At 61.3% G+C, this 56,835-nt stretch carries 53 protein-coding genes (1 of these 53 only partly in view); 34 read left to right on the top strand and 19 right to left on the bottom strand.

Going from position 1 to position 56,835, the window contains the following annotated elements:
• The 4 genes from rho to hemE form a co-directional block, all read right to left on the bottom strand.
• A protein-coding gene (gene rho / locus OB03_RS02990; protein WP_242912547.1) for a transcription termination factor Rho crosses the window boundary here: on the bottom strand, window positions 1-1,319 show its 5' portion. The gene continues 157 nt to the left of window position 1, outside the view; only the first 1,319 of its 1,476 coding nucleotides appear in the window; the start codon lies at window positions 1,317-1,319; its stop codon lies off the left edge, out of view.
• Window positions 1,320-1,535: 216 nt separating this feature from the next.
• Window positions 1,536-2,003: a CopD family protein gene (locus tag OB03_RS02985; RefSeq protein ID WP_242912548.1), complete on the bottom strand. Its 468-nt coding sequence runs from the start codon at window positions 2,001-2,003 to the stop codon at window positions 1,536-1,538.
• A 19-nt stretch (window positions 2,004-2,022) separates the two neighbouring features.
• Complete coding sequence (gene hemH, locus OB03_RS02980; protein ID WP_461343187.1) at window positions 2,023-3,093, bottom strand: ferrochelatase; 1,071 nt, start codon at window positions 3,091-3,093, stop codon at window positions 2,023-2,025.
• Window positions 3,094-3,097: 4 nt separating this feature from the next.
• Window positions 3,098-4,132 carry a uroporphyrinogen decarboxylase gene (gene hemE, locus OB03_RS02975; protein ID WP_461343186.1) on the bottom strand — a complete coding sequence of 345 codons (1,035 nt, stop codon included), beginning with the start codon at window positions 4,130-4,132 and terminating at the stop codon, window positions 3,098-3,100.
• 530 nt (window positions 4,133-4,662) lie between these two features.
• On the opposite strand from hemE, the gene OB03_RS02970 reads away from it, so the two are divergent.
• The 5 genes from OB03_RS02970 to dnaQ are packed head-to-tail and all read left to right on the top strand — an operon-like array spanning window position 4,663 to window position 8,309.
• Window positions 4,663-5,532 (top strand): pyruvate, water dikinase regulatory protein, encoded by an 870-nt coding sequence (locus OB03_RS02970; RefSeq protein ID WP_461343185.1) that lies wholly within the window; start codon window positions 4,663-4,665, stop codon window positions 5,530-5,532.
• Complete coding sequence (locus OB03_RS02965) at window positions 5,529-6,119, top strand: Maf family protein (RefSeq protein WP_461343184.1); 591 nt, start codon at window positions 5,529-5,531, stop codon at window positions 6,117-6,119. Before OB03_RS02970 ends, OB03_RS02965 begins: the two co-directional genes overlap by 4 nt.
• Window positions 6,116-6,940 carry a shikimate dehydrogenase gene (aroE, locus tag OB03_RS02960; RefSeq protein WP_461343183.1) on the top strand — a complete coding sequence of 275 codons (825 nt, stop codon included), beginning with the start codon at window positions 6,116-6,118 and terminating at the stop codon, window positions 6,938-6,940. Before OB03_RS02965 ends, aroE begins: the two co-directional genes overlap by 4 nt.
• On the top strand, window positions 6,937-7,581 hold the full coding sequence (gene coaE, locus OB03_RS02955; protein WP_242912553.1) for a dephospho-CoA kinase: 645 nt from the start codon (window positions 6,937-6,939) through the stop codon (window positions 7,579-7,581). The genes aroE and coaE overlap by 4 nt, the downstream gene beginning before the upstream one ends.
• Before the next feature lie 5 nt (window positions 7,582-7,586).
• Complete coding sequence (gene dnaQ, locus OB03_RS02950) at window positions 7,587-8,309, top strand: DNA polymerase III subunit epsilon (RefSeq protein ID WP_242912554.1); 723 nt, start codon at window positions 7,587-7,589, stop codon at window positions 8,307-8,309.
• Window positions 8,310-8,365: 56 nt separating this feature from the next.
• On the opposite strand, the gene secB is transcribed toward dnaQ, so the two are convergent.
• Window positions 8,366-8,890: a protein-export chaperone SecB gene (gene secB, locus OB03_RS02945; RefSeq protein ID WP_242912555.1), complete on the bottom strand. Its 525-nt coding sequence runs from the start codon at window positions 8,888-8,890 to the stop codon at window positions 8,366-8,368.
• Between the two features lie 271 nt (window positions 8,891-9,161).
• On the opposite strand from secB, the gene timA reads away from it, so the two are divergent.
• Entirely contained in the window at window positions 9,162-9,800 is a 639-nt protein-coding gene (gene timA, locus OB03_RS02940) for a TIM44-related membrane protein TimA (protein WP_242912556.1), read from the top strand.
• Entirely contained in the window at window positions 9,800-10,972 is a 1,173-nt protein-coding gene (locus tag OB03_RS02935) for an MltA domain-containing protein (protein WP_461343182.1), read from the top strand. Before timA ends, OB03_RS02935 begins: the two co-directional genes overlap by 1 nt.
• Before the next feature lie 6 nt (window positions 10,973-10,978).
• Here the strand turns inward: OB03_RS02935 and OB03_RS02930 are convergent, their stop codons facing one another.
• The gene (locus OB03_RS02930) at window positions 10,979-12,487 is read right to left on the bottom strand and encodes a helicase HerA-like domain-containing protein (protein ID WP_461343181.1); all 1,509 of its coding nucleotides are present in this window, start codon (window positions 12,485-12,487) and stop codon (window positions 10,979-10,981) included.
• A 131-nt stretch (window positions 12,488-12,618) separates the two neighbouring features.
• Between OB03_RS02930 and OB03_RS02925 the strand changes: the two genes are divergently transcribed.
• From OB03_RS02925 to OB03_RS02915, 3 genes are all read left to right on the top strand, one after another.
• On the top strand, window positions 12,619-13,752 hold the full coding sequence (locus OB03_RS02925) for an AI-2E family transporter (RefSeq protein WP_242912559.1): 1,134 nt from the start codon (window positions 12,619-12,621) through the stop codon (window positions 13,750-13,752).
• 423 nt (window positions 13,753-14,175) lie between these two features.
• A complete protein-coding gene (locus tag OB03_RS02920) occupies window positions 14,176-19,005 on the top strand; it encodes an NAD-glutamate dehydrogenase (RefSeq protein ID WP_461343180.1) in 4,830 nt (1,609 codons plus the stop codon).
• Between the two features lie 140 nt (window positions 19,006-19,145).
• Window positions 19,146-19,613, top strand: a complete 468-nt coding sequence (locus OB03_RS02915; RefSeq protein ID WP_242912561.1) for a universal stress protein — start codon at window positions 19,146-19,148, stop codon at window positions 19,611-19,613.
• A 21-nt stretch (window positions 19,614-19,634) separates the two neighbouring features.
• Here OB03_RS02915 and OB03_RS02910 read toward each other — a convergent pair whose 3' ends face one another.
• Window positions 19,635-20,201, bottom strand: a complete 567-nt coding sequence (locus tag OB03_RS02910; RefSeq protein ID WP_461343179.1) for a NifU family protein — start codon at window positions 20,199-20,201, stop codon at window positions 19,635-19,637.
• A gap of 105 nt (window positions 20,202-20,306) precedes the next feature.
• Between OB03_RS02910 and OB03_RS02905 the strand changes: the two genes are divergently transcribed.
• The 10 genes from OB03_RS02905 (at window position 20,307) to OB03_RS02860 (ending at window position 28,121) form a co-directional block, all read left to right on the top strand.
• On the top strand, window positions 20,307-20,888 hold the full coding sequence (locus tag OB03_RS02905; RefSeq protein ID WP_461343178.1) for a helix-turn-helix domain-containing protein: 582 nt from the start codon (window positions 20,307-20,309) through the stop codon (window positions 20,886-20,888).
• 63 nt (window positions 20,889-20,951) lie between these two features.
• A complete protein-coding gene (locus OB03_RS02900) occupies window positions 20,952-21,308 on the top strand; it encodes a helix-turn-helix domain-containing protein (protein ID WP_461343177.1) in 357 nt (118 codons plus the stop codon).
• An 18-nt stretch (window positions 21,309-21,326) separates the two neighbouring features.
• Window positions 21,327-22,019 (top strand): tRNA (adenosine(37)-N6)-threonylcarbamoyltransferase complex dimerization subunit type 1 TsaB, encoded by a 693-nt coding sequence (gene tsaB / locus OB03_RS02895; RefSeq protein WP_461343176.1) that lies wholly within the window; start codon window positions 21,327-21,329, stop codon window positions 22,017-22,019.
• Entirely contained in the window at window positions 22,019-22,429 is a 411-nt protein-coding gene (rimI, locus tag OB03_RS02890; protein ID WP_242912566.1) for a ribosomal protein S18-alanine N-acetyltransferase, read from the top strand. Before tsaB ends, rimI begins: the two co-directional genes overlap by 1 nt.
• A 36-nt stretch (window positions 22,430-22,465) precedes the next feature.
• Complete coding sequence (locus tag OB03_RS02885; RefSeq protein WP_461343175.1) at window positions 22,466-22,975, top strand: Fur family transcriptional regulator; 510 nt, start codon at window positions 22,466-22,468, stop codon at window positions 22,973-22,975.
• Window positions 22,976-23,053: 78 nt separating this feature from the next.
• Window positions 23,054-24,454, top strand: a complete 1,401-nt coding sequence (miaB, locus tag OB03_RS02880) for a tRNA (N6-isopentenyl adenosine(37)-C2)-methylthiotransferase MiaB (RefSeq protein ID WP_461343174.1) — start codon at window positions 23,054-23,056, stop codon at window positions 24,452-24,454.
• A gap of 55 nt (window positions 24,455-24,509) precedes the next feature.
• Entirely contained in the window at window positions 24,510-25,502 is a 993-nt protein-coding gene (locus OB03_RS02875; protein WP_242912569.1) for a PhoH family protein, read from the top strand.
• Complete coding sequence (gene ybeY, locus OB03_RS02870; protein ID WP_242912570.1) at window positions 25,502-25,951, top strand: rRNA maturation RNase YbeY; 450 nt, start codon at window positions 25,502-25,504, stop codon at window positions 25,949-25,951. Before OB03_RS02875 ends, ybeY begins: the two co-directional genes overlap by 1 nt.
• 9 nt (window positions 25,952-25,960) lie before the next feature.
• Window positions 25,961-27,538, top strand: a complete 1,578-nt coding sequence (gene lnt, locus OB03_RS02865) for an apolipoprotein N-acyltransferase (protein ID WP_461343173.1) — start codon at window positions 25,961-25,963, stop codon at window positions 27,536-27,538.
• Between the two features lie 148 nt (window positions 27,539-27,686).
• Window positions 27,687-28,121, top strand: a complete 435-nt coding sequence (locus OB03_RS02860) for a helix-turn-helix domain-containing protein (RefSeq protein ID WP_461343172.1) — start codon at window positions 27,687-27,689, stop codon at window positions 28,119-28,121.
• Window positions 28,122-28,193: 72 nt separating this feature from the next.
• Here OB03_RS02860 and OB03_RS02855 read toward each other — a convergent pair whose 3' ends face one another.
• Window positions 28,194-28,727 carry a carboxymuconolactone decarboxylase family protein gene (locus OB03_RS02855; RefSeq protein WP_242912573.1) on the bottom strand — a complete coding sequence of 178 codons (534 nt, stop codon included), beginning with the start codon at window positions 28,725-28,727 and terminating at the stop codon, window positions 28,194-28,196.
• A gap of 168 nt (window positions 28,728-28,895) precedes the next feature.
• Entirely contained in the window at window positions 28,896-29,450 is a 555-nt protein-coding gene (locus OB03_RS02850) for a peroxiredoxin (protein WP_242912574.1), read from the bottom strand.
• Window positions 29,451-29,762: 312 nt separating this feature from the next.
• On the opposite strand from OB03_RS02850, the gene katG reads away from it, so the two are divergent.
• The 3 genes from katG to acnB all read left to right on the top strand — a co-directional run bounded on the left by katG (window position 29,763) and on the right by acnB (window position 35,679).
• Window positions 29,763-31,955: a catalase/peroxidase HPI gene (gene katG, locus OB03_RS02845; RefSeq protein ID WP_461343171.1), complete on the top strand. Its 2,193-nt coding sequence runs from the start codon at window positions 29,763-29,765 to the stop codon at window positions 31,953-31,955.
• Window positions 31,956-32,046: 91 nt separating this feature from the next.
• Window positions 32,047-32,934 carry a hydrogen peroxide-inducible genes activator gene (locus OB03_RS02840; RefSeq protein WP_242913092.1) on the top strand — a complete coding sequence of 296 codons (888 nt, stop codon included), beginning with the start codon at window positions 32,047-32,049 and terminating at the stop codon, window positions 32,932-32,934.
• A 162-nt stretch (window positions 32,935-33,096) separates the two neighbouring features.
• Complete coding sequence (acnB, locus tag OB03_RS02835; RefSeq protein ID WP_461343170.1) at window positions 33,097-35,679, top strand: bifunctional aconitate hydratase 2/2-methylisocitrate dehydratase; 2,583 nt, start codon at window positions 33,097-33,099, stop codon at window positions 35,677-35,679.
• A 64-nt stretch (window positions 35,680-35,743) separates the two neighbouring features.
• Here acnB and OB03_RS02830 read toward each other — a convergent pair whose 3' ends face one another.
• Together OB03_RS02830 and acnA are read right to left on the bottom strand one after the other, a co-directional pair.
• On the bottom strand, window positions 35,744-36,646 hold the full coding sequence (locus tag OB03_RS02830; RefSeq protein ID WP_461343169.1) for a DUF2971 domain-containing protein: 903 nt from the start codon (window positions 36,644-36,646) through the stop codon (window positions 35,744-35,746).
• Window positions 36,647-36,876: 230 nt separating this feature from the next.
• Entirely contained in the window at window positions 36,877-39,576 is a 2,700-nt protein-coding gene (acnA, locus tag OB03_RS02825; RefSeq protein WP_461343168.1) for an aconitate hydratase AcnA, read from the bottom strand.
• A 184-nt stretch (window positions 39,577-39,760) separates the two neighbouring features.
• Between acnA and ccmA the strand changes: the two genes are divergently transcribed.
• Window positions 39,761-40,381 (top strand): heme ABC exporter ATP-binding protein CcmA, encoded by a 621-nt coding sequence (ccmA, locus tag OB03_RS02820; protein ID WP_461343167.1) that lies wholly within the window; start codon window positions 39,761-39,763, stop codon window positions 40,379-40,381.
• Window positions 40,378-41,043 (top strand): heme exporter protein CcmB, encoded by a 666-nt coding sequence (gene ccmB, locus OB03_RS02815; RefSeq protein WP_242912581.1) that lies wholly within the window; start codon window positions 40,378-40,380, stop codon window positions 41,041-41,043. Before ccmA ends, ccmB begins: the two co-directional genes overlap by 4 nt.
• Window position 41,044: 1 nt before the next feature.
• Here the strand turns inward: ccmB and OB03_RS02810 are convergent, their stop codons facing one another.
• Genes OB03_RS02810 through OB03_RS02800 form a run of 3 tightly spaced genes read right to left on the bottom strand, consistent with a single transcriptional unit; the run spans window position 41,045 to window position 42,491 of the window.
• A complete protein-coding gene (locus OB03_RS02810; protein WP_242912582.1) occupies window positions 41,045-41,677 on the bottom strand; it encodes a Smr/MutS family protein in 633 nt (210 codons plus the stop codon).
• 5 nt (window positions 41,678-41,682) lie between these two features.
• Window positions 41,683-41,913, bottom strand: coding sequence for a helix-turn-helix domain-containing protein (locus OB03_RS02805; RefSeq protein WP_242912583.1), 231 nt, complete (start codon window positions 41,911-41,913; stop codon window positions 41,683-41,685).
• A 26-nt stretch (window positions 41,914-41,939) separates the two neighbouring features.
• Window positions 41,940-42,491 (bottom strand): DUF2975 domain-containing protein, encoded by a 552-nt coding sequence (locus tag OB03_RS02800; RefSeq protein ID WP_242912584.1) that lies wholly within the window; start codon window positions 42,489-42,491, stop codon window positions 41,940-41,942.
• A gap of 470 nt (window positions 42,492-42,961) precedes the next feature.
• On the opposite strand from OB03_RS02800, the gene rdgB reads away from it, so the two are divergent.
• Window positions 42,962-43,564 (top strand): RdgB/HAM1 family non-canonical purine NTP pyrophosphatase, encoded by a 603-nt coding sequence (gene rdgB, locus OB03_RS02795; protein ID WP_461343166.1) that lies wholly within the window; start codon window positions 42,962-42,964, stop codon window positions 43,562-43,564.
• Window positions 43,557-44,720: a radical SAM family heme chaperone HemW gene (gene hemW, locus OB03_RS02790; RefSeq protein WP_242912586.1), complete on the top strand. Its 1,164-nt coding sequence runs from the start codon at window positions 43,557-43,559 to the stop codon at window positions 44,718-44,720. Before rdgB ends, hemW begins: the two co-directional genes overlap by 8 nt.
• Here hemW and OB03_RS02785 read toward each other — a convergent pair.
• Both OB03_RS02785 and OB03_RS02780 read right to left on the bottom strand, forming a co-directional pair.
• Entirely contained in the window at window positions 44,717-45,577 is an 861-nt protein-coding gene (locus tag OB03_RS02785) for a metallophosphoesterase family protein (RefSeq protein WP_242912587.1), read from the bottom strand. The two genes, hemW and OB03_RS02785, sit on opposite strands and share 4 nt — an antisense overlap.
• Window positions 45,577-46,533: a diacylglycerol/lipid kinase family protein gene (locus OB03_RS02780; protein ID WP_242912588.1), complete on the bottom strand. Its 957-nt coding sequence runs from the start codon at window positions 46,531-46,533 to the stop codon at window positions 45,577-45,579. The genes OB03_RS02785 and OB03_RS02780 overlap by 1 nt, the downstream gene beginning before the upstream one ends.
• A gap of 137 nt (window positions 46,534-46,670) precedes the next feature.
• Between OB03_RS02780 and OB03_RS02775 the strand changes: the two genes are divergently transcribed.
• The 3 genes from OB03_RS02775 to OB03_RS02765 all read left to right on the top strand — a co-directional run bounded on the left by OB03_RS02775 (window position 46,671) and on the right by OB03_RS02765 (window position 49,818).
• Complete coding sequence (locus tag OB03_RS02775) at window positions 46,671-47,021, top strand: glycine zipper domain-containing protein (RefSeq protein ID WP_242912589.1); 351 nt, start codon at window positions 46,671-46,673, stop codon at window positions 47,019-47,021.
• 116 nt (window positions 47,022-47,137) lie between these two features.
• On the top strand, window positions 47,138-47,611 hold the full coding sequence (locus OB03_RS02770) for an OmpA family protein (RefSeq protein WP_242912590.1): 474 nt from the start codon (window positions 47,138-47,140) through the stop codon (window positions 47,609-47,611).
• A gap of 95 nt (window positions 47,612-47,706) precedes the next feature.
• Entirely contained in the window at window positions 47,707-49,818 is a 2,112-nt protein-coding gene (locus tag OB03_RS02765) for a protein-disulfide reductase DsbD family protein (protein WP_461343165.1), read from the top strand.
• On the opposite strand, the gene OB03_RS02760 is transcribed toward OB03_RS02765, so the two are convergent.
• Window positions 49,815-50,108: a hypothetical protein gene (locus OB03_RS02760; RefSeq protein ID WP_242912592.1), complete on the bottom strand. Its 294-nt coding sequence runs from the start codon at window positions 50,106-50,108 to the stop codon at window positions 49,815-49,817. The genes OB03_RS02765 and OB03_RS02760 overlap by 4 nt on opposite strands.
• A gap of 309 nt (window positions 50,109-50,417) precedes the next feature.
• Between OB03_RS02760 and pgi the strand changes: the two genes are divergently transcribed.
• Window positions 50,418-52,022 (top strand): glucose-6-phosphate isomerase, encoded by a 1,605-nt coding sequence (pgi, locus tag OB03_RS02755; protein ID WP_242913093.1) that lies wholly within the window; start codon window positions 50,418-50,420, stop codon window positions 52,020-52,022.
• A gap of 60 nt (window positions 52,023-52,082) precedes the next feature.
• Here pgi and OB03_RS02750 read toward each other — a convergent pair whose 3' ends face one another.
• Window positions 52,083-52,499: a hypothetical protein gene (locus OB03_RS02750; protein WP_461343164.1), complete on the bottom strand. Its 417-nt coding sequence runs from the start codon at window positions 52,497-52,499 to the stop codon at window positions 52,083-52,085.
• A gap of 250 nt (window positions 52,500-52,749) precedes the next feature.
• On the opposite strand from OB03_RS02750, the gene groES reads away from it, so the two are divergent.
• The 3 genes from groES to OB03_RS02735 all read left to right on the top strand — a co-directional run bounded on the left by groES (window position 52,750) and on the right by OB03_RS02735 (window position 56,586).
• Window positions 52,750-53,037: a co-chaperone GroES gene (groES, locus tag OB03_RS02745; protein WP_461343163.1), complete on the top strand. Its 288-nt coding sequence runs from the start codon at window positions 52,750-52,752 to the stop codon at window positions 53,035-53,037.
• Window positions 53,038-53,091: 54 nt separating this feature from the next.
• Complete coding sequence (gene groL / locus OB03_RS02740; RefSeq protein ID WP_242912595.1) at window positions 53,092-54,738, top strand: chaperonin GroEL; 1,647 nt, start codon at window positions 53,092-53,094, stop codon at window positions 54,736-54,738.
• Window positions 54,739-54,948: 210 nt separating this feature from the next.
• Window positions 54,949-56,586, top strand: coding sequence for a leucyl aminopeptidase family protein (locus OB03_RS02735; RefSeq protein WP_461343162.1), 1,638 nt, complete (start codon window positions 54,949-54,951; stop codon window positions 56,584-56,586).
• Between the two features lie 46 nt (window positions 56,587-56,632).
• Here the strand turns inward: OB03_RS02735 and OB03_RS02730 are convergent.
• Window positions 56,633-56,835: GreA/GreB family elongation factor (locus tag OB03_RS02730; RefSeq protein ID WP_461343161.1), on the bottom strand; the 203-nt coding region annotated here is incomplete at its 5' end.

The following is a 56,835-nucleotide window of genomic DNA, read 5'->3' as shown; positions in this document are numbered from 1 at the left end:
TTACGGGTACCCGACTTAAGAACATCGATGGCCGGGAAGATGCGCTTGTCAGCGACCTTACGGTCCAGAACGATTTCCGAGTTACCGGTGCCCTTGAACTCTTCGAAGATCACTTCGTCCATGCGCGAGCCGGTGTCGATCAGGGCGGTCGCGATGATGGTCAGCGAACCGCCCTGCTCGACGTTACGAGCGGCACCGAAGAAGCGTTTCGGACGCTGCAGGGCGTTGGCATCCACACCACCGGTCAGGACCTTGCCCGACGACGGCACGGTGGCGTTGTAAGCGCGGCCCAGACGGGTAATCGAGTCCAGCAGGATCACAACGTCCTTCTTGTGCTCAACCAGACGCTTGGCCTTTTCGATGACCATTTCAGCCACAGCGACGTGACGCGATGCCGGCTCGTCGAAGGTGGAGGCGACAACCTCACCCTTCACGGTGCGCTGCATGTCAGTCACTTCTTCCGGACGCTCGTCGATCAACAGAACGATGAGGAAGACTTCCGGATGGTTCTTTTCAATCGACTTGGCGATGTTCTGCAGCATCACGGTCTTACCGACGCGCGGCGGTGCCACGATCAGGCAACGTTGACCTTTACCCAGCGGCGCAACGATGTCGATCACACGACCCGAGCGATCTTTCAGCGTCGGGTCCTGAATTTCCATGTTAAGACGCTCTTCCGGATAGAGCGGCGTCAGGTTGTCGAACAGGACCTTGGTCTTGACCATCTCCGGATCTTCGAAGTTGATCGTGTCGACCTTCAGCAGAGCAAAGTAGCGCTCGCCCTCACGCGGACCGCGCACGGCGCCGTGGACGGTATCACCCGAACGCAGACCGAAGCGGCGGATCTGCGACGGCGAGACGTAGACGTCATCCGGACCCGGCAGATAGTTGGCGTCGGGGCTTCGCAGGAAGCCGAAGCCGTCCGGCAGGATTTCCAGAACACCCGAAGCGATGATCTCGACTTCTTCGTCGGCGAGGGTCTTCAGGATGGCGAACAGCAGGTCCTGCTTACGCAGGTTGCCGGCGTTCTCGATGTCCAGACCTTCGGCGAAGGCGACCAGCTCTTCCGGCGTCTTCTCGTTAAGCTCTTGCAGGGTGATGCGACCGTTGGGGCCTTGCGGCTCGCCGTCGTCGTCGTCTTCCTCTGCCGTCGTGTCGATGCCGGTGTAGTCATTCTCGATGACTTCCTCGGCTTCGGCGGGCTGGTCAGCTTCGCTCGACGCAGGTTTGACACCACCGAGTGTTAAGGTGCGGCGCGGGCGCACATCTTGATTTTCAGCAGCGTTTTCAACGACTTCGTTTTCAGGCGTATCGGTCATGATGCAGGCTCATATGCACAGCCGCACGCGCCTTGCGGGCGCACGGTTGGCTATTATCGCAAATTATACGGCCAGGGCCGGATAGGGAGAGACAGCCGGTCCCGAGCGCCAAGCGGTCAGGGGCTATCGAAAGAGAGGCACCGCGCTGTCACTGACCCCACGGTTCACCTCAGCGAAACCACGGATCGCCCCTGCGGGTCAAGGTGCCTTAAGGTTTTAGGCACCCCACTCCATCGTCACAGCCAGAACCATGACAATGGCAATCAGGAACGGGATTTCATTGGTCATGCGCCAGAACTTGCCCGAGCGGGTGGACGTGCCGGCGGCGATCTTCTTACGGCTGGCGGCAAGGAAACCGTGCCAGCCCAGAAGCGCCACAACGCCCAGAAGCTTGATCATCATCCACGGCTGATGCGCGAACGAGAAGTCTGCCCCCTCGCCCGAGCGGAACCAGAACAGGCTGATGCCGAAGATGAGCGACAGGATCATAGCCGGATTGATGATGATGCGCAGCAGCTTGGTTTGCCACGTGCGCAGCAGGGTTTGCATTTCCGAACGCAGCGGCTCCGGCTTTTCGTTCTGCTCGGCATCATAGGCGTACAGGCGTGGCAGATAGAGCATGCCGCTCATCCACGCGATCACAGCAATGATGTGCAGGCCACGGGCCAGATCATAGGCGTTCATTCAGCTTCCCCAAGGCGGCTCAGGCGACGTCGACCGAAAGGGTCGAAACCATTGCCGGATTTGCATAGCGGTTGTCGCAGGCACAACTGCCATTACCACACTGCGCCGTTTGTCCGCCCAAAATTGTCAGGGTTTCCTGCGTGAGGGCACCGATGAAATCGGCATCCGGACCCACGGCAGGAGCGCGAAGATAGGGCGCACAGCCCACTTCGTGAGCCAGTTCGCCGTATTCGATATCCAGCTCGACCAGCGTTTCGATATGCTCCGAAACAAAGGCGATCGGCACCACCAAAGCGCCCACACCATCGGCAGCGGCCTGTTTGATCGCATCTGGCGTTGCGGGCCCCAACCATTCCATCGGCCCGACCTTGGACTGATAGCAGATCGCCCAATCGCTCAGCCCCAGTTTAGCCACCACCGCTGCGACCGTCGCCTCGACCTGCGCCTGATAGGGATCGCCCTTCGCGACCAGTTTGGACGGAATACCGTGCGCCGAGAACAGGACGCGCACTGGCTTTCCATCAGCCTTGGCCAAGGTCTCCCGGATCATGCGGGCCTGGGCAGCAATAAAGCCTTCGGATTGCGGATAGCAGCAGACTACGTGCTCGGTACCCGAACCCTTATAGGTTTCGCGCCACAGCTTCAGCGACGATGCCGTCGTAGTGGTCGAATATTGCGGGTAAAGCGGCAGGAAGACCACTTCGTCAGGCTTGAACGCCTCGACAGCGCGGGCCGCCTCTTCCGTGAACGGGTGCCAATAGCGCATGGCGATGAACACCCGTGTCTCGTCCTGCGGCAGACTGGCGTTCAGTTGCACTTCCAGCGCCTCGGCCTGTTTGCGGGTCTCCGGCAGCAGCGGCGAGCCGCCGCCCATCAGCGCATAGTTCTCCTGCGCCGGCTTTTCGCGGCGGCTGGAGATCAGCTTGGCCAAGGGCGTGCGGAAGATACCCGGCAATCCGATGATCGCGGGATCATTGAACAGGTTGAACAGGAACGGCTTGACGCTGTCGGGGCCATCCGGTCCGCCCAGATTGGCCAACACCACCGCAATGCGGCGGCCGGACCCCGATTTCAGTGGTGTGACCGGCATGGGCTTATTGCGCTCCGATACGCTTCAAGACTTGCTCGACATGCGCAATCGGCACGTCGGGCGTGATGCCGTGACCAAGGTTGAACACCCAGGGCCCCTGCCCCCACGCTTCCATAAGCTGGTCGACACGGCGGTCCAGTTGATCGCCACCGACGCGTAACAGCATCGGATCGAGGGCACCCTGGATCGGTTTAATTTGTTGCACGCGTTGCCCGACTTCCAGCGGACAGGCGGTGTCCAGCGCCACGGCGTTAACATCGCACTCGGCAGCATAGCGCTCGGCCAGAGCGGCCGAGCCGCGCGGGAAACCCATTAGCGGTACAGTCACGCCCAGTTCGCGAGCGCGAGCGACCAGTTTCTGGTGGGGTTTCAGAACCAGCGTCTCGAACAGATCGTCGGGCAGGCCCTCGGCCCAGCTTTCGAAGATCTTGAGCACCATGGCCCCCGCATCCTGCTGCATCTTCAAATAATACGCGGTGCTTTCGATCAGTGCGTCCAGTACGCCCTCGACCTTTTTCGGATCGGCATAGGCATAGGCGCGAGCCGCAGCGCGTTCGCCCTTACCGATGGTCCGGGCCTCTCCGTCCAGCATATAGGTCGCAACGGTCCAGGGAGCCCCTGCAAAGCCGATGAGCGTCTTGGACGGGTCCAACTGCGCACGGACCAATGAAAGGCTCTCACCGACGCTTGAGAGGGCGTTACCGGCCTCTGGAGCCAGCGCCATCATCTGTTCCACCGAAGGCATAGCCCCCAGACGTGGACCTTCGCCGGCCTCGAACCAGACCTTTTGGCCGAGTGCTCCCGGGATCAGCAGGATGTCCGCAAAGATGATCGCAGCGTCAAACCCGTAACGACGCATGGGCTGCATCGTCGCTTCGGCGGCCATCTCCGGGTTCAGGCAGAACGAGATGAAGTTCGGCGCCTTGGCCCGCAGCTCACGATATTCGGGCAGGTGACGGCCTGCCTGACGCATGAACCATACGGGAGGACGCTCGGTTTTCTGGCCCTGAAGAGCCTGGATCATAAGAGGGGTGCTCATGACCAAAGGCTTTAACGTTCCCCAAGCCCCAAGCTCAATCTCAAATCGAAATTATAAAAATTAGAATTGGAAGTTGGAATTAGGGCGGGGGACGACGGGGACAGTTTTTCGTTGTCCCGTCGGTGGAAGATGTTTTCCTAGCCTCGGCGAGAACGATTCCAGCGGGGAGGATAGCCCTGTGTGGATAACGGGGAAAACCCGTGAAACACCCGATCCAATTGGGCTCTCCTCTGGGCGCCGTTGTGGGTGAGTCCTTGGGCGCCAAAATTGGACATCAATTGTTGCCCACAGCATGGGATAGATAACTGGCGCCCAATTTGACGAGCGGGGCGCCGTTCATGACTTTGGCGCCCGATCTTCATGGGCGCCGTCGTTGGCACCACCGAACCCCCAATTCGGCGCCCAGAAATCGAAAAATGGCGCCTAGGGTTTTCCACATGGTCAGGGCGCCGTTTCGGCGGGTATGGGCACCACGGCGCAAACGGGGCTAGAACAACGTCACCCGTCTTTTGGCCGCTCAAGGATGCCTTATGAGCCCTGCCCGCCCACCCGGTTCATCGCGTATCGCGACCTATTTCCACGTCCATCTGGTGTCGGATTCCACCGGGGAGACGCTGAATGCGATGGCCAAGGCCGTGGTGGCCCGCTTTGATGGCGTCATCCCCATCGAGCACATCTACGCTCTGGTGCGCTCTGAAAAGCAGATGGAAGAGGTGCTGACCGAAGTGGCGGATGCGCCGGGCCTCGTGTTGCACACGGTGGTCGACCGCGACCTTCGCGAGCAGTTGGAGCGCGGATGCAAAAGCCTCGGCATCCCACAGATCGGTGCGCTGGACCCGTTGATTATGGCGCTGTCGCATTATCTGGGCGCAGACGTTTCCACGCGTGTCGGGGCGCAGCACGCACTCGATACCGGCTATTTCAATCGTATGAGTGCGCTGGATTACGCCATCGCCCACGATGACGGTCAGGGCTCGCTGCATGAGCTGGAAGAGGCCGACGTGGTTTTGTGCGGCGTCAGCCGGACATCCAAGACCCCGACCTGTATCTATCTGGCGCATCGCGGCATTCGCGCAGCCAATGTGCCTTTGGTGCCGGGATCCGAAGATGGATCACGGTTGGAGGGTTTGAAGAACCCGCTGGTGATCGGCCTTACGGTGGCACCGGACCGACTGATCCAGATCCGCCGCAACCGTCTGGATAGCCTCAATCAAGGGCAAACCACCGACTATGTCGATCACGATGTCGTCCGTGCGGAAATCATCAAAGCGCGACGTGATTTCGAGCGTCGCGGCTGGCCAGTTATCGATGTGACCCGTCGTTCTGTCGAAGAAACGGCTGCGGCTATCGTCAATCTAGTGAATGCACGGCGCAATCGCCGCATTGGAGTACCTTCATGACCCCTGCCCGCTTTATTCTCGCTTCCAAGAGCGCGGCACGTCGCGAGGTTTTGACCAATGCGGGCGTGACGTTTGAAGTGCAGGTCGCGGGCGTGGACGAAGATGCCCTGAAGACGCCGGGCGTCGATCCGCGCCAGTTGGCTATCGATCTGGCCAAGGCCAAGGCCTTAGCTGTCTCGGCACAACATCCGGATGCGGTGGTTTTGGGCGCCGACCAGACGCTCGCCTTTGACGGTGGTCTGGTGTCCAAGGCCCCTAATCTGGATCAGGCCAAGGCCCGTCTGGCGTCGATGCGCGGGCTGCCTCATCAGCTTCACTCAGGCGTAGCGCTGGCTCAAGGTGGCGAAATCCTCTGGGCCGATGCGGACACCGCCCACATGGTGGTGCGTGATTTCTCGGACGCTTTCCTTGATGCCTATATTGCGCATGAAGGCGACGAACTGTTGCACTGCGTCGGCTCCTATCGCCTCGAAGGCATGGGTTCCCAGTTGTTCGACAAGGTGGACGGCGACTATTTCACCGTTCTTGGCATGCCGTTGTGGCTGGTGCTGGACAAGCTGCGAGCGTTCAAGGTGTTGCCCGAATGAGCCGGATCAGTGGTCGCGTGGAACTCGCGGGCGTGGTCGGTCAGCCGATCGGGCATAGCCTTAGCCCCGCCATTCATAACGGTTGGCTGGAGGCGGCGGGCATCGATGGCACTTATGCAGCTTTTGGTCCGAAGGATGCTGCTGGATTTGAAGCTCTTCTCGCTGCTGGGCGCGCCGGCCTGATCACCGGCGTCAATGTCACGGCCCCTTTTAAAGAGCAGGCATTTGCCGCCTGCGATCAGGTGTCGGACGCTGCGCAGCTGGTGCGCTCTGCAAATATTCTGGTCTTTAAGGATGGCGCAATCCACGGAGATAGCTCCGACGGGCGCGGCGTTCTGAATGCCCTGACCGAACAGGCTTCCGCGTTGTCATTAGATGGCGCGAAGGTCGTCCTGTTGGGTGCCGGCGGTGCCAGTCGTGCAGCAGCGGGGGCACTTGTCGAGGCAGGGGCCAAGGTCTCCATCCTGAACCGGACCCGTGAACGGGCACAGGTACTGGCGGACGATATGGGCGGGCGCGTCGATGTGGCGGATACCGAGGCCGACACCTATGACGCCGACCTTGTGATCAATGCCCTCAGCGTGCCGCCGACCTATAACCTGTCGCAGCTCAAAGCCGGGGCGGTGGTGATGGATATGACCTATCGCCCGCTGATCACGCCCTTCCTTCAGGCCGCGCGGGATCGCGACCTGACCATCGTCGATGGCTTGGCCATGTTGATCGGGCAGGCCGTCCCTTCGTTCGAAGCCTTCTTTGGCCAAAGCCCCCCTTCGCTGGATATCCGCCGCACTGTGATGGATTTGCTCGGAGAAAAAGCATGATCATTCTGGGCCTGACGGGCGGCATTGGCATGGGCAAGTCCACCACCGCCAACTTCCTGCGCGAAGAAGGTGCGGTGGTTTGGGACGCGGACGCTGCTGTTCACCGTCTGTACGCCAAGGGCGGCGAGGCTGTTGCGGCGATTGCCGAGGCCTTCGGCGAAGACGTCATCGTTGATGGCGCAGTGGATCGCGCCAGACTGGCGGCGGTTCTAGGAAAAGAACACGCGCTATTTCAAAAGCTTGATAATATCGTGCACCCCATGGTGATCCACGATCGCATGCAGGCGCTGGAGTCCGCAAAGGCTCAAGGTGTCCGCCTGTTCGTGGTCGATATTCCGCTTTTGTTCGAAATTGGAGCGGACGCCCATGTCGTGGCGTCTATTCTGGCCTCTGCTCCTGCCGAGGTTCAGAAGGAACGCGTTTTGGCGCGCCCCGGCATGACGCTGGAGCGTTTCGAGGCCATCATATCGCGACAGATGCCCGATGCCGAAAAACGCAAACGGGCCGACTTCATCGTCGAGACGGCGGAAGGATTTGAAGCCGCCCACGCCCGTGTGAAGCAGATCGTAGAAACGGTACTTGATCCGGACTGGAAACGCGCACCCAGAGGGGTTTCTTCCGACGTTCAATCGGGGCAATAGAAGTCATGCGTGAAATCGTCCTCGATACCGAAACCACCGGCTTTGATCCCAAGTCGGGCGACCGCCTGATAGAAGTGGGCTGTATCGAGATCGTCGACCTGTTGCCGACGGGCAGGACCTATCACTGCTATGTCAATCCCGAGCGTTCGATCCCTGCGGACGCTATCAAGGTTCACGGCATCACCGACGACATGGTCAAGGATGCGCCCATCTTCGCCAAGATGGCTGACGAGTTTCTCGATTTCATCGGCGATGCGCCGCTGATCGCGCACAACGCTGCGTTCGACCGGAACTTCATCGACTGGGAGCTGTTGCTGGCGCACAAGCCGATCACCGGCGAGCCGCGCTGGATCGACACGCTGGCGATTGCGAAGTCCAAGTTTCCCGGTCAGCCCAATACGCTGGATGCGCTGTGTAAGCGTTACAAGATTTCGCTGGCCGACCGGACCTATCACGGCGCTCTTATCGACGCCCGTCTGCTGGCCGAGGTTTATCTGGAGCTACGCGGTGGCAAGGAGCGGACGTTTGATCTGGGCGGTGGTGCCGTCAGCCAGACGGGCGTTCCGCTGGTGCAGGGACGCACTGACTACGGGCCACGACCGCGACCCCTAGCCTCACGCCTGACACCGCAGGAAGACGCTGACCACCGCGCTTTCCTTGCCAAATGGGTAAAGGACCCTCTTTGGACCCGTTTCGGCGTGGAACCGGCCGCAAAGGAAGACGCCTAACTAAAAGGCCCGCCGCGTGGTGCGGCGGGCCTTTATTATTGCTTGATCGCGAAAGATCAGGCCTGACCGGTTTCGGCCGGAGCGCCTGCGATCTGCTGCTGGCGGGCCACATAGATGGCCGCAAAGTCGATCGGGTCGACCATGAACGGCGGGTAGAAACCACCGTCGGCGGTAGCCTGGGCGATGATCTGGCGCGCGAACGGGAACAGGTAGCGCGGGCATTCAATCAGCAGCATCGGCTCGATGTCTTGCGGTGCCACACCCGACAGGGCGAACAGACCACCGTAAACCAGCTCGACTTGGAAGACCGGCGACTGGTCTTCGGCCGAAGCCTTGACCGACAGCTTCAGTTCAACCTCGAACAGGCCGTCCGGACGACCGGCAGCGTTCATTTCCACGCCCATATCGATGGCAGGCTTGCCCTCGATGCGCAGGCTTTCCGGAGCCTTCGGGTTCTCGAACGACAGGTCGCGAACGTATTGGGTGAGGATGCGGAAGCCCGGACCTTGCGGCTGGCCGCCAGCCTGATCGGCTTGCGGGTTTTGGCCGTTGGCGTCGGCGGGCTGCGTTGCGTCAGTCATTTCGAAAGGCCGTCTCTAAAAATGCGAAGTGCCCCGATCAGGGCAGGTTTGAGGCGTCGCGGTAGCACGTTGAGACTATCGGTCGCAACGGTAGGTGAAACGACACAAGCCTGCTTTGCCTTGCGTCGGTCCTAATCGCCCCCTAATCACAAGATAACTTTGACGGCATCGACAGAGGTTTCGCCTGATCGCAGGCGGGAATTCTCGGGGGTGTTGTCAGCACGCCAAGGACAAATGACCTTGGCCGGATACACTAAGGAATGACGACGTCGTGACCTTCCAGATCGTGCTTTTCGCCGTCATCGCGGCGGTGCTTCTGTTCCAGCTTTATAACGTATTGGGCAAGAAGGTCGGGCGCCAGCCCGAGGACAACGCTAAAAAGGCCAAGGCCAAGGGCATGATCGTGACACCCGGTCTGCCCGGCTCGGTCGATCCCAAGACCACGGCAGTGCCGACGGTTGACCCCGCATTGGTCGCCGCTGTTGCCGGTCTAAAAGAGCGTGATCCGGCCTTTGATCCTGCGCGTTTCGTGGACGGAGCCCGCCAGGCCTATGAGACGATTGTGCGGGCCTATGCTCGTGGTGATCGCGAAGCCCTGCGTCCCCTGTTGACCGAGAAGGTCATGGGCTCGTTCGACGCCGGTATTACCCAGCGCGAGGCTACCGGTCAGACCGAGGCATTGGAACTGGTAGCTCCGCCGCGCGCCGATATTGAACTGGGCACTGTGGAAGGCGACGTTGCCAAGGCCCGCGTCCGCTTCCTCGCGGAAGTGCGCAATACGATTACGGCCGCTTCGGGTGAAACCCATGTCGAGGAGCGCCGCACGGCAGAGGTCTGGACCTTCGAGCGCCGCCTCGGGTCGCAAGACCCAAACTGGGCGCTTGCCAAGGTCGAGGCGGCTACGGCCTGATGCAGATGACGGGCGGTATCAGTAGCGTTTCAGGTTTGCGTTTCAGGGCACTCGGCAAGGGAGCCATCGGATCTGCGCTGCTGATGCTGGCGGCGGCCTGCGCCTCTTCGCCCAAGGTGCCTACCCTGCCCTATCCGGGCCAACCAGTACCGCCTGTCTATTATCCGCCGGCAACCCAGCCGCCGGCACAGACGGGTCCTGTGCCTTATCCGGTCCCCCAGCCCTATGGCGTTGCGCTGGCCCAACTTCCGGGTTGGGACCACGAGGACCATCAGGCTGCGCTGAGGGTCTATGCCGAGGGCTGCGGAGTTCTTCGCACGCCCTATCAGGCCTGCCAGCAGGCTAAGGCCCTGATGGCCAGCTACCCGCACCCCTCCGCTGCGACGGCCAGATCGTTCCTCGAGCAATGGTTCGTCGCTATCGAAGTGCGAAACGAGGATGGCTCGAACGGGCTTTTGACGTCCTATTTCGCGCCTGAATATCCGGCCCGCACTGTACCGGACATAGAATTCGACAGCCCCGTTCTCAGCCGCCCTGCCAACCTTGCGTCGGTGGGGGATCGCCGAGCTATCGAGGCTGGTTCGGCCCAGTCCCAAGCGCTGGCGTGGATGCGCGCCGAAGACCTGTTCTTCCTGCAAATCCAGGGCTCGGGTAATTTGACCTTCCCTGACGGGCGCAGGATGCGCGCGGCCTACGCTGCCGATAACGGCCAACGGTTCGTCGGTATTGCGCGTCCCATGGCCGAGCGCGGCCTGCTGCCCCAGAACGGTACTTCGGGAGACGCTATTCGGGGCTGGCTGGCGCAAAACCGAGGGCCCATTGCCCGCGAGGTCATGCAGCTCAATCCGCGCTACATCTTCTTTGCGGTCACGCCCGATGACGGACGCGAAGCGGTAGGGGCGGCCAATATTCCCCTGCACGCAAGACGCTCTATCGCGGTTGATCCGTCCAAATGGTCCTATGGCGAGGCTGTATGGATCGAGGCGGATGGCGGAAATCTTCGCGGCGCGCGTGGCAGCTATCGCGGTCTGATGATGGCATTGGATACCGGATCGGCCATCCGCGGTCAGGTACGCGCCGACCTCTATATGGGCACCGGCGATGCCGCAGGGGCCGAAGCGGGCACCGTCAGGCACCCGCTTCGTATGTGGCGACTGGCACCGCGCCAGTAGTCGGTTTTAGCGACGTTTAAGCCCACCCAGCACACCGCGAAGCAGTTCGCGGGTGATGGTAGATCCTGCAGTCCTCATGACCGACTTCAGCAGGGCTTCGGTCGGGGTTTGCCGGCTTGAAGCCTTGCGGGCCGGTGCGCGCGGGGCAGCCTTTGCTGCCTCTTTTTCCTGCTTGGTGCGTAGTTTTTCGGTCTCGGCCGCTTGCTTTTGCTCGGCTTCGATGCGGGTTGCCTGCGCCTTGCGGGCCTTCAGCACCTCTTCGGCGCTCTCGCGGTTGACGGCGGTGTCATAAACGCCACGAACCGGACTGTTCTGCAGGATTTGAGCCCGCTCGGCATCGGTTGCGGGCCCCAGACGCGAGTTGGGCGGGCGGATCTTGGTGCGCGCGACCATCGTCGGGGCACCTTTTTCGTCCAGCGCCGAGACCAGCGCTTCGCCCACGCCAAGTGCCTGAATAGCCTCGGCCGTATCGAAGGCGTCGCTTGCGCGGAATGACTGGGATGCCGCGCGCAGGCCCTTCTGTTCGGCGGGGGTATAGGCGCGCAGGGCGTGCTGAATGCGGTTGCCCAGCTGTGCCAGAACGCTGTCGGGTATGTCGGCGGGGTTCTGGGTGACGAAATAGATGCCGACGCCCTTGGAGCGGATCAGGCGAACGACCTGCTCGATCTTCTCCAGCAGCCCGCGCGGCGCGTCCTTGAACAACAGGTGCGCCTCGTCGAAGAAGAAGACGAGGCGCGGTTTATCGGGATCGCCGATCTCGGGCAGTTGTTCGAACAGTTCCGACAGAAGCCACAGCAGGAAGGCTGCATATAGCCGCGGATTGTTCATCAAGCGCGTGGAATCCAGCACGTTGATCTGGCCCTTGCCGTCAAGGGAAGTGCGGATCAGGTCGTCCAGACGCAATGCTGGTTCGCCGAAGAAGGATTTGCCCCCTTGCTGCTCCAGTTGAAGCAGAGCGCGCTGGATGGCCGCGACAGACTGGGGAGAGACATTGCCCACCTCTGCCCCGATCGTCTTGGCGTTCTCGGAAACGTAGGTCAGCAAGGAGCGCAAGTCTTCGAGGTCCAGAAGCAGGAGACCTTCCTTGTCGGCAACGTGGAAGGCGATTGACAGGACGCCTTCCTGCACGTCGTTCAGTTCCAGCATCCGGGCCAGCAAAAGGGGGCCGACATCGGAAACCGTCGCGCGGATAGGGTGTCCCTTCTCACCATAGAGGTCCCAAAACACCGTAGGGGCGGCCTTGCCCGTCAGCTCTAAACCCATGGCCGAGGCGCGCTCGGCAAATTTGGCGACGTCACCGGCCTGACTGACGCCGGACAGGTCACCTTTGACGTCCGCGCAAAAGACCGGCACGCCTGCGTCCGAAAAACCCTGTGCCATGATCTGCAAGGTCACGGTCTTGCCGGTACCGGTGGCCCCCGCGACGATCCCGTGGCGGTTGGCACGGTTGAGCAGGAGCTTTTGGGTCTCACCCTCGAAAGACTGGCCTAAGAACAGCCAAGGCGCATCGGTCATTAAATGATCTCCGTAGATGGCCTCTACGCTGCGTCACATGCATCGATCCGACAAGAGGCATTGGGCGATTACGGAACAATAGGCGTCACTAGCGATTGACGCTCAGCCTGCTTAACCGGACACTCCGATACATGAAGCTTCCGCTGACCTCCGACACTGCCGTCACCTCGCGCAATGCCATCGTCCTGATTTCCGTCGTGGCCGCAGGTGCAACGCTTTACTGGCTTCGCGATATTCTGACCCCTCTGGCCATGGCCATCTTTCTGATGATCATGATTGCGGGGATCGAGCGCTGGCTGGTGGACTACGCTCGCATTCCGGCGCGTTTCGCGGGCGTGACTTCGGTCGGGCTGGTGGTTCTGGGCTTTCTGGGCTCGCTATGGATCATTGTGGACGGCGCTGCGGGCTTCTTTACGGATGCATCGGGTGTGGCCGGCAGCATCGGCCCGCGATTGGACCAGATCATTCTGGACGTAAGCCGCATGGCCGGTATTTCGGATCCCCCAACCTTCCGTGATCTGGTTGCCGGTGTCGACATTCGCGGTTGGCTGACGGTTGCGGCTGTACAGGTTCAGGGCGCGGCATCGGGTGCGTTCTTCGTATTGATTTACCTCGGCTTTTTGATCGCCTCCAAGCAGGGCTTTAAAAAGAAGATCGTCAATATGTTCCCGGACCGATCGCGCCGGCACGAAGCTGTCGAAGTGTTCGAACGGGTGCGTGGCGGCGTCGAGGGCTATCTGTGGGTTCAGGCGGTCACTGGCGTGATGATCTGTCTGGTCGCGTGGGTGCTTATGCGCGTCGTCGGCCTGCAGAATGCGGAGTTCTGGACCTTCGTCATCTTTATCGTCGGCTTCATCCCCATTCTGGGCGGGGCGATTGCGGGCCTGGCACCGCCCCTGTTCGCTCTGGTCCAGTTCGAAAGCTATTGGCCGGCTCTGATCCTTTTGGTGGGTTTGCAGATCGTCCTGTTCGTGGTCGGCAATGTCATTCAGCCCCGTATGCAGGGTGACAACCAGAACATTGATCCGATTGCCGTGCTTCTTGCGCTCGCCTTCTGGGGCAAGATGTGGGGCGTAGCGGGTATGTTCCTGTCCACACCGCTAGCCGTCATGGCGATGGCGATTTTGGCCGAGTTCAAGGCCTCGCGGTGGATGGCGGTCTTGCTGTCGGGTGACGGCAACCCATATGCAGAACAGGACGGAGAAGAAGACGACCGCAAGAAATCGTCGATATTTGGCCGTATTTCGGGTTTGATCAGGCGCTGAAGCCAAATTGACCGAAATTATTCTTCTATCGGTCCTTGATTCGCCGCAATCCGCCCCTAAATCGAAAATCACACGATGCGGCCCCTTCCCCTCCCCCTCCCTGGGGCCCTTCGTTAAATGGCCGGTGCCTCCCCTCCCCCTCCTATGGCACCGGACTGAGCAGGCCGTCGGACCCCGTTCGACGGCCTTGTTCATTCTCAGGCCCAGATGACAGTCACACCGCTCGATTGAGGCGGGTGTGGGGCGAAATCGTCCATTTGTATGGCCGATGATAGCGGTGGTTTTCTAACGATAGGGATGTTCGCGCAACATTGTGCGGTGCACACTGAATTCTAGGTGTAAAGACCCCTAGGAATAAGCGTTCACGGCGCTAAGGTGCATTTCATCTGGTGGCACACCTGCCCCGTCTGATGAGAAGTCCCCATGTCAGCCGCTTCGCGTTCTGCTCCTGCCGACCTAGCCAATCTGGAGATGCTTGCAAAAGCCTTCTCCGAGGTGGCAGCCGGTCCGCCGGGCATCGCGCAGACCTCCCTGCTGGAGCAGGTGATCGAGGACTATGAAGCGGACGAGACGCCAGAGCTGAACCTCAACGATCTCGCCGTCCTGTTGAACAACGCCTGGACGCAGGCCAGCCAGCGCGCCGCCGGTTCGTCCGCGCTGGTTACCGTCAGTCCGCTGACCGGCAGCGATGGCCGTGCCACCGGCTATGACCAGGTCCTGATCCTCCAGGACGACGCGCCGTTCCTCGTGGACAGCGTTCTGGGCGAACTGGCCGATGCGGGCGTTACGGTTCGCGCCTTCTACCACCCCATCGTCGAAGTCGCCGCTGGCCGTCGCGATTCCATGATCATCCTGATCATTGACCCGCTGCCGCAGGAGCGCCGTGACGTTCTGGGCGAAGGTCTGGCAGCAGCCATGGCCGACGTGCGCGCGGCGGTGGTCGACCACGGCGCGATGATCGAGGCCATGCAGGGGGCCATTGAGCGCCTCGAAAGCGAAGCGGGTTCGGGCCGTGTCGACGCTGCCGTTCTCGACGAGAACATCGCCTTCCTACGCTGGGTCAAGAGCGATCATTTCGTCTTCCTCGGCACCCGCGAATATGAGTTCCCGAGCGAAGCCGACGATCCGATGAGCAAGGCTGCGGGTCTGGGCGTGCTTCGCGACCAGGAGCGCCGCGTGCTGCGCCGCGCCTCGGAACCGGCGGTCCTGACCCATGCCATGAAGCAGCAGGCCGACCAGAGCGAACCGGTAACGGTTGCCAAATCGAACCTCCGCTCGCGCGTACACCGCCGTGCCTACATGGATTACATCGGCGTGAAGCGTTACGACGCCTCGGGCAGTGTGATCGGTGAAACCCGTTTCGTGGGTCTGTTCACCGCTGAAGCCTACGACAAGATGGCCAAGGAAGTGCCGCTGATCCGTCGCAAGGTGGCCAATGCGCTCGAGCGCGCGGGCAAGGCTCAGGGCACCCACAACTACAAGCGCCTCAAGAATATTCTCGAGAACTACCCGCGCGACGAACTTTTCCAGATCTCGGAAGACGAACTGCTGGATACGGCGCTGGGCATTCTGCACCTGTACGACCGCCCGCGTATCCGTTTGTTCAGCCGTCAGGACCCGTTCGACCGCTTCGTCTCGGTTCTGTGCTTCATCCCGCGCGAACGCTTCGATGCCGCCCTGCGCGCCCGCATCGGCGAGATCCTGGCAAAGGCCTGGGGTGGTCGTGTCTCGGCTTGGTATCCGCAACTGTCGGACCAGCCGCTAACCCGCGTGCACTACATCATCGGCGTTACGCCGGGCGACCATCCGACGCCGGACCCCAAGGCACTCGAAGCCGAGATCGCCGAGGCAGGCCGTTCGTGGATCGACCGTTTCGAATCGGCTCTGCGCAGCGCCCACTTCGATGAAGTGGCTGTCGGACCGACCAGTGCGAAATGGGCCGAGGCGTACGGTGCTGGCTATCGGGACCGCTACGACGCCGTCGAAGCTGTCGAGGACCTCAAGCAGATCGACCGTCTGAACGACGGCGCTACTGCTGACGGCATCACCGCCGAGCCGGTGGCGGTGCGCGCCTTCCGGACCGAGGCCGAGACCCCGTTCCAGTTCCGCTTCAAGCTTTATCGCCGTGGCGGCGCGGTGCCTCTTTCGGACGTCCTGCCGATCCTCGCCGATATGGGCCTGAAGACGCTGGAAGAATCCGACCACGTCATGCGCCCGCAAGGCGACGAGCCGATCTACATCCACGACTTCCTGCTGGAAGACCCGCGCGGCGACAAGCTGAGCTTCGGTGAGGTCAAGGCACCGTTCGAAGCCGCCTTCGCCGCGGTCTGGAATGGCCGTACTGAAAGTGACGGCTTCAACCGTCTGGTACTCGAGTTGGGTGTGGACTGGCGCGAAGCGGCCCTGATCCGCACCCTCGCCCGCTATCGCCAGCAGACCGGTCTCGACCCGTCGCAGGCCGTTCAGGAAGCGGCTCTGATCCAGTATCCGGCAGTGGCCCGTGCGATCCTTTCGCTGTTCGCGGCCAAGTTCGATCCGGCCAAGGGCGGCGATGCGGCCTCGCGTGAAGCCGAAGTCGCCCGCATTCAGGCCGAGATCAAGGCGCTGCTACAGGAGGTCTCCAGCCTCGACCACGACCGCGCCCTGCGCCGTTTGGCCGATCTGGTTGGCGCTCTGAAGCGCACTAATTTCTACCAGAACAAGCCGCACATCTCGATCAAGATCGCCCCGCGCGAGATCGAGGACATGCCGCTTCCCAAGCCGTTCCGCGAAATTTTCGTCTGGGCACCGCACGTCGAGGGCGCACACCTGCGCTTTGGCCCCGTGGCCCGTGGCGGTCTGCGCTGGTCGGATCGTCGCGACGACTTCCGCACCGAGGTTCTGGGTCTGGTGAAGGCCCAGCAGGTGAAGAACTCGGTCATCGTGCCTGTTGGCTCCAAGGGCGGCTTCTATCCGAAGCAACTGCCCGTCGGTGGTGACCGCGACGCAACGCAAGCAGAAGCCATCCGCGCCTATAAGACCTTCCTGTCGGGCATGCTCGACATCACCGACAACATCGTCGGCGAAGGCGCTCCGGTACGCCCTGAAAACGTCGTCGCCTGGGAAGGTGACGACCCCTATCTGGTGGTTGCCGCCGACAAGGGCACGGCGACGTTCTCGGACATCGCCAATGGCGTGTCGCAGTCCTATGGCTTCTGGCTGGACGATGCGTTCGCATCGGGCGGCTCTGCTGGCTACGACCACAAGGAAATGGGCATCACCGCTCGCGGCGCATGGGAAGCCGTGAAGCGCCACTTCCGCGAGATGGGCAAGGACATCCAGTCCGAGCCGTTCACTGTGGCTGGCGTGGGTGACATGTCGGGCGACGTGTTCGGCAACGGCATGCTGCTGTCGAAAGCCATCAAACTGGTGGCTGCGTTCGACCACCGTGACATCTTCCTCGATCCGAACCCCGATCCGGCCAAGTCGTGGGAAGAGCGCAATCGTCTGTTCAACACCCCGCGCACCAGCTGGCAGGACTATGACAAGTCGCTGATCTCGGAAGGCGGCGGCGTGTTCCCGCGCAATGCCAAGTCGGTCAACCTGACCCCGCAGATCAAGGAACTGCTGGATATCGACACCGACGTCGTGACCCCGCAGGAGCTTATGCAGGCGATCCTGAAGTCGCGCGTCGAGTTGCTCTACTTCGGCGGCATCGGGACCTACATCAAGGGCGCGGGCGAAACCAACGCCCAGGCCGGTGACAAGGCCAACGACAGCATCCGCATCAACGGCGGCGATGTGCGTGCTGCCGTTGTGGGTGAAGGTGCCAACCTCGGTGCCACTCAGGTCGGTCGTATCGAAGCGGCTCGTGCAGGCGTTCGTCTGAACACCGATGCCATCGACAACTCGGCCGGCGTGGACTCCTCGGACCACGAGGTGAATATCAAGATCCTGACCGGTGGTGCGATCGCCGCGGGTAATCTGAAGGTCGAAGACCGCAACGCGCTTCTGAAGTCGATGACTGAGGAAGTCGGCCTCAAAGTTCTGGCCCACAACTATGACCAGACCCTCGCCGTCAGTCTGCAACAGGCCGAAGGCGTTGCAGCACTGGATGCCCAGCAGCAGTTCATGCACGCGCTGGAAGCCGAGGGTAAGCTGAACCGGGTGGTCGAGTTCCTGCCGGATGATGCCAAGCTGGCCGAGTTGAAGAAGGAAGGCCAAGGCCTCAGCCGTCCGGAACTGGCCGTACTGACCGCCTATGCCAAGCTGGAACTGTCGGACGACATCGTCGCTTCGCAGGCACCGGAAGACCCCTTCTTCGAGGAAAGCCTGATCCGCTACTTCCCCGCTCCGCTGGCGAAGTTCGAGGCGGACATGAAGAACCACCGCCTGCGCCGCGAGATCATCGCAACCGTGCTGGCGAACGAGATCGTGAACATGTGCGGCCCGACCTTCCCGGACCGTCTGCGTGCTGCCGCCGAGTGCGACACCACCTCGATGACGGTAGCGTTCGAGGCCGCCCGTCGCATCTTCCGTCTGGATGAAGCGTGGGATGCCGTCTCGGGACTGGACCTCGAGATTCCCGCAGAGGCGCAGATCGCCCTCTATCAGGAAATCGCTGTGGTGCTGCGTCGCCAGACCTTCTGGCTGGCGCGCCGTGCGGCCCGTCAGGAAACCAGCGTCGGTGGTTTGATCGCCAAATATCGTCCGGCGGCGGATGCCCTGCGTCAGGCTGGCGGCGATGTGCTGTCGCGCTTTGAACAGGGTCGTCTGGAAGAGCGGGTGAAGCGTTTCATCGATCTGGGTGCGCCCGAAGAGCTGGCCCGCACGGTCGCCATGCTGCGTCCGCTGGTCGCCACTGCGGACATCGGCGATCTGGCCGACGAGGCTGGCTGGTCGGCTCCGGCCATGGCACGCCTGTATCACCAAGTGGGGGCCGCCTTCGACTTTGACCGTCTGCGCGCTGCTGCCGGTTCGGTGAAGTCGGGTGATCACTTCGACCGTCTGGCCGTGCGCCGTCTGGTTCAGGACCTCATGACCGAAGAAATGACCCTGACCCGTGCTGTGGCCAAGACCACCAACGAGGGCGTGGGCGAGACCGAGGCCATGGCCGAGGATGCAGTCGATGCATGGATCGGACAGCGCCTGCCGGCAGTTGAAGCGCTTCGCGCTTCAGTGGATGGCATCGAAGCTTCGGGAGCGGGCTGGACCTTCGCCAAGCTGACCATCGCCAATGCGGCGATCCGTGAGGTGATCTCCAGCGAGGCTTAATGCCTTGGCGCAAAAGCTGATCAGGGGCGGTCTGGAAACAGGCCGCCCTTTTTCATGCGCCTAACGAGCGCGTGATAGGACTTGGCTGCGGGGCGGGCTTTGGTTTAGCTGACGGCTCCAGCCACTGGTGGAGAGCCTGTTTGATCCGGAAATTCCTCGTCGTCGTGGACGACACACCTGAAATGAACGCGGCGCTGGGCTATGCCTCGCAACGGGCGCGTTCAACCGGTGGACGGGTGGTTCTGCTTCGGGTGACGCCTGAAGCCACAGACGAGCATTGGTCAGGCGTGCGCGACGAAATCCGTCGCCAGCAACGCGAGGAAGCCGAGCAGCTTTTGGCCCGCCTTAGCGACGTGGTCACCGAGCGTTCCGGCCACCCGCCGATTTTCCTGATCTATGAGGGCGATCCTCTGGCCGCTGTCCGCCGTGCCGCCGCCGAGGATCCGGACATCAAAATCCTGGTACTGGCTTCGGCCACGGGCGGGCGTGGGCCCGGACCACTGGTGTCGGCTGTTGTCAGCAAGGGCGTGGGGGTCGAAGGACGAAAGCTTCCGGTCACCATCGTTCCGGGCGAGATGACCGAAGCGGATATCGCCGACATGGCCTGATGGGCTGCGTCGGCCCTGCCGTCAGATAACCTGTTCGACCTCGGTCACTTCGGGAATGTAGTGGCGCATCATCTGTTCGACGCCCGCTTTCAGCGTAGCCGACGATGACGGGCAGCCCGAGCAGGCTCCGCGCATGCGCAGGCGCAGCACACCGGTCTCATGGTTGAAACTGTCGAACAGGATGTCGCCGCCGTCCTGGGCGACGGCAGGACGGATGCGGCTGTCCAACAGGCCTTTGATTTCGGCGACGATCTCATCGTCCTCGACGTCGGCGTGGCCATCGGCCTCGCTGGCCGCGACGTTCTTGAAGACCGGTGCACCAGAGACGAAGTGGTCCATGATGACCGACAGGATCGGGGCCTTCATGTCATTCCATGCGGGAGCGTGAGTGTGGCGGGTGACCGAAACGAAGTCTGCGCCAAAGAACACGCCATCCACGCCTTCCAGCTCGAACAGGGCTTCCGCCAACGGAGAGGCACTAGCCTCGTCGATGGTACGAAACTCGCGCGAGGCCAGCGGCGATACTTCGCGGCCTGGCAGGAACTTCAGGACGTTCGGATTGGGGGTGGGTTCGGTCTTGATGAACATGATTGCCAGATGCCCCCTCGCCTTGCGATCTGCAAGGGTTAGCAGACTTAATGTTTCACATGAAACCCTCTCGTAACAGCGTCATGGAGATGGCAAGCTGAACCCATGAGTGAACGCGAAGCGGCAATCCAGATTGGTGAGGCACTGGCCACGTTGCGCCGGGAGCGTGGGCTGAGCCAGGCCGAAGCAGGAGCGCGCATCGGCATGACCAGTCAGGGCTGGAGCTTATATGAAGCCGGCCGTCGCGCGGGCATTTTTCGCCCCGACGTACAAAAGCGCTTAACGCAGGCTCTTGATGCAACGCCTGAGGATTTGACCCTTGTGGGTGGCGGCACCCCCGCCCCAGACGGCCCTGTGATCGCGCCCGTCGGCGTATCGTCCAGAACGCGGGATTTTGATCCGGCCCCTTCGGCACCGAAATCCCCGACAATCCGATTCAGGATGGGATCGGACGGCATGGCTCCCTGGGCATTTGCCGACACCATTATCGAATACGACCCGTCTCGCCCACCACGCCAAGGCGGAGGCTGCGTGGTCGAGTTGATGGACGGGCGTAAACTTGTGGGGCTGTTCGCAGAGCAGACCGCCTCGCGGGTGACGGTCAGCGATGCACGGGGAGAAAACGTCACTCTGACGCTTGCAAACGTGCGCCGGATTGCAGCGGTTGTGGCGCGTCACGACGTTTGAAACAAAAACGTTGTAATGCAACCTGAGGTATGTAACGAATATGTTGCAACCTGAGGGATGGCGATGGCGCGGCAAGCTTTGGAAGTGGACATCTGGGTCGGACGGGCTGTCGCGCACCAGCGCCAACAACTGGGTCTTTCCCAATCGGCGCTCGCATCGGCGCTGGGCATCAGCTTTCAGCAGGTCCAGAAATATGAGGCGGGTGCCAACAGGCTGTCGGCGGGACGCCTTTTCCACCTCGCCCAGATACTGAACTGCCCGATTTCATCATTTTTTCCGCCCTCTTTGGCCCAGTCCGAAGTGCCAGCGGCCATATCCCCCGAGGCACGCCAGATGATGATGTCCTTCAGCCGCATTGAGGACCGCGGGGTTCGCCGGTCGATTGGTCGTATTGTGGAGGCGCTAGCCCTGCAGCAGTGACGGCGCTAGGAGGGGACCATGAAACTTATGGTCATCGATACCGCCCTCGGGGCGTGCCTCGCCGGAAGCTATGATGTGGACGGCTCCACCGTGACGCCTCTGGGCGTACGGTCAGAGGAGATGACCAAGGGCCATCAGGAGCGTCTGGGCGGGATGGCGCGTGACGCCGCAGCCGATGCGGGAGGGTTGGCCGGCACATCGCGCATTGGTGTGACGGTGGGCCCTGGCAGCTTTACCGGACTTCGCGTGGGCCTCAGCTTTGCTTTGGGCTTGGGGGCCGCCCTAGATGCCGAGGTCGTCGGCATATCTACGCTGGATGCGCTGTCTGCGTCGGTCGAACCTGAGGGTCGTGTTGTGGCGGCCATCGATGCGCGTCGGGGCCAAGTCTATATGCGGATGTTCCACGACGGGGTGGCCACCACCGAGGCCGAAGCGGTCCCCCTCGAAATCGCGGCACAAAGAATTCTGGCCGAGGGGCCTGTAACCGAAACCGTCATCGTGGGGTCAGGCGGCGAGGTTCTTGCCGCGACCAACCCCGAACTGGCCCGTGCTTCCCTCGTGGCTTTGGCAGCACCCACGGCACAGGCTCTGGCGAGGCTCACCGCATCGTTGGACGCTCAAACCCACCCGCCAAAGCCCCTCTATTTGCGGGCACCGGACGCTACGCCCCCTACCCGTTTGCCGGGTCAGCCACGAGTGGCACCATCCTGATGCATGCGCGCGAACTGGCGGCCATCCATCAAGAAGCTTTCGATGTGCCATGGAGCGAGCAGGCGTTCGCAGAACTTCTGGCCAGCCCCGGTGTTCAACTGGCCGGAGACGAGCGGGGCTTTATCCTGACGCGCACCGTGGCGGGAGAGGCCGAAGTACTGACAGTTGCGGTGCGTCCCGACTTCCGGCGGCAAGGTCTAGGCCACCAATTGATGGCCGAGGCCATCGTTTGCAGTGCAGCGCTGGGGGCTGAACGGATGTTTCTTGAGGTGGCGCAATCTAACGTTGCGGCCATCGCTCTTTACAAGTCTAGAGGCTTTGAACAGGTCGGATTGCGCAAGAACTATTATCAGCGTGCGGACGGTAGTTCTGAACACGCCACGGTGATGGCGCTGAACTTTGCTCAATAGCTTCCATAAACGCCAACTAGGACCTATCCTGTAGCCATGGACCGGATAGAGAAACTTTGCGCCGATCGCGGCATGCGGATGACCGAACAACGTCGCGTGATTGCGCGTGTTTTGTCTAACGCGATGGACCACCCCGATGTCGAGGAACTGTATCGCCGCGCCTCGGCGATCGATCCGCACATCTCGATTGCGACGGTCTATCGTACGGTCCGTCTGTTCGAAGAAGCCGGCGTCGTCGAAAAGCACGACTTCGGTGACGGCCGCAGCCGCTACGAAGAAGCGGGCGACGACCACCACGACCACCTGATCGACACCAAGACCGGTGAAGTTATCGAGTTCTTTGATGCCGAAATCGAGCGTCTGAAGAACGAGATCGCCCGCAAGCTCGGGTTCGAACTGGTCGGCCACAAGCTGGAACTGTACGGCCACGCTATACCGGGTGCCGAGCCGACCGAGCGGGAAGGTCTGATCTTCAAGCGCGAGCGCGATCCTTCTGCGCCCGAGCTACCGCACTCCCCGACGGCCGGTGGCCACCCCCACGATTGATTCCAACTCGACAGGATGCGGGCATGTTGGACATGCCCGTATCTTGCAGACGAGGGCTGGGCGCAGCATAAGCCGCCCATGACCGAAACCCTCGATCCAGCTGTGGCCCAGACTGTGGCCGCCGACGGCGCAGACGCTACCAAACGCCTGTTCATCAAAACCTACGGTTGTCAGATGAATGTCTATGACAGCGAGCGCATGGCCGACGTCCTGCGCCCGTTGGGTTATGCGACCACGGATTCAGCCGAGAGTGCCGACTTCGTCATCTTGAATACCTGTCACATTCGCGAGCGGGCGGCGGAAAAGGTCTATTCCGAACTGGGTAAGCTGCGCGAACTACGGGACAAGCGCGTGGCCAAGGGCGGAAACGGCATGACCATCGCTGTTGCGGGGTGCGTCGCGCAGGCCGAGGGCGAAGAGATCATGCGGCGCCAGCCTGCGGTCGATCTGGTGGTGGGTCCGCAAGCCTATCACCAACTGCCCGAGCTCCTGACCCGCACCGCCCGCAAGCGCGGCGAGCGTATCGGCGCAGACTTCGCCCCGAACGAAAAATTCGACGCCCTGCCGGTCGAACGCGGCATCGAAGGATATGCGGCCTTCCTGACGGTTCAGGAGGGTTGCGACAAATTCTGTACCTTCTGCGTGGTGCCCTATACCCGCGGTGCCGAATGGTCGCGTCCGGTAAAGGCCATTCTCGAAGAAGCCAAGGCGCTGGCCGATCATGGGGTGCGCGAACTGACCCTGCTGGGCCAGAATGTGAACGCCTTTGACGGCGAAGGTCCGGATGGAACGCCCTTTACGCTGGCCAAGCTGGCTTATGCGTTGGCCGAAATCCCGGGCATCGACCGCATCCGCTATACGACCAGCCATCCCAACGACATGTCGGATGACCTGATCGCCGCCCATGCCGACCTCAAGGCATTGATGCCCTATCTGCATCTGCCGGTTCAGGCAGGTTCAGACCGCATCCTGCGCCTGATGAACCGCAAACATGGCCGCCAAAAGTATTTCGAACTGATCGACCGTATCCGCGAGGCGCGCCCCGACATCGCCATGGCCGGCGATTTCATCGTCGCCTTCCCCGGCGAGACCGAGCGCGACTTCGAGGACACGATGGATCTGGTCCGGCGCGTAAACTACGCCGGTGCCTTCTCTTTCATCTATTCGCCGCGCCCCGGAACGCCTGCTGCAACCATGGGCGCACAGGTGCCCGAAGAGGAAGCCAAGGCGCGTCTGAAGGCTCTGCAGACCTTGCTCTTCGAACAACAGACCGCATTTAACCAGTCTCTGACCGGACGCGTTCTTCCGATCCTGTTCGAGAAAAAGGGGCGCCACGGGCATCAGGCCATTGGTCGTTCGCCCTATCTGCAATCCGTCCACGTTGACGATGCCGACCACCTGATGGGTCAAATCGTGGACGTCGAAATCATCAGCGGCCAACAGAACAGTCTTGCGGGCCGACTGATCCAAAAGTCCTAACGCCCGTTTCTACTGGGTTGTAAGACCGGCCCAGAGAACAAGAAGGGAAAACTATATGGCGCGCGAGTCCGAGTTTCTGTCTTTGAGTGACAATGCCTTGCGCGCGGTGGTGGGGCCGGGCAGCCGGCACATGGCCTTGATCGAAGACGCCTTCAGGGTGCTGATCGAGACCCCGGGCGGCGGAGTGTCCATTAATGGCTCTCCACGTGATCGCGCGCAGGCTAAGCGCGTCATTGAAAACCTGTCGACGGCGGCGGATCGTGGGCGCGAGATCACCGAGGCTGACATCCGAGCCGCTGTTGGATCAGCTGTTAAGGCTCCCCGTCCCGGCGAGGGGCGCACGGTGCCCGAAGCGGCGGCACTTCCGGTGGGGCGCCGGGGAGCAATTGCTCCCAAGAACGCCTCCCAGTCGCGCTATGTCGAACTGCTGGGGCGATGTGACCTGATTTTCGGGGTTGGCCCTGCCGGTACGGGCAAGACCTTCCTTGCCGCGGCCTATGGTGCTTCGTTGCTGAAGCGCGGTCAGGTGGATCGTCTGGTCATCACCCGTCCTGCGGTCGAAGCGGGCGAAAAGCTGGGCTTCCTGCCGGGTGATCTGAACGAAAAGGTCGATCCCTATCTCGCTCCGATCTGGGAAGCCTTGAATGATATTCTGGGCGTCGATGATGTGGCCCGCCGACGCGAGAAGGGCGAGATTGAAGCCGCTCCCATCGCCTTCATGCGCGGGCGAACCCTGAGCCACGCCTTCGTCATTGTCGACGAGGCGCAGAACACCTCTCGCATGCAGATGAAGATGGTGCTGACCCGTCTGGGCGAAGGTGCCCGCATGGTTGTGACGGGCGACCCCAGCCAGATCGACCTGATGAATCCGCGTGATAGCGGTCTGGCCCACGCGCTTCGCATTTTGCGCGACGTTGAAGGTGTTGGCGTGCACCAGTTCAAATCGGAGGATGTGGTGCGTCACCCGATGGTCGAACGCATCGTTCGCGCCTATGACACGGATGCGGCGCGTAGCCGCCCGTTCAACGAGTTGGAATCCGAAGACTGATGATCGAAATCGAGCTGGAGGCGGAAGGCTGGAAATCGGCCATCGCCGACGTCGAAGCTGTCGTGGAGCGCGCGGCGATAGCCGCTCTGGGTTCCGTCGAGGGGGATGTCGTTATCCTTCTGGCCGACGATGCGACGGTTCAGGACCTGAACGCTCGCTTTCGCCAGAAGGACCGGCCGACGAATGTTTTGTCGTTTCCGGCTGCGGAATCCGCCTTCCCCCATCTGGGTGATGTGATCCTCGGATACGATTATTGCGCGGCGGAGGCTGTGGCCCAGTCCAAAACCCTGGCCGATCATCTGAGCCATCTCGTGGTGCACGGAGTGTTGCACCTGCTGGGCTACGATCATGTCGAAGATGACGAAGCCGAAGAAATGGAAGGCGAGGAACGTGTAATCCTTGCCGGACTTGGGATCGCCGATCCCTATGCCGCCGATCACCAGTCATAAGGGCAAATAATGTCGCGGATCACTAACGGCCTTTGGGATCGGGGTTGGGTCCGCATCCTGTGTGCTTTGGCGGCAGGCTTGGCTGCTGCGCTGGTTCATCCCCCTTTCGGGATTATTCCGGGTCTGTTGGCCTATCCGGCGCTCATAATCCTGACCGAACGCTCGGCGCGGTTGCGCGGCGGGTTTGCCATGGGATGGTGGTTTGGCTTTGGCTATTTCCTGTTGGGATGCTGGTGGGTGGCCGAGGCCTTTTTCGTCAATCCTGCGCAGGCGTGGATGGCACCTATCGCAGTTTGCCTGTTACCAGCCGGTATCGGCCTTTTTACCGGCGTGGCGACCCTGCTTTACCGCCTGATCAAGCCCAGCGGGGTCTGGCGTTTCCTGGCCTTCACCCTCGCCTTCTCGGGGCTTGAGTGGGTGCGAGGCCATGTTCTGACGGGCTTCCCATGGAATCCCGTTGGATCGAGCTGGCTGGCCGGATCGGCCATGTCCCAGATGGCGTCGGTGGTTGGCGTCTATGGTTTGGGCCTATTGACGCTCCTGGGCGTGAGTGCGCTCGGCCCCGTTATGACGGCATGGAGCCAGCGTAGGGCCCAGGGCGTCGCCCTTGGCGGTCTTGCCTTGCTGGCGGGCATGTGGGGCTTTGGCGCGGCGCGTCTTTCCAGCGAAGAGGTTACGCCCTCCCCTGTTCTGGCCCGCATCGTCCAGGCGGACGTGTCCCAGCAAAGCAAATGGTCTGCTGACGCGTACGAGCAGATCCTGCATCGCTATCTGTCATTGACGTCTCAACCGTCCGAGCGTGTCCCCGACGTCGTGATCTGGCCGGAGAGCGCCCTGCCCGATCTGGCCAATAATATTTTCGCTGGTCCCGATGCCGCGCGTATTGCGGGCTCTCTGCGCCAAGGCCAGACCCTGCTGGCCGGTCTTAGCCGCGCCGAGCGGCAGGCCAATGGTAAGGTCGTCTATTTCAACTCTCTTATCGAGTTGAACAGTCTGGGGGCTGGCGGCATGCAGATCGGCCAGACCTATGACAAATATCGTCTGGTGCCTTTCGGCGAATACCTGCCCTTGGGCGATTTGATGGGCCAGGTGGGGCTTCGCCGGATCGTGCAGATGCCGGAAGACCTTTCGGCGGGGCCGGTCCCTCAGCCGATGTCTTTGGCGCGGCTGCCCAGGGTGCAGGCGCTGATTTGCTATGAAGGTCTGTTCCCCGGCTTCACAGATGGCACGCCGCAGGGGCGCCCGCAGTGGATCGTGAACGTTTCCAATGATGCCTGGTTCGGCCAGACATCTGGTCCGGTCCAGCACCTGAATATGGCCTCCTATCGGGCCATCGAGACGGGCTTGCCGCTGGCCCGCGCCACCCCGACGGGCATTAGCGCCATGATCGATCCGCTGGGTCGCATTGTAGACGGGAGCCGCATTGGACACGGACAGGCGCGCGCGGTAGATGTCTTTATCCCAACACCTCTTGCGGTTACGCTCTTCGGACGTTTCGGTCACTTACCGTATGCTCTCGGAATGTTGCTGCTAGGTGTAGGGGTAGCTCTGACCGCGTATCGGCGTATTGTAAGTTATCGACGATAAACTACGCGAGTAGGCGTAGTTCGTTCGCGTATTGCTTGCGCCAAGGCTGAAAAACGTCGCGGTTAGGGCAAAAAAGTCAATTTTAGGGTGACTTTAGTCGCAAGGCACCTCATGGGTTCAGCCTTCACAGTATTGAGAGAGTTGCTGCATGGTCAGAGGCGCGGGGGAGAACGGGCCGCATCCGGTAGACCGCCATGTTGGGCGTAAGGTTTGCGAGAAGCGGATCGCTCTGGGATACAACCAAAGTGACTTGGGTCGTGCTTTGGGACTGACGTTCCAGCAGATTCAAAAGTATGAGAAGGGTGCCAACCGAGTATCGGCGTCTAAGCTCTGGGATATTGCACGCTTCTTTGGCGTGGATGTCAGCTATTTCTTCGACGGTCTTAGCGCTCGTCCGGGCATGGCGGAAGAAGGTGGTGACGCCTTTGTTCACGACTTCCCGATGACCCGTCAAAGCATCGAGATCGGCCAGTTGGCTCCGCGTCTGAACGCTCGCCAGCAAAAGCTGGTTCTCGAGATGATGCGCGAAATGGTGGCCAGCAGCGACGCGACCGAGCAAGCCCAGCAAGCCGCACGCGGCTGATTGGTACGAAGTCATGAAAAAGGGGTCGGTGCCTTGGCACCGACCCCTTTTCCTATGCGGCAAAGGCCGAAGTTATTCTGCGACAGCCGAGGCCGAGGCGATAACGCGGCTGGCGGCGTGAACGACTGCGCCGATGCGCAGGGTGGCTTGAACCTGAACGTTCGACACGCCGTGCTTGCGCAGTTCGCCCTCGTGGGCGTCGAGGCAACCGCCGCAGCCGTTGATGGCCGACACAGCCGTAGCGAACATTTCAAAGTCGATCTTGTCGATGCCCGGATTGGCCAGACCGTTCATGCGCAGCTTGGCCGGCAGGGTGGTGTACTCATGGTTCTTCATGAGGTGCAAGGCGCGGTAATAGATGTTGTTCATGCCCATGATGGCCGCCGCGGTCTTTGCAGCGCTCAGAGCTTCGGGCGAAAGGATTGTGGCGGCCTGAGCCTCGATCAGCTTCACCACTTGCGGCACGCCGATGGCGTGTGCCGAAGCGACAAAGCAACCCCACTTCTGCTGGTCGTTGAGAACAGTCTCGTTCACCAGCGAAGACAGGTTCAGCGAGATGTCCTTGGCATAGGACGGGATCAGGTCGCGCAGGGCGTCGATAGACATAGGATAGTCTCCGCTTCAGGTGGGTCCGTCGCGCCATCGCGCGCCAGATCGAGATTTAATGCCCGGTGGGCAGTGAAAAGGCGGCAACGGTCACCCGCCGCCGCCTTTCCGGAAGTCACCGGATCGGATCCGGTCGTGCGATCTGCGTGATCGCGCTATTCCTCTGGCTTAGGCAGCCAGGGTTTCGCCGCCAACCGGACGGTTGCAAGCGCACAGTTCGTCGGTCTGCAGAGCGTCGACGACGCGCAGGGTGTCTTCCGGCGAACGGCCAACGTTCAGGTTAGTGACGTAGACGTGCTGGACGACGTTGTGCGGGTCGACAACGAAGGTTGCGCGCAGAGCCACGCCGTTTTCTTCGTCCAGGATACCCAGTTCGCGAGCGAACTTGCCACCGCAGTCAGCGAACTGCCAGATCGGGAGCTTGTCCAGATCGGCGTGGTCGCGGCGCCATGCCAGCTTGGTGAACTCGTTGTCGGTCGAACCGCCCAGAACCACAGTGTCGCGGTCTTCGAATTCCTTGCCGAGCTTGGCAAAGGCAGCGATTTCGGTCGGGCAAACGAAGGTGAAGTCCTTCGGGTAGAAGAAGATGACCTTCCACTTACCTTCGAACGAGTCTTGGTTCAGGGTTTCGAAAGCAGAGACGCCGTTTTCTTCGTGGCTGTTGAAGCCCGGCTTCACGCCAGTGATTTTGAACTCAGGCAGTTTTTGACCGACGCCCAGCATGGGAATCTCCGATGTAAAATGTGTGTGACCAGTGCGCAGCGCCCGAAGGCGTGCAAACACATACAGGGTGATCGCCTTTCGCAGACGCGAAGTCAAATCGATGATTTTGCGAATTACTATAACATGCTTTTATATCAAGCTTATTTCGCGCTTAAGATGTATTTCGAGCGGCGATACGCTGCCAATTTTGCATACCGGCGTTCGCAACTGCGAATGCATGTATAAGTTTTCTGTTTAATCAAAACCAATTTAATCGATTTTCTTTTAAAAACTGCTTCGCCTACCGTCCAGCTCGAACCTGAGGAGGAACACATGGACGGTAATCAAGGCCGATGCCCCGTGCACGGTGCCAATAGCCCGCGTACGCTAACGGGCCGCACCAATCGTGACTGGTGGCCGAACCAGCTTTCGCTGGACATTTTGGGTCAACACAGCAGCAAGGTTGACCCGAACGACCCCGATTTTGACTATGCTGAAGCTTTCAAGGCGCTGGACCTAGAGGCCGTTAAGGCTGACCTGAAGGCCCTGATGACCGATAGTCAGGACTGGTGGCCGGCGGACTATGGCCACTATGGTCCCTTCTTTATCCGTATGGCTTGGCACTCGGCTGGATCGTACCGCACGGGCGATGGTCGCGGTGGGGCCAACACGGGTCAGCAGCGCTTCGCTCCGCTGAACTCGTGGCCTGATAACGCCAACCTCGACAAGGCCCGCCGCCTTCTGTGGCCGATCAAGCAGAAGTACGGCAAGAGCCTGTCGTGGGCCGACCTAATGATCCTCGCCGGCAATATGGCGATCGAGTCCATGGGCGGCCCGATCTTCGGGTTCGGCGGTGGCCGCGCGGATACGTGGGAGCCTGCTCGCGACGTCTATTGGGGTGCCGAGGGCGAATGGCTGGGCCAGACCCGTATCGACGCGGATAAAGGTCTGGAACTGGAGCGTCCGCTGGCCGCCATCCAGATGGGTCTTATCTATGTGAACCCTGAAGGCCCGGGTGGCGTGGCCGACCCTCTGCTTTCGGCCCGCGATATCCGCGAGACGTTTGGCCGCATGGGTATGACCGACGAGGAAACAGTCGCCCTGACAGCAGGCGGTCACACCTTCGGTAAGTCGCACGGCAATGGCGACGCATCGCTGGTAGGTGCTGATCCCGAAGGTGCCGACATTACGGCTCAGGGTCTTGGCTGGCTGTCCAAACACGGCACCGGCAAGGGCGACGACACCATTACCTCGGGTATCGAGGGCGCATGGACGCCGACGCCGCGCACGTGGGACGACACCTTCTTCCACATGCTGCTGGATTATGACTACGAGCTGGTCCGCAGCCCAGCCGGTGCCCAACAGTGGCAACCCGTCAACGTGGCCGAGCAGGATCTTGCCCCGCAGGCGCACGACCCATCGAAGCGCGTCCCGACCATGATGACGACGGCCGACATGGCGTTCAAAGTCGATCCGGGCTTCCGCGCGATTTCGGAGAAGTTCCGCAACGATCAGGCCGCGTTCGAGGATGCCTTCGCACGCGCCTGGTTCAAGCTGACCCACCGCGATATGGGGCCTAAAGCCCGCTACCTCGGACACGACGTTCCCGCAGAAGACCTGATCTGGCAGGATCCGATCCCGGCCCCGACTGGTGCGGTCATCGATGCAGGCGACATCGCTTCGCTGAAGCAACAGATCTCAGCCTCGGGTCTGAGCGTTTCGGAACTGGTCTCGGTGGCTTGGGCATCGGCCTCGACCTACCGCGGCTCCGACTACCGTGGCGGTGCCAATGGTGCGCGCATCCGTCTGGAGCCGCAGCGTAGCTGGGACGTCAACGAACCGGCCAAACTAGCCAGGGTTCTGGCTGTCTATGAAGGCATCAAGACTGCGTTTGACGGCGTAAAAACCGTTTCGATCGCAGACCTGATCGTTCTGGGTGGTACGGTCGGTATCGAACTGGCGGCTAAGGCTGCAGGCTTCAGCATCCAGGTGCCGTTCACACCTGGCCGCACCGACGCCACCCAGGAGCAGACCGACGTCGACGGCTTTGCGGTCATGGAGCCGAAAGCCGACGGCTTCCGGAACTATCAGCCGCAGTTGTTCAACATATCGCCGGAAGAACTGCTGGTGGACCGAGCGCAGCTGCTGGGCCTGACGGCACCGCAAATGACCGCTCTGGTGGGTGGTCTGCGCGTTCTGGGTGCAAACTATGCGGGCTCCAAGGCCGGCGTGTTCACCAGCCGCGAGGGACAACTGACGAACGACTTCTTCGTCAACATCCTGGACATGGGGATCGTCTGGAACTCTCCGGAGGGCCAGCCGAACACCTTCATCGGTACCTCGCGCCATACGGGCGAAACCGTCTGGACCGGCACTCGCGCCGATCTGGTGTTCGGTTCCAACTCGGTGCTGCGCGCACTGTGTGAAGTCTACGCCGAGGCTGGCGGCAGCGAGAAGTTCGTCCGTGACTTCGTCGCCGCCTGGACCCAGGTGATGAATGCCGACCGCTTCGATCTGAAGCGTTAAGGCCAGAGGGGGTGCTCCTGACCAGTGGGCACCCCTTCTTTTTCTAACTGCGAACTTTGAAGTGAAGCCGATGATCCCTAATGTCGGCTCCATGCTTCCCACCTTACGACAACTCCAGTACCTCAAGCTCCTTGCCGAGCATGGTTCCTTCAGCCGCGCGGCTGATGCAGCTCACGTGAGCCAGCCCGCTTTGTCGTCCGGTGTTCAGGAGCTGGAGCGTATTCTTGGAGCACCTGTCGTGGAGCGCACCCGCGGTGCTGTACTTCTGACCGCTGTGGGAGCCGAGGCCGTCCGGCGCGCCGAAGACGTCTTGGCCCGCACCGAGGATTTGGTCGAGGCCGCCCGCAACGCAGGCAAACCCCTGTCCGGCCGTTTCCGTCTGGGCATCATCCCCACGGTGGCCCCTTATCTTCTGCCGCAAAAGCTGGTGACCCTGCGGGACCGCTATCCGGCACTGAAACTGTTTATCCGAGAGGATTTGACCCCGCGTCTGATCGCGGGCCTGAAATCGGGTCAGCTCGACGCCGCGGTGATCGCCCTGCCCTATGATGCGCCGGGCATTGACCACGCGCACATTGCCGATGACGAGATCGTTGTCGCAGCTCCGGTCAACCACCCGCTGGCGGGAACCGGTCCCATCCCGCAAGGCGCGTTGAAGTCCGAAGATCTTATTCTTCTGGAGGATGGTCACTGCCTGCGTGATCAGGCCTTGGCGGCAGTGAAGATCGAGGCCCCCAAGGGCGAGGATGTTTTCGCCGCCACGACCTTGCCGACCCTTGTCCAGATGGTCTCTTCCGGACTGGGCGTCAGCTTCCTTCCGCAGATGGCGGTAAATGCGGGCCTGGCCGATAATCCGGGGGTCGTTGTGCGTCCGCTCTCGGAGGATGGACCGCACCGCGAAATCGTTGTCGCATGGCGATCAGGTTCCAGCCGCGCTGCCGAGGCGCGTCTTCTTGCCGAGGCACTGAAGATCGACTGATCGGCGCATCATCGCGCTATCGGCTCTGCCTGTACGACGTACATCGAATACCCATCCGGCGGGCTTCTATTGCGACCCTATTCTTTATGTGGGAAAGGCCTCGCATAAATATTTTGGCGGCCTTTTGCGAGGCTGTCGGGGATACCACACACAGGTCAACGCATGCTGCAACACTATCGCGAACACGTTGCCGAACGTGCGGCTCTGGGCATTCCGCCCCTGCCGCTATCGGCCCAGCAAACTGCTGAACTGATCGAGCTGATCAAGGCTCCGACCGCAGAGGCTTCTTCGGAAGAACTGTTGGAGCTGCTGGCCCATCGTGTGCCGCCGGGCGTTGACGACGCCGCCAAGGTCAAGGCCTCCTTCCTGTCGGCTGTGGCCCACGGCGATTTCGAAGTGCCGGGCCTGTCGCGCGAATACGCAACCCAGCTGCTGGGCACCATGGTCGGTGGCTATAACGTCAAGCCGCTGATCGACCTGCTGCCGGACGCTGTTGTCGGCACGGTCGCTGCCGAGGGTCTGAAAAAGACCCTGCTGATGTTCGACTTTTTCCACGACGTCGCCGGTCTGGCCAAGGCTGGCAACGCCAACGCCCAAGCCGTCCTGAAGTCGTGGGCCGACGCCGAATGGTTCACCTCGCGCGACAAGGTTGCCGAGAAGATCACCGTCACCGTCTTCAAGGTGACCGGCGAAACCAACACCGACGACCTGTCGCCGGCGCCGGATGCATGGTCGCGTCCGGATATCCCGCTGCACTACCTCGCCATGCTGAAGAACGCGCGCCCGGGCATCACGCCTGAGCAAGACGGCGTTCGCGGCCCGATGCAGTTCATCGAAGACCTGAAGGCCAAGGGCCACCTCGTCGCCTACGTCGGTGACGTTGTCGGCACCGGCTCGTCGCGTAAGTCGGCCACCAACTCGGTGATCTGGGCAACCGGCCAAGATATCCCGTTCGTGCCGAACAAGCGTTTCGGCGGCGTGACCCTCGGCGGCAAGATCGCTCCGATCTTCTTCAACACCCAGGAAGACTCCGGCGCCCTGCCGATCGAAGTCGACGTGTCGAACCTGAACATGGGCGATGTCATCGACATCTACCCGTACGAAGGTAAGATCGTGAAGGACGGCGAGACCGTCGCCACCTTCGAGCTGAAGTCGCAGGTCCTGCTGGACGAAGTCCAAGCCGGTGGCCGTATCAACCTGATCATCGGCCGTTCGCTGACCGCCCGCGCCCGTGAGGCTCTGGGTCTGGCTCCGTCGACCGAATTCCGTCTGCCGGTCGTTCCGGGTGACACCGGCAAGGGCTACACCCTCGCCCAGAAGATGGTCGGTCGCGCCTGCGGCCTGCCGGGAGGCCAAGGCATCCGGCCGGGTACCTATTGCGAACCGCGCATGACCACGGTCGGCTCGCAAGACACCACGGGCCCGATGACCCGCGACGAGCTGAAAGACCTCGCCTGCCTCGGCTTCTCGGCCGACATGGTGATGCAGTCCTTCTGCCACACCGCCGCCTATCCGAAGCCGGTTGACGTCAAGACGCACCGCGAACTGCCGGAGTTCATCTCGAACCGCGGCGGCGTGGCTCTGCGTCCGGGCGACGGCGTTATCCACTCGTGGCTGAACCGCCTGCTGCTGCCGGACACCGTCGGCACCGGTGGTGACAGCCACACCCGCTTCCCGATCGGCATCTCCTTCCCGGCTGGCTCGGGTCTGGTCGCCTTCGGTGCAGCCACCGGCGTCATGCCGCTGGACATGCCGGAGTCGATCCTCGTGCGCTTCAAGGGCGAAATGCAGCCGGGTATCACCCTGCGCGACCTCGTCCACGCCATCCCGTACTACGCCATCAAGCAAGGTCTGTTGACCGTCGCCAAGGCTGGCAAGATCAACGCCTTCTCGGGCCGCATCCTCGAGATTGAAGGCCTGCCGAACCTGAAGGTCGAGCAAGCCTTCGAGCTGACCGACGCCTCGGCTGAGCGTTCGGCTGCGGGTTGCACCGTCAAGCTGAACAAAGAGCCGATCATCGAGTACATGACCTCGAACATCGTGCTCATGAAGAACATGATCGCCGACGGCTATCAGGATGCCCGCACCCTGCAGCGCCGTATCGACGCCATGGAAGCCTGGCTGGCCAACCCGAACCTGCTCGAAGCCGATGCCGATGCCGAATATGCGCACGTCATCGAAATCGATCTGGCCGAGATCAAGGAGCCGATCCTGTGCGCTCCGAACGATCCGGACGATGCCCGCCTGCTGTCGGAAGTGCAGAATACCCAGATCGATGAAGTCTTCATCGGTTCGTGCATGACCAACATCGGCCACTTCCGCGCCGCCTCGCTGCTGCTGAAGGGCAAGAAGGACATCCCGACCCGTCTGTGGGTTGCTCCGCCGACCAAGATGGACGCCTCGGAACTGACCAAGGAAGGTCACTACTCGACCCTCGGCGGTGCCGGTGCCCGTATGGAAATGCCGGGCTGCTCGCTGTGCATGGGTAACCAGGCACAGGTGAAGGAAGGCGCGACCGTGGTTTCGACCTCGACCCGCAACTTCCCGAACCGTCTGGGCAAGGGCTCGAACGTCTTCCTGTCGTCGGCCGAACTGGCTGCCGTGGCCTCCAAGCTGGGCCGCCTGCCGACCGTGGCCGAGTACATGGCCGAAATCGGCGTCATCAACGAGAACGCTGACGAAGTGTACCGCTACATGAACTTCGACAAGATCGAAGAATATGCAGACCGCGTCGCGGCTGAGTAAGCCGTAGCCTCAACGGTTAGCGTTGAAATGAAGAAGCCCCCTCGGAGCGATCCGAGGGGGCTTTCTAATCGACCTCATCATCGATCTCTGCAAAAGCCTCGAAAATGCCCCTGTGCCGGCGAGGGTGTGTGGCTATTAGCTCATCTATGTCGGCTGCTCGTTTGTCTAGCAAGAAGCGGCCATGTTGCCCCTGTATTTGATAAAAGCGAACATTTCTTTCTCTATCAGTTAGAGCTTTTACCACTGTAAAAATTACAGACGGAGGACACCTCATTCCGAAAACTATTTCTTCTAATTCAAGAGGAGAGGGTTGAGATCCCATTTCTCCTAGAAGTCTCCACTCTTTTTCATAATTCCAAGGCTTTGCTTTCTTTAGTAGTACGTCTCTATCTACTTCTAATCTAGCAGTATCATTATTTTCTAGCATTCTTAATATTGAACTAGCCTTAACGATTCTACTTCCTCCATAGTTTACTTTGTGAATATCATTCAAAGATTCGTTTGGTACTGAATATCCAATGCAAATGCCCTTATGTTGATCTCCATAATGGCTCCACATCAAAGGACAATTAGGTCTTTTTGCTAGGCAGAATATTCCTTTGTTGTACCTTTTGATCAATTCTTGTTCGACATACGTTCCTATTATAAATTTTTCCCTCTCTCCATGAGAAAATCTTTCTTCATCGTATAATGGATCATTGGCATAGTACTGAGCATCAGAAATGACGCGATAAGCTGCAGATTTGCTTTGCTTTATGATATGATTTCTTGTCGATGAGCCTTGGAATTTTAAACGTCGGGCTGCATCGGCCATTTCTAAAGATATTCTCGCTTCAACTAATTGAGAGAGAACATGTTTGAGTTCGTCAATATCTAAATCTAATTCTAGCGTTGGTTTGGTATCTAGGGGATCGTTAAAAGTTCTTGGATCGGCAAAGAACACAGTGTCCTCGACGATCATCTCCATCGTGAGGTTCGAAAAGCTTCTGTATTTATACAGCCTAAGAGGAGGTTTTTCCTTTGCCATGTCGGACCCTGTAAAATGCGACATGGAATTCATATTGCTGTTCTTTGTATTAGAAAAGGCCCGAGGATTGCTCCTCGGGCCTTTCTGTTGTGCGGGTTTCGCATTCTTAGTGGGCGGCGGTCAAAAGGCTCCGCCTTTTCGACCCGACGCCGCCTAGGCGCGGGAAGTTATCACTTCCCGCTAGCCAAGTTACGCAGCACGTACGGCATGACACCACCGGCCTTGAAGTAGTCAAGCTCGGTTTGGTTATCGATGCGGCAGCGGACCGGGAAGCGGGCCATCTTGCCGTCTGCCGGACGGAACAGCTCGACCCACAGGTCTTGGCGCGGCTTCAGCTTTCCGATGTTGGCGTCGGTCAGGCCACGGATGGTGACGATCTCTTCGCCGGTCAGGCCCAGCTTCTGCCAGCCGTCTTCCTTGAACTGCAGCGGAACGACGCCCATGCCGACCAGGTTCGAGCGGTGAATGCGCTCGAAGCTTTCGGCGATGACCGCGCGAACGCCCAGCAGACGGGTGCCCTTGGCCGCCCAGTCACGCGACGAGCCGGTGCCGTATTCCTTGCCCGCAAACACGACCAGCGGACGGCCTTCGCCTTGATAGCGCATGGCGGCGTCGTAGATCGACATCACGTCCTTGGACGGGAAGTGCTTGGTCACGCCGCCTTCGATTTCCGGCGTCATCTTGTTGCGGATACGGATGTTGGCGAAGGTGCCGCGCATCATGACTTCGTGGTTGCCGCGACGGGCACCGTAGGAGTTGAAGTCCAGCGTATCGACGCCGTGGGCCGTCAGATAGGCACCCGCAGGCGAGGCCTTCTTGATCGCGCCAGCCGGCGAGATGTGGTCGGTCGTGATGGAGTCACCGAAGATACCCAGAATGCGGGCTTCGACGATGTCCTCGACCGGGGTCGGCTCCATCGACAGGCCTTCGAAGTACGGCGGGTTCTGGACGTAGGTGGAGTTGTTGTCCCACTCATACGTCTGGCCACCGGTGACTTCGATCGCCTGCCAGTGCTTGTCGCCCTTGAAGACGTCGGCATAGCGGTTAGCGAACATCTTCGGCGTCACCGACTTGCGCTGGATCGTGGCGATCTCTTCGGCGGTCGGCCAGATGTCCTTCAGGAAGACGTCGTTGCCGTTCTTGTCCTGACCGATAGCGTCCTTGGTGATGTCGATGCGCATCGAACCGGCGATGGCATAGGCAACAACCAGCGGCGGCGAGGCCAGATAGTTGGCCTGAACGTCCGGGTTCACGCGGCCTTCGAAGTTGCGGTTGCCCGACAGGACCGAGGTCGCCACCAGAGCATTGTCATTGATGGCCTTCGAGATCGCCGGATCCAGCGGGCCCGAGTTACCGATGCAGGTGGTGCAGCCGTAACCGACAAGGTTGAAGCCCATCGCGTCGAGGTCTTCTTGCAGGCCAGCGTCGGTCAGGTAGTCGGTGACAACTTGCGAGCCCGGCGCCAGCGAGGTCTTGACCCAAGGCTTCGGTGCCAGACCCAGTGCCTTGGCCTTGCGAGCCACGAGGCCAGCGGCAATCAGCACACTCGGGTTCGAGGTGTTGGTGCACGAGGTGATGGCGGCAATGACCACATCGCCGTCGCCAACGGTGAAGTTCTCGCCTTCGACAGCCGCGCGCGGGGCGTCGGCCGGGCGGGCAAAGGTGCCGGTCAGGTGCTGTTCGAATTCAGGCGCGGCAGTCGTGAGTTCAACGCGGTCTTGCGGGCGCTTCGGACCGGCCAGCGACGGCACAACCGTCGAGATGTCCAGTTCGAGAACGTCGGTGAAGACCGGATCTTCCGAGGTTTCGTCGATCCACAGACCTTGAGCCTTGGCATAGGCCTCGACCAGAGCGACGCGAGCCTTCTCGCGGCCCGTTGCGGTCAGATAGTCGATGGTCGCGCGCGACACAGGGAAGAAGCCGCAGGTGGCGCCGTATTCCGGCGCCATGTTGGCGATGGTGGCCTGGTCTTCGATGGTCATGCCGACCAGCGCGTCACCGAAGAACTCGACGAACTTGCCGACGACGCCCTTCTTGCGCAGCATCTGGGTGACGGTCAGCACGAGGTCGGTCGCGGTCGCGCCTTCCGGCAGCTTGCCGGTCAGTTTGAAGCCGATGACTTCCGGGATCAGCATCGGGATCGGCTGGCCCAGCATGGCGGCTTCGGCCTCGATACCGCCAACGCCCCAGCCCAGAACGGCCAGACCGTTGATCATGGTGGTGTGGCTGTCGGTGCCGACGACGGTGTCCGGATAGGCCACAGTCTTCTTGCCCTCATCACCCGTCCAGACGGTCTGGGCGAGGTGTTCGAGGTTCACCTGGTGGCAGATGCCGGTGCCCGGGGGCACAACGCGGAAGTTGTTGAAGGCCGAGGAGCCCCAGCGCAGGAAGTTGTAGCGCTCGATGTTGCGCTCGTATTCGCGCTTGACGTTCTGGCCGAAGGCTTGGGCGTTGCCGAAGTGGTCGACCATGACCGAGTGGTCGATGACCAGATCGACGGGGTTCAGCGGGTTGATCTTTGCCGGATCGGCACCCAGCTTGGCCATGGCGTCGCGCATGGCGGCAAGGTCCACCACCGCCGGAACGCCGGTGAAGTCCTGCATCAGAACGCGGGCCGGACGGAAGGCGATCTCGTGCTCGACGGCACCCTTGTTCTCGATCCAGGCGGCGACCGCCTTCAGATCGGCTTCGGTGACCGAAACGCCGTCTTCGTTGCGAAGCAGGTTTTCCAGCAGCACCTTCATCGAGCGCGGCAGGCGCGAGATACCGGCAAGGCCCGCTTCCTCTGCGGCGGGAAGGCTGTAATAGGCGTATTTCTTGCGCCCGACCGTAAGGTCTTGGCGGGTCTTGAGGCTGTCAATCGACGGCATGCGGAGGTCCTCTGACAAACGCCGCCCGACAATTCGGTTGCGCTTTCGCGCGCATGACACCAAGGCACACAGGTCCCGGGCGCGCGCGGCGAAAGCCTGCTGCGGCTCATTTGGATATAGGCTTGCCCGCGCGGCACGTCCATGTATCCACATGGTATGAAGGGACATTGAGAAAGGTTCGCAAGTGCTTGATGGCCTGAAGATTACCGATCTGACCCTGTCGCGGGGCGACCGGTGCCTGATTGACGGGCTTTCAGTGGACCTTTCGGCGGGTCAGGCACTGGCGCTTTCGGGTGCGAACGGGGCGGGTAAGTCCAGCCTGCTTCGCGCCATTGCGGGATTTATCAGGCCCAATGGCGGGCAGATCGCATTCCTGAGCGGCGCTGAGCTTCTCGATGCTGATGAGGTGCGCCGCACTCATCTTCACCTGACCGGACATCTCGAAGGCCTGAAAGCCACCCGAACAGCGCGTCAGGAACTGATGTTCCAGTGCCGGTTTCTCGGAGGCTCCGAAGAGGCCATGCAGGCTGCGGTGGAGCGGCTCCACCTTGAGCCCCTACTGGATTTGGAGACGCGGCGCTTGTCTGCGGGCCAGAAACGTCGCCTGTCTATGGCGCGCTTGGTGTCTGCTCCGCGTGCGCTCTGGTTGTTGGACGAGCCCTTGGCCCCGCTGGACAGCCAGTGGCGCGAACGTATCGGCCACTTGATGCAGGACCATCTTGCGCGGGGCGGTATGATGATCGCGGCCGTGCATGATCCCCTTCCCTTCGACGCGCGATCTCTCGATCTGGGAGGGCGTGCATGAACAGTCTGCTTGGCCTCTTCCGTCGCGAGCTAGCTCTGGCTTGGGGCGGCGGCGGCGGCCCGCTGTTGGCCTGTGGCTTTATGCTTTGCTTTGCCGCCATGCTGCCGTTGGCGATTGGAGGTGATCCGGTGGCGCTGGCCCCGATGGCATCGGGGGCGGCGTGGGTTGCGCTGGCCGTTGCCTCGCTCCTGTCGCTGGAACGACTTTTCGAGCGCGATCTGGAGGACGGATCGCTGGATATTCTCGCGCTTGGGCCGGTGCCGCTGGAAGCGGTGGTGGTCGTCAAGGCGCTGGCCCAGTGGCTGGCCAACGGCGTGCCACTGGCGGTCATGGCACCCTTGGTGGCCTTGGCTCTGGGGCAGGACGCGGGCCTTGTTGGTATGACCGGTCTGACGGCGCTTATCGGGGGGCTGGGCTTTGCCTTTACCGGAGCCCTCGCTGCCACGCTGGCGTTGGGGGCCAAGCGGGGCGGTGTTTTGATCGCCGTGATCGTCTTGCCGCTCTTTATTCCACCTGTCGTGTTCGGAGCAGGGGGCTTGGCGCGCGCGGCCAATGATCAGCCTGTCGGTCCGGCTGTAGCGCTACTGGGTGCCTATGTTCTTTTCGCGCTAGTGATCGCGCCCTTTGCGGGAGCAGCCGCCATTCGCAACGCCCAGTCCTGATCTAGCGCTGGCGCAGCGTCACGTAGAACGCTCCATTACCGCCATGCCGTTGGTGGGCAATCGAGTAGCCCGACACGATCAGCCGCAAATAGGGACTGGCCATCCATTCCTCGAACGAGGAGCGTATGACGCCACCGCCCTGACGGCCTTGTCCGGTAATGACGAGGACCGCCCGCATGCCGCGCGCCTGACAGCTCATGAGGAAGGCGCGAAGTTCGTCTTCGGCCTCGAAACGGCTGAAACCGTGAAGGTCGATACGCGCTTCGATAGGATCGCGCTCGCGCGACAGGCGGCGCTTGCGGTTGGGCTCCAGATCTTCCGGTACGGGCCTGTCGGAAGCGCGGCCGATCATGGGGCGCGGGGCAATCTCGGCCAGATAGGCGACGTTATTGCCGCTGGATGCCGTGGTGACGGCGGCCGTCTTTGCTGCCTTTTTGCGGACGGCACGGGTCTTGGGGGTAGCCGGTGGCGCTTCGACCTCGCCCAGCATGGCGGTCATCTCGGCCAGCGCGGCCTCCACCGCATCGGGGGCGACGTAGTCGGATTTCGTTGGAGCCTTGGGCGTGACGGTATGCGTCACCCGTTTCCACAGGCGGCGGTCATCTTCGCTGGGTTTGGGAGGGCGGCGCGCCAACCGCCTCAGTCTTCGAGCGTCTCGGACGACGGGCCGGGGACATAGCCCAGCAGATCGCCCGGCTGGCAGTCCAGCTCGCGGCACAAAGCCGTCAGGGTCGAGAAACGAATAGCCCGCGCCTTGCCCGTTTTGAGGATCGACAGGTTGGCTACAGTCACGCCGACGCGATCCGCCAGCTCTGTCAATGACATGCGGCGCTCTGCAAGGAGACGATCGAGTTGGATGCGGATGGCCATGATTCAGTGCTTCTAGCGGTTATTCGTCAGATCGTCAGTTCGGTTTCTTCACGCAAACGCGCGCCCTCGCGGAACAGTTCGGCGAGCGTGAAGGTGATAACGATAGCGAAAGCGGGGGTGACGAGCTCGCCGACGCTGGGGGCTTCGACCGCGCCGAGGGCCAGTTTGTTGGCGACCAGCAGACGCGAGGCCCAGCCCAGCATGGTTACGAAAAACAGGGCTGCGCCGACCAGACGAAGACGCATCACGTTTGCAGGGTGGAAGGGATCACCGGCCAGCAGGGTCCGGAACATCTGGCGCAAATAGCGCAGGATCACCACCAAACCCGCGAAATAGGTGGTCACAACAGCCATGACGAACAGCACCAGACCGCGCGTCAGAGGCATCTGGCGGGTTACGCCGCCACTGTCGACGGAGATGCTGAAGGTATCGAGGGGGATGAAGATCGCGACGACAAAAACAATCGCGAAGATCAGTGTCAGCACGACCGATACAGTAAACCCGATATCGATCAGTAGCTTGAGTGCGCGGGCGGGAAACGTCCAACCACCGCTGGCTTTGATTGCAGCAAGGGGCATAGACATTTGGGAGAAGAGCCTTCGGCCTGAAGTTTTCGATCCCATGGAGTTTTCGGTCCGCGTTTGGTCGCAAATAGGAGCTGCGCCCGGCGTGTGCGTTGCGCGCAGCTTATCTATTCACGATGTTCTGCACGTTCGTCAAAGCTCGGGACAATCAAAGAGCTTGGAACAGGCTTGCCAGTGCAGCGGCCGGCAGGGCGGCGATCAGAACGGTGTTGAGGAAGATGTAGCCGACCTTGTCCATCATCAGCGAGGCTTTCATCGTTTGCATTGTCATTTCTCCGGTTAGCACAAGATTGTGCATTCGTTGATTGTCGCGAAAGAAGCTTGCCCTGGAGGAGGCGCTTGGGAACGTTGCGACCCGTCGTCCTTGAAAATGAACATAGAGCGACCGCTGTTCTAAGGCACGTTACATATCGTTTAACGATATTAAACTTTCGCAAGGTTCCAAATCGGCCTAAGGTGGCCTCATGAAACTTCGTCTTATCAAGGGGATGCGGCTGGTCGCTGCTACCCACAATCCCGGCAAGGCCCGCGAGATCGCCGCCCTGCTCGACGGCAATTACGAAATTGTCACGGCGGGAGAGCTGAATTTGCCCGAACCGGATGAGACGGAGACGACATTTGTCGGCAATGCCATGCTGAAAGCGCGCCATGCCACGCTGCTTTCTGGCGAGGTTTGCCTTGCCGATGACTCCGGCCTATCGATTGCCGCACTGGACGGTGCGCCCGGTATCTTTTCGGCGCGCTGGGCAGGTCCGAGCAAAGACTTTGCCCTGGCCATGCAGAAGGTCGAGGAGCGTATCGAAGTGACCGGGTCGAAAGATCGGTCGGCCTGGTTCACCTCGGCACTGGCCGTAGCCTGGCCCGACGGCACCTGTGTTGTTGTGGAAGGTCGTGTCGATGGTCAGGTGGTATGGCCCCCGCGTGGCGAGCGCGGTTTTGGCTATGACCCGATCTTCCAGCCGGACGGTCACGATCTGACCTTCGGTGAGATGGATCCTGCAGCCAAGGACGCCATGAGCCACCGCGCACTGGCCTTTGATCGCCTGAAGGCCGTCCTGATTGACTGATCATGTGCCGGACACGGACGGGCGGGTCGCCCTCTATGTCCACTGGCCCTATTGCGCCCGTATCTGCCCCTACTGCGACTTCAATGTCGTGCGTGATCGTGGTCGACATTTAGAGCAAGATGCTCTGGTCGAGGCCATCGTCGCCGATCTGCGTGCTCAGTCCGCCCTTATGGGGCCTCGGCAACTGACATCGGTCTTCTTTGGAGGCGGAACGCCTTCGCTAATGAAGCCCGATGCGGTTGCCCGCATACTGGACGAGGCGCGCGGCCTGTTTCCGGTCGCCGGAGCTATCGAGGTTTCGCTGGAGGCTAACCCCACCGATGCCGAAGCGGACCGTTATCAGGCTTTAGCCGATGCGGGTGTGACCCGCCTGTCGATGGGTATCCAGTCCTTTGACGATGGGGCTCTGAAGTTCCTTGGCCGCGATCATAGCGCCGCCTCGGCGAGGCGCGCGGCGGCCACGGCGGCGCGGATTTTCCCGCGTCTGTCGATCGATCTCATCTATGCTCGTCCCGACCAGACAGTGCCGGAATGGACCCAAGAACTCCGGACGGCCTTCGATCTGGGCTTCGAACACATCTCGCCCTACCAATTGACCATCGAGCCGACGACGGCCTTTGGCCGCGCCTTCGCGCGCGGGCGGTTGGTGCCGCCGGACGAGGACATGGCAGCGGCACTCTATGAGAGCACGCAAGAGATTTTGGAGAGGCAGGGTTTCGAAGCCTATGAGGTTTCCAACCACGCCAACAGCGTTGCTGCGCGTTCGTCCCACAACCTGCACGTCTGGCGTGGCGGGGACTATATCGGCGTCGGTCCGGGGGCGCACGGTCGCCTGACCACCTCGCAAGGACGCCAAGCCACAGTCGCGCATCGCCGGATCGCCAATTACGTGGCGGGCGTGTCGGCGGGCACGCCGTGGCAAGAGCACGAACATTTGTCGCCACTGGACGCCGACGAAGAGCGTGTCCTTCTGGGGATGCGGACTGTCGAAGGGATACCGCGCGAAGTCCTGACCCGACTGGGGATGGACTTCACCGCAGGGCGTCTGGCCGATCTGGTCGGTGACGGCTTTGTCGAGGTGGTCGGTGAGCGGCTGCGGGCTACACCCAAGGGGCGTCCCGTCCTCGACAGCGTTCTGAAAGTAATGCTGGCCTAGACGCCCAAGGTGTCTGCTTCGAGCGCGCCCGGAATGTTCGGATCCGGTGCTGTGTCGTCATGACGGGTGTCCTGACGGCGCTTCAGGGTCCAGTGCTCGCCGTCTACAAAACCCAGACCGTCCCACGTCACGACTGTGATCTTGATGGTGTGCGCGTCCCATTCGATGCGGTTAAAGCTCGGCGGATAATTGTCCCGCTCCCTCAAGGAGAGCGTTCCGCAACCCACCGCGTAGCAACGCCGCTCCGACATATCGATGGGCAGGGCGAAAGGCACATGGACATGGCCGGTGGTGATCAGATCAACGCCCGCTTCGGCAAAGATGCGCGCGGCGCGATCACCGCGTTTGACTGCGCCCGACATCGGGGTGTCGATCATCTCGACCAGTGGATGGTGGCAGGACAGGATCCGCAGGGTATCGGGCGGAGTCTGGCGCAGGGCTTCGGCGGCGCGGCGGGTCTGATCAAGATCGATCACGCCCTTGGACCAGTTGAGCCGGGCCTGCCAGCCGCGGGCGGTGGTCACACCGCGAACCATAAAGTCGGGCGCTGTAAACTCGTGATCATGCGCGGGGTGGCCGGTAGCCGTTTCGAACGCCCTCCACGGCCAGAACAGGCGCGCGAACACATCCCAATAGGGCACGTCGTGATTGCCGACACTGACGAACACTGGTTCGGGCAGGGCCTTGATCCACTCAGCCGCCGCTTCGAACTCGGAGCGTTTGCCCGATTGGGTGATGTCGCCGGTGATCAGGTTCAGATCGGCCTGATAGGCATGCGCATAGGCCATGGCCTCGTCGACGGCTGCCTTGTGCTCGACACCGAAGTGGATGTCGGAAAACTGGAGAATGACGCCCATCAGTTGCTGTCTTCAACGGCTTCGGGTGACAGCGCCAGAGCCGTGAAGGCGTGGGGAACGAATTTGACCGTTGCCTCCTTGCCGACCGGCACCGTCTCGCCATCGATCACGGCAGGAATGCGCGCCCGCCCCCACAGCTTCACCGAACGGGTTCGCGTGGTGTCGACCGCGTCGTCGTCGCGCCAGTCATTCAATACGGCGTTTGCGGCGAGGCGCAGAGCCTGTCCTGCATCGGAGGTCTGCATAACGGCCGCTTCAAGACCGGGGTCATCCTCGTTGAAGGCCTTTGAGATCAGAGGCGTGATCAGGACGACGGCTTCTGCCTTGCCGGACTCGCGTCCATCCAAACTGAAGCGGATACGGCCGGAAAAAGCGCGTCGGAACGCTGTGCGAGCCTTGGACCACGCCTCGCCCAACTGGCCCGAACGGATGGCCTCGCGGGCCGGAGCCCACAGGGCGGGGGCTCCCAAAATCGCGGCACAATAGAAATGCTCGTCGCCAATCGCCCCGCCGCCGACCTTGCGCGGCTCGCCCTGCTCAAGGGTACGTCGCAGGGCCTTTTGCCAGTCACCCGTTCCATAAAGCGCCTTGGGCAACATGTTCATGGTGCCGCCAGGCAGGGTTGCGACCAACAGGTCGTGCTTGCCGGCCAGGGTGGCGACCGAGCGTGCCGTGCCGTCACCGGCAAGCACCAGCAGGGCATCAGGTCGGGCGGCTATGGCCTTGTCGATGGTCTGCGCAAAGCCGTCGCCTTCCAAAATCTCGACTTCGGCTTCGAGATCATATTCGGACAGAATGGCACGGGCCTGATCGGCAGCGTTATTATTCACCCCGCCGGACATCGGATTGATGAGCATGATAATGCGGCGCAGAGGGACAGCCTGCGTCACAGCCCGTTTTAGCTCGGTAGCCTGTGGCGAAGCGTCGTCGGGGGCAGCGGCGGAAATATTCGACATGGGCAGCGAACGTTCAGCTTGTGTCTAGGTTCCTACATATAGCTCTGCAGTTATGCACCCTTTCACCGGAACCGGTCGCGCTCCGGTTCGTTGGTGTCACATCGGGGCTGCAACATGTCTGCAAGAGGAGTTTATCCATGAATAAGGCAATCATCGCCTTGGCAGGTGCCGGCCTTCTGGTCACCGCGTGCGCTAGCGATCCGTATTATGGTGGAAGCACCAATAATCAGGCTGTTCGCCAAGGTGCAGTCGGTGCCGGTTTGGGCGCGGTCGCAGGTGCGATCATCGGTAATAACGTAGGCGACGGCAATGCCGGTCGCGGTGCCGCTATCGGCGCTGTTCTGGGTGGTGCTGCCGGTGCCGTCCGCGGTTCGGCCCAAGACCGTAACAACCAGCAGCGCTATCGCGACAGCCAAGGCCGTTACTACTACTGCTACGACGGTCGTCAGTCGGAGTGCTATTGGGAAAACGGCCAGCGCCGTTACTAAAAACCGCTGAGGCGGACGCCCTGAATTCAGGGCATCGCTGATGAAGGCGGTCTCGGACTGAGACCGCCTTTTTCATGCCTCTCGTCGTTATCCGGGTTTGAAGGAGGTTGGGGCCTATGACCAATTCGGTTGAAGTAAAGCGTATCGCACTGGGTGTAGGGATTGCTGCTGCGGCCTTGGCGCTGGGCGCCTGTGCCACAAACGGCAGCGGCTACAAGACCCGCGACGCACTGGTGGCCCCGGTCAACTGTGCCAACCAGACCTTTGAAATCTATTTCGACGAGGGGCAGACCCGTCTCGCGCCGGCAGCGCTAACGTTGCTGCAAATGCGCGGCCAGCAACTGTCAGGCTGCGATATCCGCAAGGTATCCGTCACCGGTCTTGCTTCGGCCACCGGAGATAGCTCCGCCAACCAAGCCCTGTCCGAGCGCCGCGCTCAGGCCGTCAGCGAGGCTTTGGCAGCGCAAGGTTGGCCAGCACCCGTATTCGAGGTCAGCGCCGTCGGTTCAGAGGGCGCTCGCGACGGGCAGGTCAATGAACCGTTGCGCCGCCGTACCGAGGTGACGGTGGAGGCCGTTCCGCGCCGATAAACTCCTCACAAATGCAGGGGTAGGACAGCGTGTCGACTGTTCTCGTCGAATTTCGGTCGCTAAGGCAGACTAGCTCGGCGTAAACGGAAGACGGCATGACCTCACCCCTGCGACTTTTGCTCATTGTCTGGCTCGTGGCCCTGACCCTTTGTGGTCAGGCGATGGCGGCTGAGCAAAAGGACCCGCGGATCGAGGCCGAACTTGTGCCAATGAGCCAGTGGGTCGTGCCCGGCTCGACCGCTATTTTGGCTATCCGGCAGAAAATCTCGCCGCAATGGCATACCTATTGGCGCAACCCCGGCGACTCCGGCGGTGCAACCGAAGCCCAGTGGGACCTGCCCGCCGGTTTTAAGGCGGGAGACTTCCTGTGGCCCCTGCCCGAGCGCAAGCCGCTGATGGGGCTGATGAGCTATGTTTATAGCGACCAAGTTTACCTGCCTGTACCGATCGAAGTGCCAGCCGGTCTGACGACTGGCGAGAAATACTCTGTCTCGGCCAACGTCCTGTTTCTTGTCTGCAGCGACGAGATGTGCGTGCCGGTGAATATGACGCTGTCCACGGATTTGCTGGTGGGCGAAGGCGCGGCACCACTTACCGCGCGGCACGGCAGGGCCATTGAAAACGTGGTCACCGGTGCCCCCCGAGCGGCCGAAATCGATGCCGCGGCGCGGGTTGAAAACGGCCAGCTCATCATCAACGCGGCCGGTGGTCCCTTGGTGGGCCTAAAGCCGCGCTGGGCCTATTTCTATGCGCACGGCCAGACCGTTTTGGACCATGCGGCCAAACAAAAGGTGGAGCTGGGTCCGCAGGGTCTGACCTTTAGCGTGCCCGCCGGACGCGCAACGCGAGAAGGCGTGACCGAGCCGGTGACGGGCACCATTTCCACCGACGCGGGCGCTTGGGAGATCACCGCGTCGTCAGGTGCAGCCCTGGCGGGGACTACGGGCGACGGAAGCGTCAGTACAGATGCGCCCGATAAGGATCAGGCCACGGTCGGGTTCTGGCAGGCTGCCGTGTTCGCGCTGCTGGGCGGGTTGATCCTCAATCTGATGCCATGCGTGTTTCCGGTGCTGGCCATGAAGGCGGCGGCCCTGACACGCTCCGCGCATGATCCGGTTCAACTGCGCCACGACGGATTCGCCTTTACAGCTGGTGTGCTGGTGTCATTTGGCGCGCTGGCGGGGGGGCTGCTGGCTTTGCGGGCACTGGGTCAAAGCATCGGCTGGGGCTTCCAGCTTCAGTCACCCGCGGTGGTCGGGGCATTGGCTTTGTTGATGCTGGCCGTGGCGATGAACCTGTCGGGTATCTTCAGCTTCGGTGGCCGTCTCCAGCAACTGGGCGGCATAGGTGCTCAACGATCGGGCCTGTTCGGCGCGTTTCTGACAGGGGTTCTAGCTGTTGTGGTGGCCGCGCCCTGTACGGCACCTTTTATGGCCGTGGCGACGGGGGCAGCCTTGGTACTGTCATGGCCGCTGGCACTGGCGGTATTTCTTTTGCTCGGCGTGGGGCTTGCCCTGCCCTATCTCGTGCTCAGCCTCAGCCCGCGACTGCTCCGGGGATTGCCCAAACCGGGGCCGTGGATGGAGCGACTGCGGAACATTCTGGCCCTACCGATGTATGCGACGGCCGTCTGGTTAGCTTGGGTGTTCGTGCGCCAGACCAACAGCATCGTTTGGTTGGCTGTTGCCGCCGTCTTGTTAGCCGTCATGCTTTGGCTGGTGGGTCGCGCACAAATAAAACCGAATGCACGCATATGGGTCGGGACTGCTGCAGCCTTCGCCGTAGCCTTCGTTGGTGCGGGTGTCATGGCACTACGGACGCCGGTGACCGTGGCAGCACAAGGCTCGCATTCGGCCCTACCGTCGAACCCCTGGTCGAATGAAGTGGTTCAGGCAGGGTTGTCGCAAGGCAAGCCTGTCGTTGTGAACTTCACGGCCGACTGGTGCGTCACCTGCAAGATCAATGAGCGCACAGCCCTGGCGTCGGAGCGTACCGCCAAGGCCTTTGCCGATACGGGCACGATCTATCTGGTGGGCGACTGGACACGCTCCGATCCGGCCATCACGGCAGAGTTGCAGCGTCATGGCCGCTCGGGCGTGCCGCTATATCTGGTCTATTCGCCGAATGCCGCTCAGCCCGTGGTCCTGCCCCAGATCCTGACAGAGGGCGTGGTCATCAAGGCCGTCAAAAACGCGGCCAGGCCCTAGTCCACACCCTCGACGTGCGGCGGGGCCAGAATAACCTCGACATTGTCGTTCAGCAGATAGGCCAGTTCCTCGAACGCCTGTCTGCGCTCGGGACCGGGTTTGGCCGCCTCGACGAGCGCTACCTTTTTAGGAATATCCTCCGCGATCCCGCGCAGGATGCACGTCAGGTCCCCGTCGGTGCCGCTGGCTTTCAAGGCCAGATGGGCCTGCATGTTGGCGTGCGAGAGTTCGGCGGCCTGTGAGCTGAAGGCCATAAAAGGCGCACTGCGCGCGAAGTGTTCTTCGGCCACGGCGGGGCCTTCCATCCAGTACTGGACGATAGTCTTTAGTCGCCCCGCCTCCTGGACAAGTGACCGCGGCTCAGCTTCGTCGGAAAATGGCGCTGATGCAACGGCCTCTACAACAGGCACGTTTGACGCACTGTATTCCGCTGAAAATAGCAGGGACGCAGCGAATACGAGGTTGCAACTCATAATAATTTCCCCTCCAACCCGTTTCCGGACGGGTTAGAGTCCCCCTCGGCTTCTATCCCCTGGAGCTCGAGTGTTAGTATAACGACGGTAAACGAGGGCTGAAAACTGTTGGCTGAACCCGAGACGATCCTCACTTCGGATGCTGCATGGTCCAGGCTTGTCTCCGTGGCTGCACATGATCGTGACGCCTCTATCCTGGAACAGTTCGAGAAAGACCCCGAGCGGCTGGAGCGTTTGTCGGTAACGGCGGCTGGCCTCTATATCGACCTGTCCAAACAAAGCTGGACGCGGGCCGGACTGGCCGCTGCCCTCAACCTTGCGCAGGCGCGCGATGTTGAAGGCGCGCGCGATGCCCTGTTCGCCGGCGAGGCCGTCAACACTACCGAAGGGCGTGCAGTGCTGCACCCTGCCCTCAGGGCGTCGTCGCACAAGCAGTTCTTCGCTCTGGGCAGTTCCATCACCGACGAAGTGCATCGCCAGCGTCAGGCTCTGAAGGCCTTTGCCACCGGCGTGCGCGAAGGCACCATCCGTGGCGCGACGGGCAAACCTATTCAGGCGGTCGTCCATATCGGTATCGGCGGCTCCGATCTGGGGCCGCGTGTAGTCTGGGAGGGGCTTCGTACCCGCTTCCCGACTTTTCAGGTGCGGTTCGTCGCCAATATCGATCCCGCTGATCGACAAGAAGCTCTGGCGGGTCTCGATCCGGAAACCACTCTGGTTATCATCGTCTCGAAGACGTTCACGACGTTGGAAACTCTCGCCAATGCCAAGGCTGTGCGGGACTGGTTGCAGTCGCGACTGCCGGATGGTGCCGATATTGCCAAACAGATCGTCGGGGTGACCGCTACGCCTGAAAAGGCGGACGAATTTGGCTGCGGTCAGACCTTTGCTTTCTCGGACTGGGTTGGCGGTCGCTTCTCTCTTTGGTCATCGGTCAGCCTGTCGGTCGCTATCGCGCTGGGCTGGGATGTGTTCGAAGAGCTACTGCGCGGTGCCGAGGCTATGGACGATCACTTCGTCACCGCACCTTTGGACCGCAATGGTCCGGTCCTGATGGCGTTGGCGCAGATTTATAACGTGGACGGGTTGGGTCGGACGGCACGCTCGGTCGCGCCCTACGCCTATGTCCTTCGTCGCTTTCCGGCCTACCTCCAGCAGTTGGAGATGGAATCCAACGGCAAGCGCGTGACCCGCGATGGCCGCCCCATCGAACAGGCCACCTGTCCCGTGATCTTTGGCGAGGTCGGGTCAAACGGCCAGCACGCCTTCTTCCAGCAACTGCATCAAGGTCCGCAGGTCGTCCCGACCGAGTTCATCATCGTTCGCCAAACCCACGATGACGGACCGGAAAACAAGCTCTGGGCCAATGCGCTTGCCCAGTCGCGCGCCTTGATGGTCGGTCAGTCCATGTTGGCGGCTTATGATGAAATGCTGGCTGCCGGCGCGTCTGAAGAAGAGGCGGCGCGGCTGGCTCCCCACAAGACCTTCCCAGGTAATCGCCCGTCGTCGATGATCGCCATGGACAAGGTCACGCCCAGCACCTTGGGCGCGCTTATAGCACTGTATGAACACAAGACGTTCGTCGAGGGCGTGATCTGGGACCTGAACAGCTTTGACCAATGGGGCGTGGAACTGGGCAAGGCCATGGCCAGCTCTGTGATGAACGTCGCTGCGGGTGGAGCCGACGAGCTGGATCCGTCCACCTTGGCTTTGCTGAAAAGGCTGACTTAAGCCCCATGAATGCAAAAAGGGCCCGCCTTCATCAGGCGGGCCCTTCGCGTTTTCTAGCGCTTACCAGCGACGGTCGTAGCGATAGCCACGGTCGCGTTGGTCATAGCGGCCACCGCGGTAGTCACGGCGGTCATAGCTGTAACGGTCGCGGCTGTTGATGCCGTGTTCACGTTCCCAGTGACCTTGGTTACGGTAGCAACGGCCACCGCGGTAATAGTTACATTCGCTGCGGTTATCCGACGATGCGGCACCGACCGCAGCACCTGCAAGGGCACCACCGGCGACATAGCGACCATCGCCATTACCGATGATGGCACCGGCCAGACCGCCGACGACGGCACCGAGGACTGCATCCTTGGCGGCGTCATTACCGCGGTCGCGGTCATGATAGCGCTGGGCCGAAGCAGGCGAAGCCATGAGGGTCAGGGCGAGAGCCGGGGCGATTGCCGCGACGCCAATTTTGGACAGGGTCTTCATAGGCGGGCTCCTTTCAAAGCCGGTGTTCAAACTCTGAGGATGTTTATAGCGGAGCCTATCTGAACAGCCCCAGCGGACCCTGTTCATTTTCGCTTCATCTTCGCGGCAGCGATTTCGGAAAAATTCGTCAGGCCTACCCTTGACCCTCTCTGTGGGGGTGCCTAACTCCCCGCCGTTAGCACTCGAGGGGGATGACTGCTAAAGCCTTCCCTCAAGCTGCTAAGGCAAAATTTTAACTGGAGATCCTCTGATGGCGTTTCGTCCTCTCGGCGACCGCGTGCTGGTAAAGCGCGTTGAAGAAGCTACCACGACCAAGGGCGGGATCATCATCCCCGACACCGCTAAGGAAAAGCCTCAAGAAGGCGAAGTGATCGCTGTTGGCTCGGGCGTTCGTGACGAAGACGGCAAGTTCGTCGCTCTGGACGTCAATGTCGGCGACCGCATCCTGTTCGGCAAATGGTCGGGTACCGAAGTGAAGATCGAAGGCGAAGACCTGATCATCATGAAGGAATCGGACATCCTGGGCGTGCTCTCGTAAGCACCCGATTGTCCTAAATTCCTGAACAATAACATTTAGATAGGAGCTGCCCGCATGGCCGCTAAGATCGTACAGTTCAACACCGATGCCCGCGACAAAATGCTCAAGGGCGTCAACGTCCTGGCTAACGCCGTCAAGGTGACCCTGGGTCCGAAGGGCCGCAACGTTGTGATCCAGAAGTCGTTTGGCGCTCCGCGCTCGACCAAGGACGGCGTTTCGGTCGCCAAAGAGATCGAGCTGGAAGACGCCTTCGAGAACATGGGCGCCCAGATGATCCGCGAAGTCGCTTCGAAGGCGAACGACAAGGCGGGTGACGGCACCACCACCGCAACCGTTCTGGCTCAAGCCCTCGTGCAAGAAGGCCTGAAGGCTGTTGCCGCCGGCATGAACCCGATGGACCTGAAGCGCGGCATCGACAAGGCTGTCGAAGCTGTTCTGGAAGAAGTGAAGTCGATCTCGAAGCCGGTTTCGAACAACTCGGAAATCGCTCAGGTCGGCACCATCTCGGCTAACGGCGACACCGAAATCGGTAGCCTGATTGCCCAGGCCATGGACAAGGTCGGCAACGAAGGCGTCATCACCGTCGAAGAAGCCAAGACCGCCGAAACCACCGTCGACATCGTCGAAGGTATGCAGTTCGACCGCGGCTACCTGTCGCCGTACTTCATCACCAACGCCGACAAGATGGAAGCTGTCCTCGAAGAGCCGCTCATCCTGCTCCACGAGAAGAAGCTGACCTCGCTGCAGCCGATGCTGCCGATTCTGGAAGCTGTTGTTCAGTCGGGCCGTCCGCTGCTCATCATCGCTGAAGACATCGAAGGCGAAGCGCTGGCGACCCTGGTCGTCAACAAGCTGCGCGGTGGTCTGCGCGTTGCTGCCGTCAAGGCTCCGGGCTTCGGCGACCGCCGCAAGGCCATGCTGGAAGACATCGCGATCCTGACCGGCGGTGAAGTCATCTCGGAAGACCTCGGCATCAAGCTGGAAACCGTTACCCTCGACATGCTGGGTAAGGCCAAGAAGGTCGTCATCACCAAGGAAGACACCACCGTCGTTGAAGGCGTTGGTGCCAAGGATGCGATCGAAGCCCGCGTTGGCCAGATCAAGCGCCAGATCGAAGAGACCTCGTCGGACTACGATCGCGAGAAGCTGCAAGAGCGTCTGGCCAAGCTGGCCGGTGGCGTTGCCGTCCTGCGCGTCGGCGGCGAGACCGAAGTCGAAGTGAAGGAAAAGAAAGACCGCGTCGACGACGCCCTGAACGCAACCCGCGCTGCTGCGGACGAAGGTATCGTCCCGGGCGGTGGTGTGGCCCTGCTGAAGGCTTCGAAGGTTCTGGCTAACGTGGAAGGCATCAACGCCGACCAGAAGGCTGGCATCAACATCGTCCGTCGCGCCCTGCAAGCTCCGATCCGTCAGATCTCGGAAAACTCGGGCGTCGAAGGTTCGATCGTCGTCGGTAAGGTTCTGGAATCGACCGAAGCCAACTTCGGCTTCAACGCTCAAACCGAAGAGTACGGCGATCTGGTCCAAATGGGCGTGATCGATCCGGCCAAGGTTGTGCGTTCGGCTCTGAAGTCGGCTGCCTCGGTTGCCGGCATCCTGATCACCACCGAAGCGGCTATTGCCGATGCTCCGAAGAAGGCCTCGGCCGGCGGCGCACCGGACATGGGCGGCATGGGTGGCATGGGCGGCATGGACTTCTAAGTCCGGCTTCTCAGAGCAACCCAAAAGGGAAGGGCGGGATCGAAAGGTCCCGCCCTTTCTCATTGGCGTTGCGCAAGGAGCTGCCAGCCCCAAACGTGCTCCTGACGTGACACGGCGTCGCGTTGAGGGCGCGATGTGCCTAACGCGGGTTGCTCCGCGTGGGCGGCGCGCTTCATAAAGCCCACCTGTCGTCAACGAGGGGGCTGACTGATGCAGCGTTTCTACAAATCTTCCATCGCCGTTCTGGCTGTCGTCGCAGCCGCAGGTTTGAGCGTCGCTCAACCGGCCGAGGCGCAGTCGCGCCGCGCACCTGCCGCGAACGAGCGCGTCGCCCAGCCCGTTGGCGCTTCGGCCCGCTACTCGGTTATCCGCGAAGTCGCTTTCGCCAGCGCCCTTCCGGCGGCATCGGATACTCTGGTCATTGTCGCCTCCTCCGAAGAAGATCTGGCCGTGCGCGGTCTGGACGCCGCCACCGTTGAAGCGGTGAAGTCGGGTCTGACCGCAGCGCGCTTCAACTACGGCCCACGCAAATCCATCAGCCTCTACGGCGTCGCGGGGTGGAACCGCGTGTATGTTCTGGGTCTGGCCAAGGACGCCGGCGCAGCGGACATCCAAACCGCCGGGACGATTGCTGGCCGCGCCCTGATGTCGGAAGCCGGAATCCTCACCGTCGCCGCCAAAGGCCTGTCCTCGGACGTCGTCTCCGAGATCGTCACGGGTCTGGGCATTGGCCAGTACCGCGTTGATTTCTACAATACCGACGCTCGCATCACGGCTCTGCCGGGGGCAATCACCGTCGTCGCCGATGGCGATGCCGAGGCCCACTACAAGTCACGCGGTGCCCACATCGTCGAGGCGATGAGCTGGACCCGCAACATCGCCAACGAGCCCGCCAACATCGTCTATCCCGAGGTGTTCGCCGCCCGCACACGCGAAGCTTTTGCCGGTATTCCGGGTGTGACGGTCGAAGTTCTGGACGTGGCAGCTATGCAGCGTCTGGGCATGGGTGCGATTCTGGGCGTGGGTCAGGGCTCCCAGCGTCCGCCGGCGCTGGTCGCAGTCCGCTATCGCGGTCAGGGTGCCGCCACCACGGGCCCGATTGCTCTGGTCGGTAAGGGTATTACCTTCGATTCCGGCGGCATCTCCATCAAGCCCGGCGCCAACATGGGCAATATGAAGATGGACATGTCCGGTGCTGCGGGCGTGGTGGGTGCGGTTCTCGCGCTGGCCAAGTCGGGCGCGCCGGTCGATGTACTGGCCGTTGCCGCTGTCGCCGAGAACATGCCTGATGGCGGTGCGATCCGTCCGGGTGACGTTCTGACCGCGATGAACGGCAAGACCATCGAGATCGTCTCGACCGATGCCGAAGGTCGCCTTGTTCTGGCCGATGCCATCACCTGGGCTGACACCAACTATAATCCGGCGGCTATCATCGACGTGGCGACCCTGACCGGAGCTGTGGGCGGGGCTTTGGGACCGGACTATGCCGGTCTGTTCACCCGTCACGACGCATTGGCTGATCAAATCGTGGAAGCGGGCAAGGCCGCGGGCGAGCCCGTGTGGCAACTGCCGATGCACCCGTCCTACGGCGGCCGTCTGGCATCCCCAATCGCAGACCTGCGTAACGGTGGCGAGCCGGGACCGGGTGCGGGTACCGCGGCTCACTTCATCGGCAATTTCGTTCGTCCGGAAACGCCGTGGGCGCACATCGACATGGCCAATGTCGCCTATGGCGGTGGCAATGACGTCAAGCCCGCGGGTTCGGCAGGCTGGTCGGTACGCCTGTTGGAAAACTTCGTCCGCAACTTCCAGCCGGTAGCACTGGAAAAGGGCAAGGGCGGCCACTAAGCCCCTTGTGTTTCAATAGGAAAGGCCCCCGTCTCGGGGGCCTTTTTTATGCGTCGACGGCGATGATCGCCACGGTCTGTCCGGCGATTTCCGCTTCGTCATCGACCGGTTTGCCGATCAAGGCCCGTGCCAGAGGCGAGACATGGCTGACAGAACCCTTGGCGGGGTCGGCTTCGTCCTCGCCTACGATGCGGAAGGTCTGGATGCGGCCATCTTCGCGCTCGATGGTGACAGTGCCGCCGAAGCGCA

Source organism: Brevundimonas sp. GN22 (assembly GCF_054824005.1).
The sequence above is the reverse complement of the archived record's forward strand: the minus strand, read 5'-3'. Positions and strand labels throughout refer to the sequence as shown.

Bases quoted from the DNA above. Each gene is read 5' to 3' on its own strand.
- hemH (WP_461343187.1), bottom strand. From the start codon at position 3,093: ATGCCGGTCACACCACTGAAATCGGGGTCCGGCCGCCGCATTGCGGTG.
- OB03_RS02900 (WP_461343177.1), top strand. From the start codon at position 20,952: ATGGCGCGGCAAGCTTTGGAAGTGGACATCTGGGTCGGACGGGCTGTC.
- OB03_RS02875 (WP_242912569.1), top strand. From the start codon at position 24,510: ATGGCGCGCGAGTCCGAGTTTCTGTCTTTGAGTGACAATGCCTTGCGC.
- OB03_RS02765 (WP_461343165.1), top strand. From the start codon at position 47,707: ATGACCTCACCCCTGCGACTTTTGCTCATTGTCTGGCTCGTGGCCCTG.
- ccmB (WP_242912581.1), top strand. From the start codon at position 40,378: ATGAACAGTCTGCTTGGCCTCTTCCGTCGCGAGCTAGCTCTGGCTTGG.
- OB03_RS02905 (WP_461343178.1), top strand. From the start codon at position 20,307: ATGAGTGAACGCGAAGCGGCAATCCAGATTGGTGAGGCACTGGCCACG.
- katG (WP_461343171.1), top strand. From the start codon at position 29,763: ATGGACGGTAATCAAGGCCGATGCCCCGTGCACGGTGCCAATAGCCCG.
- OB03_RS02925 (WP_242912559.1), top strand. From the start codon at position 12,619: ATGAAGCTTCCGCTGACCTCCGACACTGCCGTCACCTCGCGCAATGCC.
- OB03_RS02770 (WP_242912590.1), top strand. From the start codon at position 47,138: ATGACCAATTCGGTTGAAGTAAAGCGTATCGCACTGGGTGTAGGGATT.
- OB03_RS02855 (WP_242912573.1), bottom strand. From the start codon at position 28,727: ATGTCTATCGACGCCCTGCGCGACCTGATCCCGTCCTATGCCAAGGAC.
- OB03_RS02775 (WP_242912589.1), top strand. From the start codon at position 46,671: ATGAATAAGGCAATCATCGCCTTGGCAGGTGCCGGCCTTCTGGTCACC.
- OB03_RS02930 (WP_461343181.1), bottom strand. From the start codon at position 12,487: ATGACCGATGCGCCTTGGCTGTTCTTAGGCCAGTCTTTCGAGGGTGAG.
- OB03_RS02785 (WP_242912587.1), bottom strand. From the start codon at position 45,577: ATGGGCGTCATTCTCCAGTTTTCCGACATCCACTTCGGTGTCGAGCAC.
- ybeY (WP_242912570.1), top strand. From the start codon at position 25,502: ATGATCGAAATCGAGCTGGAGGCGGAAGGCTGGAAATCGGCCATCGCC.
- groL (WP_242912595.1), top strand. From the start codon at position 53,092: ATGGCCGCTAAGATCGTACAGTTCAACACCGATGCCCGCGACAAAATG.
- tsaB (WP_461343176.1), top strand. From the start codon at position 21,327: ATGAAACTTATGGTCATCGATACCGCCCTCGGGGCGTGCCTCGCCGGA.
- OB03_RS02860 (WP_461343172.1), top strand. From the start codon at position 27,687: ATGGTCAGAGGCGCGGGGGAGAACGGGCCGCATCCGGTAGACCGCCAT.
- groES (WP_461343163.1), top strand. From the start codon at position 52,750: ATGGCGTTTCGTCCTCTCGGCGACCGCGTGCTGGTAAAGCGCGTTGAA.
- coaE (WP_242912553.1), top strand. From the start codon at position 6,937: ATGATCATTCTGGGCCTGACGGGCGGCATTGGCATGGGCAAGTCCACC.
- OB03_RS02850 (WP_242912574.1), bottom strand. From the start codon at position 29,450: ATGCTGGGCGTCGGTCAAAAACTGCCTGAGTTCAAAATCACTGGCGTG.
- aroE (WP_461343183.1), top strand. From the start codon at position 6,116: ATGAGCCGGATCAGTGGTCGCGTGGAACTCGCGGGCGTGGTCGGTCAG.
- secB (WP_242912555.1), bottom strand. From the start codon at position 8,890: ATGACTGACGCAACGCAGCCCGCCGACGCCAACGGCCAAAACCCGCAA.
- rimI (WP_242912566.1), top strand. From the start codon at position 22,019: ATGCATGCGCGCGAACTGGCGGCCATCCATCAAGAAGCTTTCGATGTG.
- OB03_RS02935 (WP_461343182.1), top strand. From the start codon at position 9,800: ATGCAGATGACGGGCGGTATCAGTAGCGTTTCAGGTTTGCGTTTCAGG.
- OB03_RS02805 (WP_242912583.1), bottom strand. From the start codon at position 41,913: ATGGCCATCCGCATCCAACTCGATCGTCTCCTTGCAGAGCGCCGCATG.
- OB03_RS02735 (WP_461343162.1), top strand. From the start codon at position 54,949: ATGCAGCGTTTCTACAAATCTTCCATCGCCGTTCTGGCTGTCGTCGCA.
- lnt (WP_461343173.1), top strand. From the start codon at position 25,961: ATGTCGCGGATCACTAACGGCCTTTGGGATCGGGGTTGGGTCCGCATC.
- OB03_RS02910 (WP_461343179.1), bottom strand. From the start codon at position 20,201: ATGTTCATCAAGACCGAACCCACCCCCAATCCGAACGTCCTGAAGTTC.
- OB03_RS02750 (WP_461343164.1), bottom strand. From the start codon at position 52,499: ATGAAGACCCTGTCCAAAATTGGCGTCGCGGCAATCGCCCCGGCTCTC.
- OB03_RS02885 (WP_461343175.1), top strand. From the start codon at position 22,466: ATGGACCGGATAGAGAAACTTTGCGCCGATCGCGGCATGCGGATGACC.
- acnA (WP_461343168.1), bottom strand. From the start codon at position 39,576: ATGCCGTCGATTGACAGCCTCAAGACCCGCCAAGACCTTACGGTCGGG.
- OB03_RS02920 (WP_461343180.1), top strand. From the start codon at position 14,176: ATGTCAGCCGCTTCGCGTTCTGCTCCTGCCGACCTAGCCAATCTGGAG.
- OB03_RS02970 (WP_461343185.1), top strand. From the start codon at position 4,663: ATGAGCCCTGCCCGCCCACCCGGTTCATCGCGTATCGCGACCTATTTC.
- OB03_RS02965 (WP_461343184.1), top strand. From the start codon at position 5,529: ATGACCCCTGCCCGCTTTATTCTCGCTTCCAAGAGCGCGGCACGTCGC.
- OB03_RS02780 (WP_242912588.1), bottom strand. From the start codon at position 46,533: ATGTCGAATATTTCCGCCGCTGCCCCCGACGACGCTTCGCCACAGGCT.
- OB03_RS02985 (WP_242912548.1), bottom strand. From the start codon at position 2,003: ATGAACGCCTATGATCTGGCCCGTGGCCTGCACATCATTGCTGTGATC.
- acnB (WP_461343170.1), top strand. From the start codon at position 33,097: ATGCTGCAACACTATCGCGAACACGTTGCCGAACGTGCGGCTCTGGGC.
- rdgB (WP_461343166.1), top strand. From the start codon at position 42,962: ATGAAACTTCGTCTTATCAAGGGGATGCGGCTGGTCGCTGCTACCCAC.
- hemE (WP_461343186.1), bottom strand. From the start codon at position 4,132: ATGAGCACCCCTCTTATGATCCAGGCTCTTCAGGGCCAGAAAACCGAG.
- miaB (WP_461343174.1), top strand. From the start codon at position 23,054: ATGACCGAAACCCTCGATCCAGCTGTGGCCCAGACTGTGGCCGCCGAC.
- dnaQ (WP_242912554.1), top strand. From the start codon at position 7,587: ATGCGTGAAATCGTCCTCGATACCGAAACCACCGGCTTTGATCCCAAG.
- OB03_RS02800 (WP_242912584.1), bottom strand. From the start codon at position 42,491: ATGCCCCTTGCTGCAATCAAAGCCAGCGGTGGTTGGACGTTTCCCGCC.
- OB03_RS02840 (WP_242913092.1), top strand. From the start codon at position 32,047: ATGCTTCCCACCTTACGACAACTCCAGTACCTCAAGCTCCTTGCCGAG.
- OB03_RS02830 (WP_461343169.1), bottom strand. From the start codon at position 36,646: ATGGAGATGATCGTCGAGGACACTGTGTTCTTTGCCGATCCAAGAACT.